We start from the raw sequence: 57,671 nt of genomic DNA, 5'->3' as shown, positions 1-57,671 counted from the left end.
CGCGACCAATCAGTCCGTCTGCTGTTACAACGGCCATGTTCGCCTTGACACCCTTTTGTTCGCCAATGTTGATCGTCACGAACCGCTGCCATTCAGATGCCGTCCGACCAATCATCTCTGCCGGTAACAATTTATAGTCGCGAATCGATCCGTTCAGGTCGAGCATATCTTTCAATTCTTTATTCTCACGCTCGAGATCACGGACCTTAACCGCATTACCAGCATAGTCATTCAATCGTGATTTCAAGTGTTCATTCTCTTTGTACACGTCACGCACTTCTTTAATCGAAGTGACCGTATCATCAATCCAGCCAATCGGTGTCGCGAAAAGGCGTTGACCGACGCCCGCAGTATCACGCACGAAGCTTTGATACCAGTGGGATTGGTTACGCCCTTGCAGCGAAATGCCGATCAAAATCACCAAAAGGAGAAAACTAAGGAGTGTGATGAGCAGTTTTCGATTGTTTAAAAATCGCTTCATCGCTCATCCCATCCTTATCTTTTTTGCGAGATGCCTGATTTCGAACGAAGAACATTCATCATCTCGAGTGATTTTCCTGTACCGATTGCGACACAATCCAGCGCGTTTTCCGCAACGAGTGTCAAAATGCGTGTTTCGTCTTCGATGACAGCGTCGAGGTTCTTCAATAGTGCTCCACCGCCAGTCAGAACGATACCGCGGTCCATGACGTCTGCTGATAATTCAGGAGGTGTCTGCTCAAGCGTATGCTTGACACCTGCAAGAATCGCGTCGACCGTATCTGAGAGTGCGTCACAAATTTCAGCACTCGTGACTTCGATCTGTTTTGGAAGACCTGTCACGAGATCGCGTCCACGGATTTCCATCGTTTCATTCTCTGATTCTTCATCGATCCGAGCGTAACCGATCGTCATTTTCAATGTCTCAGCTGTCCGCTCCCCGATCATCAGGTTGTATTTCGACTTGATGTAACGAATGATCGACTCATCCATCTCGTCTCCACCGACACGAATCGATTGACTTGTGACGATACCACCGAGTGAGATGACAGCAACTTCCGTCGTACCACCACCGATGTCAACGACCATCGATCCTGTTGGTTCTGAAACCGGAAGCCCTGCACCGATTGCTGCTGCGAATGGTTCTTCGATCGTGTACGCTTCACGCGCTCCCGCAAGTTTCGCTGCATCTTCAACCGCACGTTTTTCGACCGATGTGATGCCACTTGGCACACAGATCATAACGTTCGTCTTAGAAGAGAACAATCCTTTTTTCTTTGAAGCTTGATCCATGAAATATTTGATCATCGTAGCGGTTGTTTCATAATCCGCGATAACCCCGTCTTTCATCGGGCGTCGTGCTGTCACGTTACCCGGCGTACGACCAATCATGTTTTTCGCTGCGTTACCGACCGCTTCAATTTTTCCTGTATCCGTACGGAAAGCGACGACGGACGGTTCGCGAACGACGATTCCTTGCCCCTTTACATACACGAGCGTGTTAGCCGTACCTAAGTCAATGCCGATTTCACGGCTGAATGATCCAAACATTATTCAAAAAACCCCTCTCTGAGAATACACTTCACTAATTATAACGGAAAAGCCTTCATTGGAAAGCGTTAAAACGTTACAGCTTGTTTACAGTTCGCCTTAGAAAACACACAAAAAAACGTCTGATGGAAAGAAACGAAACTTTCCCTTCAGACGTTATTCTTACATAAATCCGCGCTGTTTCATACTAATAAATTGTCCGTGCCCGATGATGATGTGATCAAGACAACTGATTCCAATGAGTCGTCCTGCCTCAACAAGTCGTTCTGATACCTCGATATCCTCTCGACTCGGTGTCGGATCTCCGGATGGATGATTATGCACAGCGATGAAATTCGCAGCCGAGCAGCGGATCGCTTCCCGGAAGACATCACGAGGGTGGACGATCGACGTGTTCAATCCTCCAATAAATAACGTCTTTTTCGAAATAACCTCATTTTTCGTATTCAAATACAAGCAGATAAAGTGTTCCTGCTGATAGAGCCGCATCTCTTCGAGCAATAATTCTGCAGCATCTTCTGGCGACCGGATCGTTGGTCGAACCCACTTCGGTTCCGTAACGAGACGGCGACCGAGTTCTAGCCCCGCCATGATTTGTAATGCTTTTGCTTTCCCGACCCCTGGTGCTTTTTCGAGTCCTCCGACTCCAGCCGCCTCGAGTTCAATCAGTGAAGGATAGATATGCAGTAATTCTTCCGCGATTTCAAGCGGTGTCCGGTCCCGTGTCCCATTTCGGACGAGACACGCGAGCAGTTCGACTGTCGTCGCTTGCGCCAAGCCTTTCAACTGAACCATATCCTTCGGCCATTCAATCACAGCATCCGACCTCTCTGTTTCAGAATTACGCAAACATCGGCTTGATTTTAAACGACGCGAGACGTTTCGTAATCTCGTGGATTGGCAATCCGACGACATTATAATAATCGCCTTCGATTGTTTCGACGAATAGCCCTCCCATTGCTTGAATACCATAGCCACCCGCTTTATCGTAAGGCTCGTTCGTCGCGATATATCCTTCGATCCAATCGTTTGGCAATGCACCAAAACGAACGTGTGTCGTCACGTCGAACGTCTCCTCCTTTTCACCAAAGCGAATCGTCACGCCTGTCACAACCTCGTGAGCGCGTCCCGACAGACGTGTGAGCATCGTCCGTGCCTCAGAACTATCTGCTGGCTTCTCAAGAATCATGTCATCAATTGCGACGACCGTATCCGCAGCCAGAATGACGCCTTCTACCGTAATCGCTCGCGCTTTCTTTTGCGATAAATAACGGACGTACTCATGCGGTGACATTGGATATGGTGCCTCTTCGACGACGTTCGCAGGTACGACGTCATGAGGAATTCCGATTTGCTTTAGAAGTTCCGTCCGGCGTGGTGAAGCCGAGGCAAGGATCAAGGATGGTTGCGTTATCATCAGTATCACGTTCTTTCCCATTGATTTCGAATCGGATAATTCGAGTCATCGTTTAGTCTAACAAAAAATAAGCGGTCCCTAACAGAGTAGGAACCGCCAAAATCATCTTAATTTCCTGTCACATCAACAAAAGGATCTGACTTTGGTGTTTTTTCTTTAAGCGGCGTCTGTTTATCAGGCGTCAACTTCGTTAAATCCGGACGATAATAGGATTCGATTTCGACAGTGAAGGACAGCATTTCACCTTCCAGTTGAATGGCACTACTACCAGGTCCTTGTTCTTCAGGACCAGTCAATTGAATCTGACGTAGAACCGTAATCCGGTCCGTCCGCTCAATTTGTTTCAAGAAAGCCATCAGTTCAAGATAAGACGGCGCTTCAATTGTCAAGGAAGCTGGTAACGGTGTCGCATTCGACGATGAAGTCGTCGCATCAGGTGCAGGCGCTTGATCCGATTCAGTCGCCATCGCTCCGTCAACAGCTGGTGTGGATGTCACGGGAGATTGCGTCGTCGCTTCCGCTGCTGTTGCCTGACCGAAAGTGATCGACTGAACCTTGACTCCTGCAATCTGACTTGCTGCGTTGATCGCGTCGATAACATCATCATTCGATGCCGTCACCGGAACTTTTTGTTGTAGGAAGCTCGATTCTGCCACGTCCACTTTTTGTTCATTTGCCTTTGCTTGCTCTAACGCCATTTGCTCTCGTTTGAGTGTTGCCTCTTTTTGTTGCAAGGTTTGATGTGTCATATACGTCGTATATCCGAAATATCCGACACTCCCAAGCACGATCAGTACTGATAAAAAAAGAAGAAGGTAGCTACTATATCGCTTCAATTCTCAGGCACCTCCTCGACCTCTGTAGAGATGACTTCGCCTGAAGGATCATCTGGTGTTTGACCATCCCCTTCCACTTCTGGTTCAGATGGTTTATCTTCTTTCGGTACTGCCGGGTCTGCCTCATTGGTCTCACCCTTTACAACTTCCTCAATATTGACATTCATTGAAAATTGACCGATATATCGCGGTTCTTCGGTCTTCGTATCATCAGTCGGGGAGATCTCCGTCGTTGGAATCTCTTGTCCTGTTGTTGGATCGACTGTCGTCGTTGTCACGACATCCGTCTTCTCATTCATCGTTTTTGTCGTCACACTAGCGAGTGTCGTATCAGAAAACACTTTATCGGTCAGCAACTCTCGATAAAAATCATTCAGCTCATCGAGTGTCTCAAACTGAGCCGTCATAGCAACGGTATCGTCCGCTCCATATGCGTACTGAAGAATGTATCCGCGTTCTGGTAAGTAACGTGTGATTCGTTCAAGTGTTGGAACAGCTGGCTTAGGCGCTTCTTCTAGCGACTCGACCGTCTGTTTCAATTGAACGACTTCTTGTTTAGACGACTGATCGGATTCGGATTGTAATTGCCGGACGATTTGAATCTGATCGTCTACGGATTCCACTCGGTTAGCGAACTGATCCGTTTGCCAATATAAATAACCACCAATCAATCCACCAAATAATAATAAAATCAGCGAAGCAACGAGCGGATATTTTGGTGCCTCGTCACTTTCTGGTAAAAGATTGATACGATCCGGTCGTGCAGTGGCCAGACCAACGATCGGTAAGTAAATGCGTGGAACCGATTGACTATCGATCGTCATCACATCTGGTACTTCGTCCAACGGAAGATCAAAGTTCGTCCGGAAACGCGTCGCTAATTCATCTCGAAACGGGAAGTCTCCCGCAAGGACGACTGTCTTGATTTCGCGGCTTTCTCGAGCGAGCGAGAAGCGGTAAAAATCTAACACACGCGAAAATTCCAGCAGCATTTCATCCAAGACGAGTTCAACCGTCTGATCATCCGATCGATAGCGGTAATGTAATTGATCCTCGATCACGTCTACATCCCAAGCATCTGCCGAAAACGTATCCACTGAGCGAATCAGACGTGGTACACGGTCTTCAATGATGATCAGTTGATGATTCGTTGCGTTTGCATTCCAAATCAGTAGCGTATCGGTATCTGCTGCTGGATAATGTGCTTCAAGACCGAAGTAGGTAGAAAGTGGTTGTGGCTCCGCTGCCACTAATCGAAGATGCTTTTGTTTAAACAGTTGCGTATATTGTTTCAGTGCTTCATTCGGCGCCGCATACAGCATGATTTCACGTTTTTCACCATCTTCAAGGACAGTGTAGTCGAAGTACGGTTCTTCAAAAGGAAGGACAATGCTATGACCAATCTCCATGAATAAATAACCCCGAATCTGATTCGTCGCAATCGTCTCCGGAATATCGAGTTTCCGCGCAAGGACGAGTGAACCATCTAGCGCAAGAACGGCTTTGGATCCGCGAGGAACTTTCAACTTCGTCAATAGACTATCGAAAATCAGATCGAGCGACGCTTCCGGTTGAAGCCATCCGCCCTGTAACGTACCTGCTGGAAGAGATACGACAGCACGTCGTTTCAAGACCCCTTTTTTGACAACCGCACCAAAAATAGCGACGTCCGTAAAATTAAAATAAACATATGTACCTTTACGCCGTTGCGTCATATGTACGTTCTTCCTTTCCTAAAGCAGTAAATCGAGGTACCATGACACCCAATCATCCGCAAAATAATATGTAAGTAATGTCCCGATCGCAATGGAGGGAACGAATGGTATCGGTTGTTTTCGTTTGACGCGTCCCATTCCGAGTAGCGTCAGTCCGATCACTGAACCAACAAATGCTGAAACAAACAAAGCAATGACGACGTGAAGCGGTCCAAGGAAAATCCCCAGTAATCCGAAGAGCTTGACATCTCCAGCTCCCATACCGCGTCGTGAAGCAAGAAAAATGACGAATAATAGAACGAATCCGACGATTCCTCCAATAATTGGATTATACCAGTTTTCAAGTGGAGAAAGGTAGCGCACAATCAAGGCAATTGGTAAAAAGAACAGTAAAATTTTATTCGGTATGAGCATATACGCAAGATCTGACATCGTAAGAATGAACAATAGACTAGTTAGAACGAGCGTCAACGCAAGTTCCATCGACCAACCGAACTGCCAAAACCCATAGGCATAAAGCACACCACCGAGTAGTTCAAGCGCTGGATACTTGATTGAAATCGACTGTCCGCAAGAACGACATTTCCCACGGAGTACTACATATCCGAGTACTGGTGTCAGTTCGAGCGGTCCTAACACATGTCCACAGGTCGGACAATGGGAACGTGGATGAACGATCGACTCCCCGACCGGAACACGCAAACCAACGACATTTGTAAACGATGTGATCAACAAACCTAACAAGAAAAAATAGACCGTGAAGACGATCGTCATGACACGACCTCCCTTTCAAAAAAGTTCAGAAAAAAACCCCCGAGGTGGGGGTAATAATTGGTTAATTTGCTTTTTCTTTTACTCCAGAACGTTTGAGTGCATCAGGTGCTGCTCCAGAGAAGTATGTGTAATCAGTCGATTGACTAGTTAATGTTACCGCATACGTATAAGTTCCGTTCTTTTCAGTAACAACAACATATGAGTCTTTGTATGCTTTATCAGAATTCAAAGCATCTTTCATGGAATCGATGTATTTTCCGAGAGTATCTTGACGAGGAGCTGCCGTACCAGTAGTAACAGCATCTTTAGCAGTGATATCTACGTTATTATCTTTGATACCCAATTTAATCGTTTCACCTGGTTGAATCGGATTTGAAGAAGTGTACAGTTTCGCCGCAGCTACCAATTGCTTCGCATCCGAAACAACTGCATCTTTACGTGAGTTCTCAATCAATCCACCGATTGCGACGACAGCGATTGCTGCGATGATACCTAAGATAACGACGACGACAAGTAACTCGATCAATGTCAGTCCGCGCTCATCACGCATTTGTTTTGCATCTAACCAGATTTCTTTTAACCGTTCGATCATTTCATTATGCCTCCCTAGTGCTTTTTACTGTTCTTGGTTAGTAAGACTTACTATCCAAACGAATACTATTATAGTAGCACCACATTTTTTGTAGTTTATGTCTTTTTTTAACAACAGGTAAATGATTTTACAATTGTCAACTTGCCTGAATATCGGAGTAAATCTTAAACATCGGTACAACGACAGCGATGACGATAACACCAACGATTGCGGCTAAAACAACAATCAATAATGGTTCGATGATCGATTTCAAACGATCCGTCGTCGTTTCCACTTCGGTTTCGTAGAAGTTCGCGACTTCCGTCAACATCGAATCGAGCCGACCCGATTCTTCCCCGATCGCAATCATCTGCGTGACGAGCGGCGGGAAGTACTTGTTTCGCTCTAGTGGTTCGTGCATCGGAATACCGCGCGACATCGCTTCGTTCGCACCTGCGATCCCTTTACGGATGATCCGATTCGTAACGATTCGTTCAGTAATGTCGAGCGAAGCTAAAATCGGTACTGACGCATTCAGTAACACCGACAAGCCACGTGTCATCAGCGCGATTTGTGATTTTTGAATCAGCGGTCCGAAGACTGGAATCATTAACAAGAATTGGTCAAAGAAAAGACGCTGCCGCTCATTCTTGAGATTAAAATACAACAGTCCAATCAAGCCAAACGCAATCAATAGCAGCACCCACCAGTAAGCGACAAAAAAGTCGGAGACTGCGACGACGAGTTTCGTGATCAGCGGCAACTCACTGCCTAACTGATCAAAGATCGAAGCGAACGTCGGTACGACATTCATCATCAGAAAGACAACGACGCCAATCGCGACAAGCGAAACGACCGCCGGATAGATTAAGGCCGAAATGACTTTTCGTTTGATCTCATATTGTTTTTGCAGTTGCGTCACGATGTTATCTAACGCCTCTTCGAGATTCCCACTCGCTTCCCCCGCCATCGCCATACTGACGAAAAACGTATCGAATACACGGGGATGCTTTTCGATTGCCTGGGAAAACTGAATCCCGCTACGCAAGTCATCTTCTACTTCGACAAGTGCACGTTCGAGTGGTTTAGATTCCGTTTGTTTACGTAGAATTTCTGTTGCCCTCACAATCGAGACACCGGATCGAACGAGCGTCGCAAACTGACGCGCGTACATGACGAGGTGTTCAATCTTCGGTTTAGCACTTAAAAACGTAATCTCGGTATTTAACCCTTTTGATTCTTGTTTCTCAAGCAATGTTACGGCGATTTGATCCGTCCGAAGCCGTTCTGCTGCCTCGCGCTTCGTCAGCGCAGTAATCTTGCCCTTCTTTCGTTTTCCGGCCATCGTTCGACCTTCATAAATGAATACTGCCATCCCTTCACCCCGATATGTATGGTGTTGCAGCAGATGCCGGGATCAAACCGCGACTGACCAAATCCTGTAAGGCCATCTGCATCGTTTGCATGCCATATTGTTTACCCGTCTGTAAGACGGATTGAATCTGATATTCCTTACCTGTCCGAATCAAGTTGGAGACAGCTGGTGTATCAACCATGATTTCTAAGGCAGCGACACGTCCTGTTCCATCCGATCGTGGCATGAGTCGTTGTGAGATGACACCCGCTAGGACGTTCGCTAGCTGTGCCCGAATCTGATCTTGTTGCTCAGAAGGAAATACATCAATGATGCGACTGACCGTTGAAGCTGCTGTTGCCGTATGCACCGTCGCAAAGACAAGATGACCGGTTTCAGCAGCCGTTACCGCTGTAGCAATCGTTTCAAGGTCGCGCATTTCTCCCAGTAAAATAACATCTGGGTCTTGGCGAAGCGCTGAGCGCAATCCTGTCGAAAAACGTGGCGCATCAATTCCAATCTCCCGTTGATCAATTAAGCTTTTTCGATGACTGTGTAAGTATTCAATCGGGTCTTCCAGTGTGATGATTCGTTTATACATCGTCTGATTGATTTCGTTGATCATCGCAGCAAGCGTCGTCGACTTCCCGGAACCTGTTGGACCCGTGACAAGGATGAGACCATGTGGCTTCGTCAAAAAGCGTTTGATGACTGGAGGAAGTCCTAACTGTTCAAGCGAAGGCACTTCTGTCGGGATCGTTCGAAAGGCCATCGATAATGCACCTCGCTGGTAAAAACAATTGACCCGATATCGTGCTACACCTGTCACACCAAACGAAAAATCAATATCTCGATCCTGCTTCAGTTGCTGATACATGTCTTCCGTGATCAACGAACGAACGAACCCGTCAATAATCACCGGTTTCATCTTCTCGGATCCATATGGTGTCAGTGTTCCATTGATCCGAAACACAGGAGGGGATCCGGCAGTCAAATGAACATCGGATGCCCCTCGTTCCTTCGAGGAACGAAGAATATCTTCGATTTGGGCACGTTCCATCGTTTGATTCATTCTGAAATCACCGTCCGTAAAATTTCTTCTGTCGTCGTGATACCATCAGCTACTTTCGATAGACCATCAGCTAGAAGGAAACGTTGTCCTTGCGATTTAACGTACGCTGTGATGTCACTTTCCGTCGACTGGTTCATGATCATGCGCCGTAAGACTTCGTCAATCATGATGACTTCCTGAATCGCGACACGACCTCGATATCCGGTCATATTACAAGATGAGCAGCCACGCCCTCGCATGACAGTCGTCGCCTCGATTCCTTCTTGATCAAACAGCTCCTGTTCCCGCGTAGAGAGTGGATGGACTTCTCCGCAGTCCCGACAAACACGGCGGACGAGTCGTTGTGCGATCAACCCACTAAGCGAAGCTGCAACGAGAAACGATTCAACGCCCATATCGATTAATCGTGTAATTGAACTAACTGCTGAGTTCGTATGGAGCGTGGATAAAACTAAGTGTCCTGTCAAAGAAGCACGGATCGATATTTCTGCTGTTTCAATATCGCGAATCTCACCGACCATGACGACGTTCGGATCTTGACGAAGAATCGAACGAAGACCACTCGCAAATGTCAAGCCGATCTTCGCATTCACTTGGACCTGATTGATACCATCGACCTGGTACTCAACTGGATCTTCGACGGTGATGATATTGCGTGACTCGTCATTCAACTCATTTAAGGCTGCATACAATGTCGATGATTTCCCTGAACCGGTTGGCCCGGTAATCAAAATGATACCGTTCGGTCGTTTTAACATTTCTCGGAACTGTGTTTCATTCCGTGAGCTGAAACCAATTTTAGAGATAGAAATATTTGAGTTGGAACTATCCAAAATTCGAATAACGACTTTTTCCCCGTATACGGTAGGTAGTGTAGAAACACGGAAGTCGTAAGCTAGTCCATTAAAGACATATTTGATTCGTCCATCTTGCGGTAACCGAGATTCTGTAATATCAAGCTCACTCATGACCTTGATTCGTGTTGTTAAAATGCTTTGAATCTGCTTCGGATAATTATTTTCCGTTCGAAGTTCTCCATCGATTCGAATTCGAATCGTCATCGATGTTTCCTGTGGATCCATATGAATATCGGATGCCCGTTGCGCAATCGCATTTTCTAAGATTTGATTAACGAGACGAATGATTGGCGCATCTTCACGTGTCACCACGTCGCGCGACTGGTCCATCTCCGTCATATCATCTGACTCCAACAAATCGCGTAGCGATGAATCGATATCATAATACTTCAAGATCGTTCGTCTGATTTCGTCCCGTGTCGCAATACCTACGTCAATCACTAGACCCGTCTGCATCCGTAAGTCATCGATTGCAATCAGGTCCATCGGATCCGCCATGGCAATAAATAAACGATTCCCTTCACGGTAAACCGGAACGAGTGTATGCCGTTGCGCTAACTCTTTTGAAATCAATTTCGTTACCGCGACATCGACCGGATAATTATACAGTTGAATGATCGGGATCTTTAACTGATGATGGAGCGCTTCTAGTAACTGTTGTTCCGTTAAATGACCAAGGCGAAGTAACGCGTCACCCAATTTTTCAGTTGGTCGTTTTACAGAAAGTGCCTCATCGATTTGACTCTCTGTCACTAAACTTTCTTCGATTAACATTTCACCGAGTCGTTTTCGCTTCATCGCCATTTAGTCCGTCATCCTTCCGCGCGCCATGATTCATCTTCTACCACTACAGCTCGTTTTTGTTTCTTTTCGTCCAATACACTAGTGATAGCCCCAGTCACCACACACAACACGAACAGGCTGATGATGACTAGTGGATTGCTAATCCAATCTAGCTGAACACTGAAATAGATCAAAGTGACGATGATGATCGCCGCAATCGATAAGACTGACTTCGCTTGAATCGAGGTCACGAACGGAATCGTCACAGCAAACATCAATCCACAAATGATTGTCGCAAGTCCGATGATGATTCCCAGTTCAATCGCAATCGTCGTCCAATTCATATTTTTTCCTCCTCGTTTAACCGACCGCTTTCCCTGTCGATTCATCGTCTACTGGTGAAGCCGGATCCCCTTGATTTTCCTCGTCTGGTACCGTTGGTGATTCTGGACTATCTGGGGAAGTAGGAGTATCTGGCGTTTCGACCGTACCGTCCGTTTGCGAATCCTCAGGGTTCGATTCATCCGGCGTTTCAGAATCCGTTCCGTCCTCAGATGGTGTTTCCTCCGTTGGCGGAACTACGACAGGAGCCTGTTCTTCTTGACTGCTTTTCGTGATGACAGCTGGAATCGCTGCATAAAAATCCAAGGAAAGAAGTTTTTTCTGTTCTCCTTTAGTGGTTTTCGTCACACGATACACTTCAATCGATTTTCCTTCTTCGCCAGCTTGCGTATCATTCGTCGTACCGGCTGAAAGCGTAGCAGAGTAGCGTGTAATGGTTCTGAATGGAATCGTTTTTTCACCTTCCAACACGACAGTCACTGCCTCTTTTATCGGTGCTCCGCGTAGTTCAATCGTAACGTCGCTTCCCTCTTGTGTGGCGACGAGGCGATAGACCGATGCTTGCGTATTACGAACAGCAAAGTCTGTTTTTTCGTCGATTTTGACATCGTAACCGAGTGTAATATCATCGGGAAGTGTCGCATGTGGCATGCGTTCCACAATTTCAAATGGTGTTTTTGCGAACAATTCATATAATTTACTTCCAACGTAAGAAGCGGCAATCGGATCCATACCATACGTTTTCACATTCATTAATTGATCCGGCTTGATTTCGACATTAGCCATACCCGTAATCATCTGTTCTTCTGCTGCTGAACGTGTTGAGAACGTGATACTTGATACGACCTCACCTTCCGCAGACGATTCTGACGTTTGTGAAGGATCAAAATTCCCTTCGGTTAGTGTCTTGCTTGTATTCGTTAGCCATGTTTTAAACGCTTCCGTTTGTTCTTGCGAATAACTGACAGGTTGTGTAGAAAGGAAACTTTTTAGCATTTCCTCATCAATTGAGAGAATTAAGTCTCCTCCCGTTTTCAGAGACGCTTTTTTAACAGATTCCTCAGAATCAAATGTCACCAATTCAGTTGGTACCGGTAACGTTTCTTCTCCTGTACCCGTTGTTAACGGTGTTTTTTTGGACCATTCCGTAATCGCTTTTTGGACTGCGGATTCAGCTTCTTTACGACTCATGCCGCTTACGGGAACAGATCCAACTTTCGCCGTTTCAGAAAAAGTTGTTTGTTCCGTTGCTTTTCCTGTAAAGGAAATGAGTGCGAACGATGGCACATAAATCAACACCACGAGTACGACGAGTAACATTGTATGTATAGCAAAACGCTTTGTATTGAGCATCATCTGTTTCCTTTCTGTATGAATTAATCATTTCAGGTGCCTAGTATTTCCATTATAATGAATATCATGATGAAACATAAGTCTATCCTGACAATTCTTTTCTCTAAATGAGAATGTCTGTCGATTTTACTGTTCATCACATGAATGAAATTGTTACCGATTGAAATGAAGAGGTGAGCATATGCAACATAAACAAGACGGATTTTCATTGATTGAGGTACTTGTCAGTATTACGATCCTATCGATTATCTCGGTCTCATTAATTAGTATTTTTTCACAATCCCTCGCAGCTTCGCGAGATAGTACGGAGTTAACGTTTGCTAATTATTTAGCTAAAAATGCTACTTCCTACATAAAACGAGAAGCCATCGAAGCAACAGCGAATGAACCCTTTTCTTTTGTTTCATTATCTCAAGAAGCATTGAATGCCGTTTACTTAAATGGAAATTATGTGATTCCAGAACCCGCCACTCCTTCTTGTGGTGTATCGGCTATTTGTACGTCAATTTTTACTGATCCAGAAATCAACAATATTTCATTTGATGTGAAGTACAGTGTGACACCTCATAAAATGGAAGGTGAAGTGAATCCGAATCTACTCGATCTGTATGTGTATGTGTATGTAGAAGGAACGACTGAACCGATTACGACTTTGAAAGGATCGATTACGAATGCGACGCTCAACCAAAGCTTTCCAACGACAAAGTGAAGGATTCACACTCGTCGAACTACTTGTCTCGATCGTCGTTGCTTCTATTTTCAGTGCTGTCATCTTGACGGTATTCATTTCCGGAACGAAAAGTTTTCGGGCGACTGGTATCATTAGTGAATTACGTAGTGAAGCGGATAGTCGGATCGGTATCATTTTAAATGAGGTTAGTGGCTTTGATGCGATTCGCATCGATGAATCCAAAACGCTCTCTTTTTATAAAAGAACATTGCCTACGTTGAACAATGAGACCGGATTACTCGAACGAGCTAGCGGATTTCAGCCATTCAATGCAACAGAAGAGGCTTCAGCATCCGCATCTACCGTGAAGCCTGTTACATATACGTTCCTGACCGAGCAGCAACAAGGCGATAAACTCGTCTATACGTCAGAGCCACAATCGATCGATGAGCAATCCGAACTCTTTCAAACCTTCACATTATCTAGTCCTGAATATCAAACGATCACCGGAAGTACGTATCCTGGTCGTTATGTCATCCATGGCATTTTGACCATTACGACTAGAATCCAGTCAACTGATCAAGAAGAAGTACAAACCTTCACGAGTACGATTGGATTTTAATTCAGAAAGGAACTAATCATGCGTAAATCTGAACAAGGCTACACTTTATTATTCGTACTCGTCACGCTAACGGTACTTTCCGTTCTTGCCGTAGCCACGATTGGTATCAGTCTACAGTCCACACGATTAACTGAGATTCGTGAAACGGATATCGATGTCGAGACATCCACTCAAAATGACTTAGATAAAGCCGTTGCTGCATTACAACAAATCGTTGTCAAGACGACTGGGACTTCACCTACGACATCTTCACAAGCACTATTCAGTAATTTAAATAGCGCAATCGTCTTACCTTTAAAATCCATCGTTCCGAGTGTCACGGTCGAAGTAAACGAGACTGCCTCGAACATCCGTGTCAAAGCATTAGATTTAACCGCAACAGTTGAGAAACAAAAGGGTGATCAGCCTGTGATTCGAAAGACATACCGCCAACGCGTGTATCTGTCCGCTATTCCAAGCTTTTTGTACTATACGCTTGGTTCGGATAACCAAGTCATTATCAAAGGTGCTCCTTTCATCGAAGGTAATATTTTCTCGCGAAACCCTTTGAAAGCAACCGCTACTCCTTATTTTAAATACAATAATGAAAATGGGACGTTCACGAATACACAAGCACTCCCATATGTCGCTGGTCAAATTCGGGTGTTCCAAGAAAAAAATCTACCATTATTGCAATGTGAAGATTATTTATCTTGTGACCGTAGCATCTTTGATCCAAAAGGAGCAACAGACCTCGTCTCAACGAAAGAGGCGCTTGTTCCATTCGACTTTAACTATGCTTTGAATGACTTTTTGAAGCTGCCGGTGAATACACCGATTGCACAAATTACTACCTCCTTAAAGGACTCGGCTATTCCACAATCAATCTTAACAGGTCCTTTTTTGACGGCACTTGATACGAAACGACAGATGATTAGCCCAGCACCGAACACAAACAATACGATCACATTGACGGATGATCTAGTACAAGAAACGCTCGAGCCCTTGATCATCAATGGGAATCTGACGATTTCTTCTTTGAATTCCGTTGATCAGCCGTTAGAAATCAAACGCCCGCTTGTCGTATTAGGAAATCTTCTCGTTCGAGGGAATGTGGGTTTTGCGACAACGATTTATACGACAGGTACAAGTCGTCTCGATGATGCGAATATTCAAGGTCTCGCTTCCTCAACGAAACAAAACACGTTAATTCTACTGAGTAAAGGAACACTCGTCATTAACCGAGTGAATAAATTTTCAACACCCCGAACGACTACGCCCGACTTAAATGCTTTCCTTTACAGCGATGACGATCAAATCAATACGATCTACTCTGTTGGGTCGACGATGAACGTACGTGGTGGAATCTTTACGAAAGGGAAACTAGAAGTAAACGCCTATCGTGGAAAACTCGATTTAGCAGAGAATCAGTTCCCTGCCAATGTGAGGGATTTAGAGCGACTCATGATCGCCAATAAATCTTCGGATATTGAAGCTTCTCGATTACGCATGGCCTATGATGCAACCGTTTTGAAAAATCCAACTTCTTTATTACCTTTAAATCGCTCCGTCCAAATGTATGTCGAAACACCAAAACGTATTCAACAGTAATCATAAGAGCCCCTCATCGAGTTGATGAGGGGCTCTTTGTTATTGCTTAAAATGTCGTAGCGCGATACATTTTTGCAATCTTCTTTACTTGTTTCGTTTCTACCTTTGCCTCATGCTGTTTCAACAATTCAAATAAATCTTTTCGATTTTGTTTGACTGTCTCATAGATCGGACGTTCTTTTCCTAAGTTCGGATTGGCACCAGCCCCTAAAAGTAACTCGATGACTGTCTCATTTTGATCAAGTGTGGCATAAAACAAAGGTGTATGACCGTAAGCATCGATTCGATTTAAATCTTTAGACGTTGCGCGCTTGACGAGTAAAGCATACGCATCACTGGAACGATTCACACTCGTTGCCACATGAAGCACAGATTGTTTCTTCTGATTTAATTGATTTACCTTTGCTCCTTTTTGAAGCCAAGTAGCCACTGTATCCCGAGGAGCAAATCGCGCTGCATAAAACCAATTCATTTGATTTTGAGATGTCTTAGAATCTAATAGCAATTCAGCCTTTTCAAATGCAAGCGTCTCTTGAAAACGACCAATATAACGATTTTTTTCCGATGTAGACATGTCTGAACTCTTTAACGCGGATGCTAATTCCGTAGGCTTTTCTGAACGCAACGCCTGTTCTAGTTCAGTTTTTCGATTCGATTGGATGACGTAACTTGTAACTCCGACTCCAGTCAAAATCACGATCAACAGGATGATAACGATGCGTTTTCGTTTCATATCCAACTTCCCCACTTTTTAATATACATCTCCATCCAAGTCGGTTGATCCTGAATCTGAACCAATTGTCACCTTAAATGTTGTACTCAAAGGTGTTTTCTGATCATTTTTCAAGACTTCCAACACATCTTTATTTTCTTTTAGCACAGTTACTTTAATGCGAGCCACCCCAGGGCGTAACGGTTGTAAAGCTTGACCCGTCGGATCGATTTTGACGTACTCTTTCCCTTGCGTCACTTCCATCCGGTAAAATCGTTCAGTCGTCGTTTCCGGGAACCATCCTAAAAGTGGTCGTTTATTTTCATCCTTCATCGTCATGGTTAAATCATCAGCGGTTATATTGATCGGGTTCTCACGGACTCGAACGAGTGTCTTCGCTACCGTATCTGGGAAATCCGTCAACGTGAGTAACGCTTCGACAGCACCATTTGGAGTACCTGTCTTACCTGTAATCGTATAACCGTTCGCTGTCGGTGTCAGTTCAATCGCATTACTCAGCGTAGATGTCGTAAATGGTAACGGGTAATTCGGCTTGAATGTTGCCGTCACATCTTGTTTTGATCCGACCCAAAGTTCGAGATTGCTTGGAGCAACCGATAATTCCGGTAGCTTCACTTGAATCGTATACGTCGTAGATTGCGCAAGATATGTTGAACTTCCGACTTCTGCTGGAACGACAGCTTTAACTGTGATCGTTCCCGGTGTTTTTCCGGTCAAATCTAATGTGTTTTTCGATAAACCGGTCGTTTTGACGTGTGAATCATTCGTGATGATCCACTGAATAGGTGTCTCGTTTCCTGAAATCATCGAGGCGATGCCTGTCATGGATTTGGTTTCACCGACATACAGTGTATCCGGTACGTTTCTTACGATCAGTCCACCAAATACATCATTGATGACAAGATTAGATGTCGCCGTCAGTTCTTTTCCGTTACCTACAGGAACGACTAGTTTGATTTGTGTCGTCCCGACTTTTTTCGGTTTAATGACCCCTGCTTCATCGATTGAAGCGATCGTCGGATCAACAATCGACCATTTTAATGTTCCATACTGACTACCTGTTGGATTGATTTCTGGCAAGACCTTATACGACGGTGTCGTGATATCCATCTTGACGGATGGAATCTTCGCACTTGTCGCAAATGCCGGTGTCAATGCGTAGCCCAGTGTCGGAAATGCTTGTGGATCATTATTTACTGTCGTTAGTTTATCTGAACGATTTGTTTCATTTTTATAGACATTTTTAGTTGATGTTAGCACATTATCTTTTTTATCGAGCGTGTAAATTCCCGCAGATTCTTTAGCTTTTACTTTTACTTTAAATGTTATTTCTGATTGTTTAGCTACCCACTGCCCTTGGTAAATGCCTTCAAGTGCTTCCTCGTATTCAATGTTTGGTGCGTAGCCTTTTATAGACTGTCCAGAAATAATAGCATCCTTTAACCCACTAGTTGAAACCACTTCTAAATTACTCGGTAATTTTTCATTGAACAGTATATTTTCCATCGTCACAGAAAATTTCCCTTTGATATAGCCATTCTCCCCAATAGCTTCTTGTTGCTTCATAGGTGTTGTTTTAATGGTATATGAAATTTCAGCCGTCTCACCATTAGGAATAGTAGCCGGATCAATAGAACGAGATAATACGAAAGGAGCAGAAACAGCAGGTCGAACAACTTGAACGGTCCGTGTCTCGATTGCCTTAGCTCCCCGCTGATCCTCTGCTTCGATTCGAATCGTAACACTTGTTTTACCTTTTAATTTTGATTCGAAGGATTGACTGACGAACGAGTTATTCTTCAACTTATTGTTTTCAAAGACTTTCTCATTATCAAGATAGATCCGTGTCTTTAGCTCACGATCTTGCAGATCGTAATCATTGACTTGATACGAGATCGTCAACGGTTCATTCTCGAGGTAACTTGATTTATCCGTTGGTAAGATGTTCTTGATGAGCGGCTTATGGTTTGCACCAATGAATGCGCGATACATCGTGTTCGAGAACAATTCTTTTTCTTGTTGTTGATTAAAGCTCGAAGTATGTCCTGCTCCGGAATACGTAACATTTCCTTTGGTATACATATAATAGTGGTTGCGCGCATCACCAATTGTTCTTCCGGCAGCCTGATTCGAACTACTGAGGTTGTTTTCACGGATGTTATACCATGGAATCAAGTCCGGTTGTTCAAGATCTAGACCAAAGTATTGATTGTGTGTCGTTGCGATAGCAACCGTATCAGCTAAGGCAAATGGATAGGAAGTCATGACCCCGGCATTTTGTTTGACTGCTTGACCAGATGTGCGAGGTGCTGAATATCCCATATTCGTAAAGTTCTTTTGACCAGCGAGATCGGCAAATTTCGTTTCCCAGAACAGCTCTGGTTTACTAGATTGAGCTGGTCTGAAGATCGTGTCGTGCGTCAACATCAATCCTTGACCCGTATTCGTAAAGTCAAGGATGGCATTCGATGCAGGATCACTGAGTGCAGCAGCACCATAAGAATCTTGAAAACCAAAAATCAGCATGTCGTATGCTGTATTGAGATTTTTCGTCGTGTATGTTTTGTTAAACGTGTCCGCAGAAATGACTTCTACATTGAAATCATATAACCCATCTTGTTTTAGTAAAGTTCCTGAGTTCATAAAACCGTTGATTGAACCGTTCGTTCCGGAACGCGTGACTTGTAGAATCTTCGCTTCTGCCACTTGGTCTTTCATCAAGAAGCTTCCTGTCTTATAATCTGTGAGTCCGTCTTCACTTACGATTTTAATCATCCAGTTCCGTGGTCCTGTATAACTCGGTGCATCAAATTGATAGGACAAGGAGCCAGAAACCGTCGCTGGTTTTTCATCGACCTTTTCAGATTCCTCAAACTGGTCATTACTATTGAAATCAATATACAACTGGACATGTGTATTAGCCGTAGTTTGATCAAGCGTAAAATTAAAATCAATTGGTTTATCTGGTGAAGCCGGTGCTGCTTTATCCACCGATGTTAACGATTGACCAGCCTGCGAAACCGCTACTTTGCTTAAACGAGGTCGTTCAATTTTTTCGGATTGTAATCGGGAGACGACCTGTTTTGAATCCGTATAGGCAATCGCAGCACCAGACGTCATGCTTGGCTTAAAAATCGAAGTGAAATTACTCGTTGCATGTGTTAACACATCAGAGTGTAAAAATACTGGTAAACCTTTTTGAATATAGTTCTTCAGAATCTCATTTGCTTTTAATTTCGTAATATCGTTTTCAATTCTACTCGTATTATGTTGTTTAGAAGTATCAGACACTTTTACAGAATAACGATCTGCTTCCGTAAAAACAGACGGATCAAAAACGATCGCATCAAATGCGCCATCAAGTGGGAAGCGAGACGCATTTAGTTCTTTGACCGTCATCATCTTGATTTCGTATTGACTGGTATTCAGCTCTTTTAACAATGACAACGACGTGATTGTCGTTCCCGGATCTATCCGGTTCGTCGTCGACCAATCATCGCGAATCTCCAAAATTTTAAATTTTTCACCTGTCGCCGCTTTGGAATGCGGTTCATGTATATACGTAAAGCTTGAAAAAATCAGTAAGCTTGCTACTAATAAACGGACCCACTGTCTCATCGCTCATCGTCTCCTCATTATGTCTTTGAAATCCGGGACTATACTTCCCCAATTTCATTATAACGAGCGAAATCGCATTTTCCCTATTTTGTAAAAGAGTTTGTATACATTTGCCGCACTTCACTGATGAAATAGAGTGATCCTGTCACAACATATGTTCGATCTGCGCTTAAGTGACCAAAGAATGCTTCGACCGTCGTCACGTTCGCACCCTCTTGCTGCAACTCATCGAGTGTCCGTGCTCGTGGGAAATCAAATGTCGTCTCGTAAATATCTGGCGTAATGCTACGTAACTGCGTTAGCATCGCCGTCCGGTCTTTGTCACGTAAAATCGAACAGAGCAGTGTCACGGGCTTCGATTCCTCTTTTAAGCGTTCAACAAGTGCCGTGATGCCTTCCGGGTTATGGGCACCATCGAGAATGATCCGTGGTTTGCGTGAGATGATCTCAAACCGTCCCGGATGTTTTGCTTCCCGGAGCCCTTTTCGGATCGCCGCTTTCGACCACCCGAGTCGCCGCGCACAGATAACAGCATTCGCCGCATTATGGACTTGATGGTGACCTTCTAGACCAAGACGTGTCTCCGGAATCCCATCATATGTCGCCCAGGTACCTGTCTCTTTCAGACGGTAACGGATGATCGCTTCCTGACTCCATTTCAACGTCGCATTTCGATCACCGCAATACGCCATTAATGGTACCGTCAGCTCTTCCTGCAGTTTTCCGGCGATGACCGGTGTCCCTTGTTTAATGATGCCGAACTTCTGTAAGGCGATCTCTTGGAGCGTATCTCCGAGAATCGCTTGATGATCGTGTCCGATCGACGTGATGATCGCTGCGACCGGCTTCTTGAAGACATTCGTCGAATCATACAATCCACCGAGTCCGACTTCATAAATGACGAAATCGGGACGAATCTGATTAAAATAATAGAAAGCAAGTCCCGTCAATGCCTCGAACTCAGTGACCGTACCGAGTGCCGGATCGATATGCTGGATGGCAGCTTGAACAGCGATCGCAGAAGCGACGAGATCATCTTCTGCGATTGGTACCCCGTTCAACATGATCCGTTCCTCGAACTGAATGATATACGGCGATGTGAACGTCCCGATGCGTAATCCTTCCGCAATTCCCATCTCACGTAAGAACGCAACCGTCGATCCTTTCCCGTTCGTGCCAGCGACATGAATCGTCGGAATCGCGTCCGGGTCAATCTGTAATTCCAGTAACATCGCCTGCATCCGTTCAAGACCTGGTTTGACGCCAAATGCTAGTAAGCTCGATAACCAATCCAATACATCTTCTCGCGTCCTCATGTTGTTCGCTCCTTTAAAAAAAGTGGCTCAAGGAAACTTGAGCCACTGCTGTAATTAGTGTGAGAGTTCGTTGATGCGTGCTTCGACAGCTTGACGTTTTTCCGTATAATCAAGTGCCTTCGCTTTTTCTTCATCAATGACGTGTGCCGGTGCTTTGCCGACGAAGCCAGGGTTGTTTAGTTTTTTCTCGACCCGTTCGACTTCTTTCGTATACTTGACGAGTTCTTTATTCAAGCGCGCGATTTCTTCCTCGATGTTGATCAAGTCAGCGAGTGGGATGAATAATTCTGCTCCCGTCACAATCGCACTCATTGCTTTTTCTGGCGCTGGCATCTGCTCTTCAATCCGGAGTTCAGACGCGTTCGTGAACTTCTGCAAGTACGAGCTGTTTGACGACAAGTCGTCTTGAACACGTGCGTCATTCGTCGAGATGAACAGTTGGATCTGTTTCGACATCGGTGCGTTGACTTCCGCACGGATGTTACGAACCGAACGGATGACGTTCTGAACCGCTTCGAATGCTGGAACAGCTTCCGGGAAGTCGAGTGACGCTTCGCGTGTTGGCCATGCAGCACGTGTGATCGTCTCGCCTTCATGCGGTAAGTGTTGCCAGATCTCTTCCGTGATGAACGGCATGAACGGGTGCATCAGACGCATGATTCGGTCGAGCGTGTACGCAAGAACTGAACGCGTCGTCTGTTTCGCTGCTTCATCTTCCCCGTTGAGCGGTAACTTCGCCATCTCGATGTACCAGTTACAGAAGTCTTCCCAGATGAAGTGATAGAGAATACGTCCCGCTTCACCAAACTCGTATTTATCCGATAGACGTGTTACGTCGTCAATTGTCGTCTGTAAGCGTGTCAGGATCCACTTATCTGCGAGTGATTTCTCGCCTGTCAAATCGATCTGATCAAACGTTAGACCATCCATGTTCATCAAGGCAAAACGGCTTGCGTTCCACAGTTTGTTCGAGAAGTTCCATGTTGCTTCGATTTTTTCCCAGTAGAAGCGGAGGTCGTTCCCTGGCGTTGAACCTGTCGTTAAGAACCAACGGAGCGAGTCAGCACCATACTTCTCGATGACATCCATCGGGTCAATTCCGTTCCCGAGAGATTTCGACATCTTGCGTCCTTCCGAATCACGAATCAATCCGTGGATCAAGACGTCTTGGAATGGACGTTGTCCTGTGAATTCGTACGATTGGAAGATCATCCGTGATACCCAGAAAGCGATGATGTCATAACCCGTAACGAGTGTCGATGTCGGGAAGTATTTTTGATAATCAGCAGCGTCCGTGTTCGGCCATCCCATCGTCGAGAACGGCCAGAGCGCTGAAGAGAACCACGTATCAAGGACATCGTTGTCTTGCTCCCAGTTCTCGATATCGGCTGGTGCTTCCTTGCCAACGTAGACTTCACCTGTTTCTTTATGGTACCAAGCCGGAATCCGATGTCCCCACCAGAGTTGACGGCTGACACACCAGTCACGGATGTTTTCCATCCAGCGTACGTACGTGTTTTCAAAGCGTTGTGGAACAAAGTTAACCTTGTCTGGTCCTTGTTGCTCCTCGAGTGCTTTTTGCGCGAGTGGCTCCATTTTGACGAACCATTGGAGTGAGAGATAAGGCTCGACAATCGCGTCTGAACGTTCTGAGTGACCGACAGAGTGCAAGTGTGGTTCGATTTTGATTAAAACACCTTCAGCTTTTAAATCTTCAACGATTTGTTTACGGCATTCGAAACGATCCATGCCTTCATATTTCCCTGCGTTCTCGTTCATCGTTCCATCTTCATTCATGACGAGGACACGTGGTAGCTCGTGACGGTTACCGACTTCAAAGTCGTTCGGGTCGTGGGCTGGTGTGATCTTAACGACACCTGTACCGAACTCCATGTCGACGTAGTCATCAGCAACGATCGGAATCTCGCGACCAACGATTGGTAACGTGATCGTTTTTCCGACAAGGTGAGCGTAACGCTCATCCTTCGGGTTCACGGCAATCGCTGTATCACCGAGCATCGTCTCAGGACGTGTCGTCGCGAGTTCCACGTGACCTGAACCGTCCGTCAGTGGGTAGCTGAAGTGATAGAACGCACCTTCGATATCCTTATAGATGACTTCGATATCTGAGATCGCTGTTTTTGTCGCTGGGTCCCAGTTAACGATATATTCGCCGCGATAGATCAAGCCTTTTTCGTAAAGTTTCACGAAGACTTCTTGAACCGCTTCTGATAATCCTTCGTCAAGTGTGAAACGCTCCCGTGAATAGTCGAGTCCGAGTCCGAGTTTTGCCCATTGTGCACGGATCGTTGACGCGTACTCTTCTTTCCATGCCCAAGATTGTTCAAGGAATTTCTCGCGACCCATTTCAAGACGTGATTGTCCTTCTGCCCGCAGTTTTTGTTCGACTTTTGCTTGCGTCGCGATACCGGCATGGTCCATTCCTGGTAGGTAAAGAACGTCAAACCCTTGCATCCGTTTCATCCGTGTCAGCATGTCTTGTAACGTCGTGTCCCACGCGTGACCAAGGTGCAATTTACCTGTGACGTTCGGTGGTGGAATGACGATCGTGTACGGCTCTTTCTCTGGATCCTGATCGGCTTTGAAATAGTCACCTTTCACCCAAAAGTCGTACCATTTTTCTTCTGTTGCCTGCGGATCATACTTCGTTGGCATTGATAATTCCTGCATCTTGATCGCTCCCTTTTTGTCCATAATAAAAAACGGCTTCTCTCGTCCTATGCTAAGGACGAAAGAAAGCCGTTGCTTTTTTCCGCGGTACCACCTTAGTTCATCCACAATCGGATGCCCTCGAGCCACGTAACGTGTGGAGGACGGATATCGCTCGTAAGACTCACGATACCAGCTCGTGGGGTGACCTTCCTCCTGTTCGCCCGTCACATCTTTCAGCCAAGGATGTGTTCTCTACACCGGTACGAATACAGGACTACTCTTCCCGTCATCGCTGTTGCCATTTTCTTCTTTATTCATTTTAGCCGAGAGTTCAAGTAATCGTCAAGAACTGCTTAACGACCAAATTCAACTTGGAGTTCCTTGAATGTCAATTCAACGGCTTCGATCGTCCGCTCGATGTCTTCGTCCGTATGGGCAATCGACAAGAAGAGACCTTCGAATTGTGACGGTGGTAAGAAGACACCACGCGCCGCCATCTTTTGATAATACGAACGGAACATCTCAAGGTTCGATGTTTTCGCTTTTTCGAAGTTCGTGACACGTTCATCCGTGAAGAAGACACCGAACATCGCGCCTGCACGGTTCGTCGTCAACGGAATGTTGTACTTCGCCGCAGCGTTCAGGTAGCCTTCCGACAGACAGCTCGCTTTCCGGTCGAACTCTTCATAGTGTTCCGGTTTCAATTGTGTCAATGTCGCTAAACCCGCTGCCATCGCGAGTGGGTTCCCGGATAACGTACCTGCTTGATAGATTGGACCTTGTGGTGCGATCTGTTCCATGATGTCACGACGTCCACCGTAAGCACCGACTGGCATTCCGCCGCCGATGACTTTACCGAGACACGTGATATCCGGTGTGACACCGAAATGTCCTTGGGCACAGTGGAATCCGACACGGAAACCGGTCATAACTTCGTCAAAGATCAGTAAAGCGCCGTTTTCTGACGTGATGTCCCGTAAGCCTTCGAGGAATCCCGGTTCTGGTGGCACGAAGCCCATGTTCCCAGCAGCCGGTTCGACGATGACACCGGCGATATCGTCGCCGTGTTTTTCGAACGCGATTCGAACAGCGTCCAAATCATTGTACGGAACTGTCAGTGTCATGCTTGCGATTTGCGCTGGAACGCCTGGTGAATCTGGTAGTCCGAGTGTCGCGACACCTGAACCTGCTTTGATCAAGAGCGAGTCGCCATGACCGTGGTAACAGCCTTCGAACTTGAGAATTTTTGTCCGACCTGTATAGCCACGTGCGAGACGAAGCGCTGCCATCGTTGCTTCTGTTCCTGAGTTGACCATCCGGACGACTTCGACCGACGGCACCCGACTGATGACGACTTCCGCCATCGCTGATTCGATTTCCGTTGGTGTTCCGTAGCTCCAGCCACGTGTCGCTTGTTCTTGGATCGCTGACGTGACGATTGGATCAGCATGTCCGAGAATCATTGGTCCCCATGACAAGACGTAATCGATATACTCTTTGCCATCGATATCATAGAGCTTTGAACCTTTTGCGTGATCTGCGAAAATCGGTGTCATCCCGACCGATTTATAGGCACGGACCGGGCTGTTGACACCACCCGGCATGAGCGGGAGTGCCCGCTCGAATGCTTCTTTTGATTTTGAGTTTTGGTTAATTAAGCTCATTTCGACCCCTCCAGGTAACGACAAATGTCTTTTGCGAAATAGGTGATGATTAAATCAGCGCCTGCTCGTTTAAAGCCAAGCATCGTCTCAAGGACGATTCGTTCTTCGTCGATCCAGCCGTTCAAGGCAGCGGCTTTGACCATCGCATACTCACCCGATACGTTATAGGCGACGATCGGCAGGTCAATTCGTTCGCGCACATCACGAATGATATCCATGAAAGCGAGAGCTGGTTTAACGATCATGAAGTCAGCTCCTTGATCGACGTCCGCTGTTGCTTCGCGGAACGCTTCGCGACGGTTTGCTGGATCCATTTGATAACCTTTTCGGTCGCCTTCTCCCGGTGCCGAGTTCGCTGCATCACGGAATGGACCGTAATAAGCAGACGCATATTTAACACCATAGCTCATGATCGGAATATGACTGAAGCCGTTCTCGTCTAATCCTTGACGAATCGCTGCAACGAATCCGTCCATCATCGATGATGGAGCGATGACGTCGGCACCCGCCCGGGCTTGTGATATCGCTGTTTTGACGTGAAGCGGTAATGACGCATCATTATCGACCGTACCATCGGCGACAATCCCACAGTGACCTGTCGATGTATATTCACATAAGCATGTGTCGGCGATGACCGTTAGCTGCGGGGCAACCTTCTTGACGAGACGTGTCGCTTCTTGAACGATCCCGTGATCGTGAAACGCACCTGATCCTTGCTCGTCTTTCAAGTGGTCGTGTGGAACACCGAATAAGATGACAGATTCGATTCCGAGTGCGACGACTTCTTCAATCTCAGCCGTCAGATGATCAAGTGATAAGTTGAAGACGCCAGGCATCGAACTGACTTCGCGTTTAATGTCTTCACCTTCAGCGACGAAGATTGGATAGATCAAATCTGATTTATGCAACTGGTTCTCGCGAACGAGTGACCGGAGTGATGCGGTATGGCGTAAACGACGGTGACGTGCGTATTCTAATGTGTTCATGCTGATTCCTCCTCAATGATACGATCAATCATGCCGTCTACCGTGAATTCACGGGCGACATGGATCGGTTGAAGTCCGGCTGCTTTTGCTGCTTGCTCCGTAATCGTCCCAATGACGATGAACGTCGCCTGCGGAGATAGAGGAGCAATCGCTTCGACAGCGGAAGGACTCTGCAGTCCAATATAGGCGGCAGTTCTGACAAGTGCTTCAGGTAGCCGACGGGTGACGGTTTCATACGTGATGATATCTTCGATCGTATATCGTTTCAGGTTTCGTAACTGATCGACCGGCGCTTGCCGCGATCGGTTCCCTCGCGCAAAGACGATATGATCGCCATCAGACAAGTATGGTCCGAGTTCCTCAACGAGTGCGTCTCCTGTAAAGGTCGACGGACAGAAGTCGGCTCTTCGACCGTACTTCGCAAGTGCGTCTGCCGTCTTTCGTCCGACGACCGCGATTCGCGTTTCTACTAATTCAGGCAACACATCAGCAATCCGGTGGACACCATTCGGACTCGTCACGATGAGCCAATCTATTCCCCTTGGCAATGTAAACGAAACGGGTCGCGTTTCAATGACTGGATAGTGCACTGACTCGATCGCGACGGCGTGCAGTCGCGCGATCTGCTCGTTCGTCGGTGGTCGGCTGCCCGTGAAAAGTACCTGCTTACAAATCATCCGGAAGTGTCGCGAGAATCTCGCGACCGCCCGAAGCAAGTAGACGTTCGGCAACATCTTGACCGAGTTGCATCGGATCAAGACCTGATTCGCGCTCGAGTAGAATTTGCTCTCCATCGACGGATCCAATGAATCCGACGAGTGTCGTTGACAGATCTTCGTTGATCGTTGCGAATCCACCGACCGGAACGTGACAGCTACCTTCAATCGCAGCTAAGAAAGCGCGCTCGGCGTAAGCTACTTTTTCCGTCATCTGATCATGGATCAGGTGTAGAAGGTCACGTACTTCTTGGTCATGTTCGCGACATTCGATACCGAGGATTCCTTGACCGACGGCTGGAATCATGTCTTCTGTCGAGAGATATTCCGAGACGACGTCTTCAGACCACCCCATCCGTTGTAGACCAGCTGCTGCGAGCAAAATTCCGTCAAACGGACCATTCTTTAATTTATCGAGTCGTGTGTCGATATTTCCACGAATCGATTCAATCTTTAAATCAGGACGGAGTTTTAGCAATTGCGAGCCACGACGTAAGCTGCTCGTGCCGACAACCGCACCTTCTGGCAAGGAAGCGAGACCTTCGCCTGTTTTCGTGATCAAGGCATCACGCGCATCAACACGCGCCGGCGTTGCACCGATTATGAGACCGTCCGGTAATTCAGAAGGTAGATCCTTCATGCTGTGAACGGCAAAATCGATTTCTTCGTCAATCATCTGTTGCTCGATCTCTTTTACGAATAATCCTTTACCGCCGACTTTCGAGAGCGTCACATCCAAAATGCGGTCCCCTTTTGTGATGATGTTCTTGATTTCGAACTCATACGGCGCGCCGGCTTGTTTCAACTGGTCAATGACCCATTTCGTCTGTGTCATCGCTAGCTTCGAGCTTCGCGATCCAACAATGATTTTTCGCATGCTAAAATCCCCCTGTACAATGATAAAGGGGCGGCACAAGTCCGCCCCATGCATTTTCTATTGTAACACAAATCGTGCTTTGTTCACCGGTTCACAGCTTTTGCTGAAGGTGTCGTCTCTTCTGACGTCACGACTTCCTCTTCGAGCCCTTCGAACAAGTCTTCGTTTAATGCAAACGTATCCATAAACTGCGCAATCCGCTCATCGGCATCTGGTTTTGCTGCCGCATCTTTAATATAAGACAACGGTTCACGCAACAACTGATTGATGATTGATTTCATGTGTTTACCAATGACGGTTTTTTCACGTTTCGACATCTCCGGTAATTTCCGTTCCAAGCTTTGCATCGTTTCTTGTTGAATCCGTAAGGCTTGGTCTCGTAATTCCGTGATGATCGGTACGACACCAAGAGTCGTCATCCAACCCTCGAACTCAGCGATTGCCGCTTCGATTCGTTGTTCGATCTTCGCCGCTTCCTTCATCCGTTCCGCCATGTTTTGTTGGACGATCGATGTCAAATCATCGACATCGTACAAATGAACACCGGGCAAGTCACCAACGGTCGGTTCGATGTCGCGTGGCACAGCAATATCAATCAAGAGGAATGGACGATCGTGGCGGAACAACTGTGCTGCCGCGATGTCTTCCCGTTTGATGATGGCCCGTTTGGCGCCCGTTGAAGAGATGACGATGTCTGCCCGAAGCAAACCGCACTGCATCTCGTTGATGGAATGCGCTGATCCTTCGAACCGATTCGCGACCTCTTCCGCTTTAGCTAACGTCCGGTTAAAGACCGTGATGTCACGCGCTCCTGCTTCATACAAATTGAGCGTCGTCAATTCGCCAGTTTCTCCCGCACCGATGACGACGATTGATTTATCTTCAAGCGATCCGAGTAACTGTTCGGCAAGCGTGACGGCAGCAGCACTGACAGAAACGGCATTTTCACCGATTCCAGTTTCTGCGTGAGCCCGTTTGGCGAGCGTGACCGCTTCTTTGAAGAGTTTATTAAAGACCGTTCCTGTCGTTTCAAGCTTCTGCGCCATGAAGAAGCTCGTCTTCACTTGACCAAGGATCTGCGTTTCGCCGACGATCATAGAATCAAGTCCACTTGTCACGCGGAACAGATGTTTCATCGCATCAAATCCTTCATGGATGAAAAGATACGGCTCCAGTTCCTCCATCGTCAAACCGAACCAGTTTGCAAGGAAGCGTTTTGTATAATACCGTCCTGTATGTGGCTGATCCGTCACGACGTACAGTTCCGTCCGGTTACATGTCGAGACGATGACACTTTCAAAAATACTTTTTTCATCGCGCAATGCGACGACCGCTCCCTTCATCTCATGCTCCCCAAATGAGACTTGTTCGCGTATTGATACAGGCGCTGTTTTGTTATTCAAGCCGACCACTACGATATGCATGCGCTCTACCCCTTACGTCCAAAGATTTCGTTCCGATCTATCTTTTCGTTCTCTATCCTACATTATAACCATTATAAAAAAGATTCCAATCAATTTATAAACTAAAATGAGTCGAAGTTGTGAAATCTTCTTCATTTTTTCTCTTCTTCTACCTTATCCCTCTCTCATGAAAATCACAAACCCTCTGCTTCTAAAAAGAGCAGAGGGTTACACTTACTTCAAGGATTCAGGTGATACCGTCACGTCCGGTACGTCGAGGCGTTGCTGACGTAAACGATAGATCCGAGCGATGTTCTGAATGACGACCTTTGAGACCGCATAGGTCGGCACCGCTAAGATGACACCGATGATGCCACCGATTTTTCCAGCAACGAGCAAGACGATGATGATCGTCAGTGGATGAACCTTGAGTGTTTTCCCTTGGACGTAGGGAGAAATCAAGTTCGATTCGATTTGCTGCGCGACGACGATCGTAATGATCGCATAGACGGCTTTGATCGGATCATCGATGAATCCGACGATGACCGCCGGAACAGCACCGATGTATGGTCCAAGATACGGAATGATGTTCGTGACCGTACAGAATAAGGCAAGTAATAACGCATATTGAATGTCAGCGATGAAGAAACCGATCAACGACATCACACCGACGCAGATTGAGACGATGACCTGTCCGTTGACGTAATGCTTCACTGTCACATGCATATCGTGCAAAATTTTACGCGTTTCCGTTTCGTAGCTACGCGGTAATAATTTCACGACGGAATCAGGGAATTTATAGCCGTCAAGCAACATGTACACTAAGATGAACGGTACTAAGACGATGATTAAGACCGTCGAAGATATGACACCGAAAATCGTTCCAACGGACGTCGAGACGGACTTGAATACCGTACCCACATACGATGTCGCCTCATTCGTCCATTTATCAAATAAATCTGTATTCTCATGTACCCAAGTCGAGATGAAACGATTGTCCATCAATTGATCGCGTAAATTTAGTGTCTGATCACGTAATTCGATGACGAGCGTCGGAATGCTCGTCGCAAAATCCGTCACCTGTTCGACTAAGATCGGTCCGATTGAAGCGACGGCGATCGTCAGAATCGTGATGAAACCAAGCAAGACGATCAACACTGCAAGACCACGTTTCTTGACGCGTTTTTGCAATGCATCTACGATACCGAGCGTGAAATAATAGAAAATCCCCGCAATGATCAGCGGTGGGAAGATCAATGCCAGCATGACTTTAATCGGCTGGAATAAAAATGAGATCTTTGTACCGACCCAGATAACGAGAAAAATCACTAATACCCAGATTAATGCCTTAAACCATTTATTTCGAAGCAAATCCAAACCATTCACACTCCCATTTATTACATAGTCATTATAGCTATTCTTACACACTATATTACGAAATAATAGATTTTTCACAAAGCACTTTTTATGTATAGAAAGTAAAAAAGCCTACGAAATCCTGCAGATTTCGTAGGCTTTAATCTTTACAATAAGCGATAAATGGCTTCCCACGCTGCATCGACGCCCTCTCCAGTCTCGGACGAGAAAGGAATCAATGTATCTTGACCATCAAATTGCAATTTACGTTTAATTGCCGCGATATGTTTATCACGTTGACTCTTCTTGATTTTATCGAGTTTTGTCGCGACGACGATGACCGGTAGATCGTAATACTTCAAGAAATCGTACATCGTCACATCGTCCGCAGACGGGTCGTGTCGGATGTCGACGAGCTGTACGACACCTTTGAGAATTTCCCGTTGTGTAAAGTACTTCTCCATCATCTTGCCCCACGCTTCACGCTCCGTCTTCGAGACTTTCGCATATCCGTAACCCGGTACATCGACGAACATGACTTCATCATTGATGTTGAAGAAGTTCAAGGTTTGCGTTTTACCTGGTTTCGAAGATGTCCGCGCGAGTGCTTTTCGCTGGACCAGCTTATTGATGAAAGAGGACTTTCCGACGTTCGATCGTCCTGCGAGTGCCACTTCTGGCAACAATGGCTCCGGATAATGTTCCGGATTGACGCCACTCGTAATAAAATCAGCTTTATAAATTTTCATGTTACTCTCCTTTTAATGCATGTTCGAGCACTTGCTCCATCGTCGCGACCGGAATGAATTCCATTCCTGCGCGGACGCTTTCCGGAATATCATCGATATCCCGCGTATTGTCTTGCGGCAGCAGAACGGTCGTCAAGCCCGCACGGTGTGCTGCGAGTGACTTCTCCTTTAGTCCACCGATTGGTAAGACACGTCCACGCAACGTGATTTCTCCCGTCATTCCTACGTCTCGGCGAACCGGACGTTTTGTTAAAGCGGAAATCAATGCTGTCGCAAGTGTGATCCCAGCAGATGGTCCGTCTTTTGGTACGGCACCTTCAGGAACGTGGATGTGGATGTCTTGCGTTTCGTAGAAGTTCGGTTCGATGCCAAGGGACGTCGCATTCGCTCGGACGAAGCTATACGCGGTCTGAGCCGACTCTTGCATGACATCACCGAGTTTCCCGGTTAACTGCAATTTCCCTTTACCCGGAGCAAGGCTGACTTCGATCGTCAACGTATCGCCCCCAAAAGCAGTATACGCTAAACCAGTCACCGCGCCAATCATATCTTCGAGCTCGCCTTGACCATAGCGGTAAATCGGTTTGCCTAGGAAATCGTCCAGATTACGTTTCGTCACCGTCACCCGTTTCTTCTCACCCATCGCGATTTGTTTCGCTGCTTTCCGGCAAAGTGAACCGAGGACACGTTCAAGATTCCGGACACCGGCTTCTCGTGTATAACGACGGACGACTTCTTCTAGCGCGTCTGCTTTGACTGTCAATTGACTCTTTTTCAGACCATGTTCAGCTAGCTGCTTCGATAAGAGATGACGAACGGCAATTTCCGTCTTCTCTTGTTCCGTATAGCCACCGATTTGAATCAGTTCCATCCGGTCAAGCAACGGTCCGGGGATGTTTGAGACATCGTTCGCTGTTGCGATGAACAGAACATTCGATAAATCGAACGGCTCTTCGATATAGTGATCCGAGAAGCTATTATTTTGTTCTGGATCAAGAACTTCGAGCATCGCGGACGACGGGTCACCACGGAAGTCATTTGACATCTTATCGATCTCATCGAGCAGGAAGACTGGATTGTTCGTTCCTGCTTGTTTTAAACCGCGGATGATCCGTCCTGGCATCGCACCGATATATGTCCGGCGATGTCCACGAATCTCCGCTTCGTCGCGCACGCCACCAAGTGAGACACGGACGAACTTCCGCTCAAGTGCTGTGGCAATCGAACGGGCAAGCGACGTTTTCCCAACTCCTGGAGGACCAGAAAGACAGAGAATCGGTCCACGTAACGAGTCCGTCAATTGACGAACGGCAAGATACTCAAGGATCCGTTCTTTGACCTTCTCTAGACCGTAATGGTCCTTTTCAAGCTGTTCCGAAGCAGCTGAGACGTTCAAGAAATCATCGGTTGCTTCATTCCACGGCAATGAGAAGAACCATTCAAGATAGTTACGAATGACCCCATGTTCGGGACTCGTCGCCGGTACGACCGCTAAACGACTGATTTCCTTCTCGACGTTCGCAACCGTCGTTTCTGGTAAATCAAGCATCGCAAGCTGCTCCCGGTATTTCGTCGCATCGCTTTCAGCAGAAGCTGATTCGCCACCGAGTTCTTGTTGAATCGTCTTCAATTGTTCCCGCAAGTAATATTCGCGTTGCGATTGTTCAATCGTCTTCTTCGTCCGTTCACGCATCTCACGTTCGAGTTCGACGACTTCATATTCGTGTTTCATGACGTCAAGCAACATCAATCCTCGTTCGACCGGATCCTGTTGTTCGAGGAACTCTTGCTTCTTCGAGATATCGATTGGTAGCTTCGACGTGATATAGTCCGTCAAAGAATCGAGGCGTTCGTATGTCTCGAACCGGCGACGTTCATCCGTTCCGATTCCTTTGATCCGAGAGACGAGTTGCCCGAACTGTTCTTTGATGAGACGAACGAGCGCTTCTTGTTTCGCTCCTTTGATGTCCATCTTCTCGATTGGTTCAATGACGGCTTGATAACCCTCGTCCGTCTCCTCGACGTTTTCAATCCGGACGCGTTCCTTCCCGATGACGCGGACACGGACCGTATCATTCCCGAGCTCACTCATCTTCGCGATTTGAACGAGTGTCCCAACCTGATGCAGCCCGTCGACAGACGGCTCTGCTTCTGGATCACGTTGCGTGACGACGACGAGATCGATTTCGTGTTCCTTTGATGCAAGTAAGGCTTTCAAGGATACCGGACGCCCGACATCAATCGTCAATCCGATCAACGGATACGCGACGACACCGCGTAACGGTAAAAGTGGATATTGTTTTTTCTTCATTCGAATTCCTCCTAAACAAAAAGACTCGGAAAGGCGTACAAGTAGCCTCCGAGCCGATTTGTCACGGTGTTACGCCGTTTCTTTTTCTTTCCCATGTTCAATTGTACCATCTTTCAACTCAAGCGTTGGACCGCGTTTACCAGTCAACGTTTCTGCTGTAATGATGACTTTCGCGATGTCTTCACGCGATGGGATTTCGAACATGATATCAAGCATAGTTTCTTCGATGATTGAACGAAGACCACGCGCACCTGTTTTACGTTCGATTGCAAGTTTTGCAATCTCAAGAAGTGCATCTTCCGTGAAGTCGAGTTCGACATCATCAAGTTGAAGCATTTTCTTATATTGTTTCACGAGGGCGTTTTTCGGTTTCGTCAAGATTTGAACGAGTGCCTCTTCATCAAGTGGCTCGAGCGTCGCCATGACCGGCAAACGACCGATGAACTCTGGAATTAAACCGAACTTTTGAAGATCTTCTGGTAATGCAGCTGCTAGAATTTCTTTTTGTGTAAGGTTACGGTTCTCTGAATCGTTTCCGAATCCGATGACTTTTTTACCAAGACGACGTTTGATCGACTGATCGATACCATCGAATGCGCCACCAACGATGAACAAGATGTTCGTCGTATCGATTTGGATGAATTCTTGATGTGGGTGTTTCCGTCCACCTTGTGGCGGTACACTCGCAACTGTTCCTTCCAAAATCTTCAGCAAGGCTTGTTGGACACCCTCACCAGATACGTCACGTGTAATCGACGGGTTTTCTGATTTACGAGCGATCTTATCGATTTCATCAATGTAGATGATGCCTTTTTCAGCCTTCTCAACATCGTAATCCGCCGCTTGGATGAGTTTCAACAGGATGTTCTCGACGTCTTCACCGACATAACCGGCTTCCGTCAAACTTGTTGCATCTGCAATCGCAAACGGTACGTTCAAGATACGTGCCATCGTTTGGGCAAGAAGTGTCTTACCGCTACCTGTTGGTCCAATCATGACGATGTTCGATTTTGAGAGCTCGACATCATCTGCGCGACCACCAGCATTGATTCGTTTGTAGTGATTGTACATCGCTACAGACAGCGATTTCTTCGCTTTCTCTTGACCGATAACATAATCGTCAAGTGTCGTACGAATTTCATGCGGTTTCGGAACATTCTTCAGCTCGACTTCTTCTTCAGTACCGAGTTCTTCCTCTACGATTTCATTGCAGAGTTCGATACACTCGTCGCAAATGTAAACGCCAGGTCCAGCAACAAGTTTGCGTACTTGTTCTTGTGTCTTTCCACAGAAAGAACATTTTAGCTGACCTTTTTCTTCGTTAAATTTAAACATAAAGGTCCACCCCTTTAACGTGGAAATTGTATGGATGCCTGTAGCATCTCGTCTCACGTTTTACTATTTATGATTGTAGCATGAACAAGGAAAGTCTTTCAAATCCTGGACGAACGATTTACAGTTTGATGTTCTGAACCAAGGATCGTTTGTCCTTGTTTGACCTATCGTACAAAAAAATCGACTCCAAGACCAGAAATTGGGCTTGAAGTCGATCGAAAACCATGAAATGGCTTATTTTGCTTTTGCGTTGTCGACGAGAACATCGATAGCTTTACGGAATTGAAGATCGCCTTTAAGCGTTTCAAGACCACCTTGTGGTGCAAGCATCGTTTCAAGTTGATCTGCAGGGATGTTGTAGAGTTCTGACATTGATTGAAGTTCAGCTTGAGTTTCCTCATCTGTTACTTCGATTTTTTCGTCAGCAACGATTTGCTTGAGGACGAGACGTGCTTTAACGCGCTCTTCCGCTTGCTCTTTCATTTCAGAACGCATTGCCTCTTCTGTCGTTCCAGTCAACTGGAAGTACATGTTGAGGTCGATGCCTTGTGATTGAATACGTTGTGTGAACTCTTGAACCATACGCTCGACTTCGTTTTCGACCATGACTTCTGGAAGATCAACTGTCGCGTTTTTCGTAGCCGCTTCGACTAACTCATCGCGCATTGAAGCATCAGCTTCTTGTTTGCGTGTGTTTTCGAGACGCGTACGGATTTTTGTTTTCAACTCGTCGAGTGAAGAAACTTCTTCATCCATTTCTTTTGCGAACTCATCTGTCAATTCAGGGAGCTCTTGTGCTTTAACTTCATGGATCGTTACTTTGAATGTAACTGGTTTTCCAGCGAGTGATGCTTCGTGGTATTCCTCTGGGAATGTCACTTCAAGATCTTTTTGCTCGCCAGTTTTTAAACCGACCATTTGTTCTTCGAATCCAGGAATGAAGTTTCCAGAACCGATAACGAGTGAGTAGTTCTCAGCAGTTCCGCCGTCGAATTGGTTTTCCCCATCGAAACCTGCGAAGTCGAATACGACTGTATCGCCATTCTCGATGACACCATCTTCTTTAACGACGAGTTCTGCACCGCGTTCTTGTAATGTTTTGAGTTCAGCGTCGACGTCTTCGTCAGTAACGTTCGTTTCAACTGCTGTGTACTCAAGACCTTTGTACTCACCGAGTGTAGCTTCTGGCTCGATGACGAACGTGATTTTGAATTCGACTGGCTTGCCTTTTTCGAGTGTTTCAACGTCGATGTTCTCAAGCGCGATTGGCTCGATTCCTGATTCGACGACTGCACCTTCGATTGTGTCCTTATAAAGGATATCGAGTGCATCTTGGTACAGTGCTTCTTCACCGTACATTTTGTTGAACATTGCGCGTGGCATTTTTCCTTTACGGAAACCAGGCGTGTTCAAAGTCTTAACGACTTTCTTGAACGCTTGGTCTACCGCTTTATCAAATGCTTCAGCAGGCGCTTCATACGTGAGGACGCCGAGGCTACCTGATTGTTTTTCCCATTTTGCAGTCATGCTGAGTCCCTCCAAAATTGTCAATTAGCGTACATGTGTGTACAACAAGTCACATTATAGCACAATCGTTCTGACGATTACCACTGTTGAACGAATCGTTTCCTGATGCCTCAATCGAAGTAAATTTGCTCGAATGCGATGACTTCCGGATAGAGGATATGTACCCCTTGATATAATCGCTTCGCCAGCGGACTTAAGGCACGTTCCGGCTCTTCTTTTTCAAACGACAGCCCCGCTAGTTCGTCACATGCCAAAAGCCACTTTTCCATATCCGATCCGATCGCTTTACGTTCTTCAAGATGAATCAATTGATCCGAACGCAAGACGAGCAATGCTCGGAAAGGATCCATTCGCTCTAATGTATGCATCGATGCAAGTAACGCTTGTTGTTCCTGCTGATGCGTGAACCGCACTTCTTCTAAATCCTGACGTGACGAAATCATCCAGTGTATATCTAGATGTGGCACATGAATGTCCGTCGGATACGACAAATACTCAATCATGCTTCCTATTAACTGATCAATCACGAGTAGGCTTTGATGTTCTGTATCTTGCGCACGAAGATATTTGTGTGTGATGTATTCTGTGAGGGCAGGTGTCCGTTCAAATTCCATACCGGTCAAATGGCGCATTTGTTCGACCCAACTTCCATGTCGTAATACATGCATCAACTCCATTTCGGAAGTTACAGTACCATGAGCAGCATTTCTTTTTTGAACCGGTTTCGTCTTTTGTTCGCGCACCGTCATCCGCTGTTTAATCTCATCTAATCGAAGCGCAAGTCCATACGGCAAGTAAGGTGACGCCGAGCGCAAAGCGAGTTTCATCGGATACCGTTCTCCGAGTTCATAAAGAAAGAGTGCGAGCACTTGCTCCACACCCTCGACTTCAAGAAAACGCTCTGCTACGGTTTCGTATCGTTCACGGTCATGTACTAAAAACGGCTGGATGACATAGAGTCGGTATAACACATCTTCTCCTGTCAATTGGTCAGTCTCCAATTCCTTGACCAGCCGTTCTTGTTCAGCTTCCGGCAAACGGAGGACCCGCGCTCGTTCTGCTTCTAGTTCGTGTTCCATCCAGCGAGATGTCTCCATATTCCTGCACTCCTTCATTCAACTACTTATTTCGTAAACGGATCGAGCAAAGACGTCCAGTTTGTGATCGCATCTTGTAATTTCCCTGCCTGTTCGATGCCGAGACGATTTAATGTATCGAGAGAGACGTCTGTTTCAAGAAGTCGTGTAATATCTTCTGATTGATTCACGAACTGCTCAAGCTTTGCACTTAAATTTTGCAACTCTTGCGGTGGGTTTTCAAGACCCGCCAATCGTTGATCGATTTGATCCAGCTCTTGATTGAATTGATCAATCGTTCCGTTTTCCTTCAACTTTTCGATTTGTTGATCGAGTGCTTGCTCCGGATTCGCGGATTCGCGTGCTTTCGTAGCAGCCTCATTCAAAGAAGAAGACAGATCTGACGTGACTTGTGCTGTATCTTTCGCAATGCCTTGGAGTTCTCCCGCATAATCAACACTATTCTTCACATTGTTGACTTGTTGTTTTGCGTCATCGACTGTACTGGAGATCTCACTACATCCCGCAAGAAACGTACTGAGTAACAGGACTGCACCAATTTTCTTCCACATCGCATTCATCCCTTTCGAGTTCATGATACCTTAATTATAATCGAAAATCGGAATAAAAAAAAGAGACCGCCCTCGTAAGGGCAGTCTCTATTTTAATTATAGCGTCCCAAGAGGGATTCGAACCCCCGACCGACGGCTTAGAAGGCCGTTGCTCTATCCTGCTGAGCTATTGGGACGTGTCAACACGAATAAACTATACTAAAACAATTCTTTCGTGTCAATCACATTACAAAGATTGCATTTATTTTATTACAAAAATGTTCCGTCGAGGTGAAGCGCATTGACTCGGTCACCATTCACATCAAGAAAATCGACAGAATAACGGTTTTGATCCACTTCAAGAATCGCATATGTCTTATCTGGGCGATGACGTGGCATCCGAATCGATCCTGGATTGATGAATAAGACGCCATCCCGGTATTCCGCCTTCGCGACATGAGAATGACCATACAAGACGATGTCCGCTTGCTTTTCGTTCGCATGATGTTGTAAGACATCTAAACTGTATTTAACGTCCTGACGATGTCCGTGGACACAGAGGACGGTATGCCCGTTCATCTCGGACGTGACTTCTTCCGGAAAATCGTGTCCGTAATCACAGTTCCCCCGTACAACACGATATGGATATAATGATTCGATGTCGCGCGTCAATTGGGAGTCCCCACAATGAAATGCCACATCTACGTCTTGATGACGTTCGAATATTGTAAGCAGTTCTTGTTCTAGTCCATGACTATCACTAACGATCAACGCTCTCATCTTCATCACACTCCTAAGAAAGTAGTTAAGTCCTGTTCGAGCTTGCGCAATGCATTGCCACGATGACTAATCATCGCTTTTTCTTCTTTCGTCAACTCAGCAGCCGTCTGTCCGCTCGCCGTGACGAACAGTGGATCGTAACCGAATCCATTCGAACCCGTCGCTTCAAAACCGATTCGCCCTTCCATCGTTCCACGAACCGTCAATGTTTCACCAGTTGGTTTCGCTAGCGCGAGTACACAAACGAATCGTGCCGTTCGCTCTTCCTCCGGAACACCTTCTAACTTTTCAAGTAGTAAAGCATTGTTCGCCACATCCGACTTTTCAAGACCCGCGAATCGTGCTGAGTAGACGCCTGGAGCGCCATCTAAAGCATCGACTTCAAGACCTGAATCATCAGCAAGTACCGCGTGACCAAAGTAGGCTGCTGCCTCTGTTGCTTTTAAAAGTGCATTTTCCTCGAATGTCTCACCTGTTTCGTCTGTTTCCGGAGCATCAGCGTGATCGAGTAACGACTCGACCGTATAACCGAGACGACCCAGCATGCTTTCAAGTTCCTTCACTTTACCTGCATTGTGTGTTGCGACGATGACCTTCATCTATGTTCCCCCACTTCTTCTCCTACATACCACCAAGAGACACCGAGTGCATCTCGACCAGCATTAATTAGTTCCTTAATTCCTTTTTCCCCAAGTTCGAGCATATCGAGCATCTCTTGACGGGAAAATGTCGACTCTTCTCCTGTTGCTTGCATCTCGACGATTTTACCCGATGAGGTCATGACGAGATTGAAGTCGACTTCCGCCGCAGCGTCCTCTTCGTAGCATAAATCGAGCAAGACATTCGACTCAACAATTCCAACTGAGATAGCTGCGATGCCTTCCTTGATTGGCGTATCCGTCAGTTTTCCCGCTTGAATCAATTGATCGACCGCCCGGACGAGCGCCAAGAAACCACCAGTGATCGATGCCGTTCGTGTGCCACCATCTGCTTGAATAACATCACAATCGATCCAGATTGTTCGTTCCCCAAGCTTCTCTAAATCGACGATGGCCCGAAGCGAACGGCTGATGAGACGTTGGATTTCCATCGTCCGTCCCGTCTGTTTGCCGCGGACGGCTTCTCGTGCGGTCCGCTGAGCCGTCGCACGTGGTAACATCGAATATTCCGCATTGATCCAGCCTTGGCGTTTACCGCGAAGAAACGGTGGCACCTTCTCCTCGACGGTCGCCGTACAGAGGACTTTCGTATCGCCAAGTTCAATCAAGACAGAACCTTCTGCGTGTTTATTGATATCAATCGATAATTGAATAGGACGGAGATGATCCGCCGTTCGTTGGTCTATCCGCATTTAATCTTCCTCCGTTCCAAGCACGATGCGCTCCGCATGGATGGTCTGATCGAGCCAATCCGTCGCAATCTGATCAAATGAGCGGATATCGCCTGTCGCGTAATAACGATGTTCCGGAATTTGTGTCACATCTGCTGAAATCGTATTGTAATCAAGTAGTGCTGCTACCTCGAGCGCTGTCTCGTCTCCTGAAGAGATTAGCTGGACGCCTGGTCCGATGACCCGTCCAATCACATCTGCTAGGAGTGGGTAATGGGTGCACCCGAGGATCAATGTATCCATATCGTAGTTCATCAATGGTCGTAATGTATTGGCAACGACACGTTCGACGTACGCACCATCTGTCTGCATCGACTCGACGAGCGGAACGAATGGCGGGCACGCTAACGATTCGACGACGACTTGCCCTTCGACGTGGCGTAACGCCTTTTCATAGGAATTACTTGTAATCGTCATCTTCGTTCCAATGACACCGATTCGTTTCGTACGCGTCACTTTGACTGCCGCACGGGCTCCAGGATCAATGACACCGATGACAGGTATATTTAAACGTTCTCGCGCTTCTTTTAAAACGACAGCCGTGGCTGTGTTACAGGCGATCACGATCAACTTCACATCTTGTTGCACGAGATAATCAATCATCTCCCACGTAAACTCACGAATCTCCTCTTCTGGACGAGGACCATACGGACACCGCAATGTATCCCCGACATAGATGATTCGCTCATGGGGCAACTGTCGCATCAATTCACGTGCGACCGTCAACCCACCGACTCCAGAATCCAGTACTCCAATCGCTCGATTCACTCTTCTCCACCTCTTTCTCTCTACCTTATGGTAACAAAAAAGGACGACGGTGCAAGACCGGCGTCCGAGAATGTACGATTACAGGATTACTGAGCAAGACCTTCGCTAGTCAGCATATCTGAAAGAGTCGTGATTGCTTCAGAAGCATCGTCACCGTTTGCAACGATTTTGATATCTGAATCTTTCGCGATTCCGAGTGAAAGAACACCCATGATTGACTTCAAGTTGACAGTCTTCCCGTTGTATTCCAAGTTGATGTCTGATTGGAATTTAGAAGCTGTGTTGACGAGCTGAGTAGCCGGACGAGCGTGAATGCCTGAATCCGCGATGACTTTGAATGTTTTTTCCATGATTAAGAAATCTCCCTTCACTAATAACGTACTAGTGAGTCGTTTTCGAATATGTGAACTCATTATCAAATGATAACGGATTCGAAGCGATTCTGCAAGGAATTTTTATATGTCTCACTCCATGGGAATGCTTTGCCGGCACGGTCGATTTGTACCATCGATGTCCGTCCTGTGAACATCAGTTCACCCTGCTCATCAAACGCCGCGTAATGGACGTCACACGACGCACTACCTACATGTACTGGATAGGCATAGACAGCGAGACGAGCCCGTGGATAGACTTGGCGAATGTAATTACACTGGGCATCCGCAACGACGATGATGCCGTCTTCTGCAAGTGAGTATCCTGTTTCCTCTAACATCAATGTCCGAACGTCCTCAAAATAGATGAACGGTACCCGGTTATTCATATGACCATAGGCATCCGTCTCCGCGAAACGAACGGCGACGTCGAGTCGTGTGCCATGTTTCATCTGTTCAAGCCATGATTCGAGTTCTGGAATGTAAGCTGGTACGCGCACAATGAGTTCCTCCTGTCTGAATGAAAAAAGAAGGAGCAAGCTCCTTCTTTAATAATTTATGAACTAACCGCTTCACCTGTTCGTCCTTCGTCACTGCCGAAGAACTTCTTGAATGAATGAAGTGTCGTCTGACGGTTCATCGCTGCGATCGAAGTCGTCAGCGGAATCCCTTTCGGACAAACCTCAACACAGTTTTGAGCGTTACCACACTGCATGATTCCGCCGTCTTCCATCAACGCTTCAAGGCGTTCTTCCTTATGGAAGGCACCTGTTGGATGCGAGTTGAATAGACGAACTTGTGAGATCGGTGCCGGCCCGATGAATGTCGAACGATCGTTGACGTTCGGACATGCCTCAAGACACACACCACAAGTCATACATTTCGATAACTCATATGCCCATTGGCGTTTGTTCTCTGGCATACGCGGTCCTGGTCCTAAATCGTACGTTCCATCGATTGGGACCCATGCTTTAACCTTTTTCAACGCATCGAACATACGCTGACGGTCGACTTGAAGGTCACGAACGATCGGGAACGTCTGCATCGGCTGAAGACGGATCGGTTGTTCGAGTTTATCAACGAGTGCCGTACATGACTGACGTGGTGTACCGTTGATGACCATCGAACAAGCGCCACATACTTCTTCTAGACAGCCCATGTCCCAGTTGATCGGTGTCGTTTTTTCACCGGCTGCATTCACAGGATTCCGGCGAATCTCCATTAGAGCAGAGATGACGTTCATGTTCGGACGGTACGGAATTTCAAACGCTTCATCATACGGTTTACCATCAGGTCCATCTTGACGTTGAACGATGAATTGAACCGATTTTTGCGTAGTAGATGATTCGAGTGGTGTCGCCATTATGCTTTCACCTCTTTCTTCGACTTCTTGCTGTAGTCGCGTTTCCGTGGCGGAATCAACGACGTGTCGACGTCTTCATAGAAGATTTCTGGATGACCATTCGTATAGCGTGCCATCGTCGTTTTCAAGAACTGTTCATCATTACGTTCCGGGAATTCCGGCTTGTAGTGCGCCCCGCGACTCTCGTCACGTTTTAACGCACCAAGTGTAATCGCTTCGGCTAAATCAAGCATGTGATCAAGCTGACGGATGAATGATGCTCCTTGGTTACTCCAGCGTGCTGTATCCGTTGCCGAGATGCGCGTGAACCGATCGCGGAGTTCCTTGATTTTTGTCAGTGTCTCTTCGAGCTTATCGTTATAACGTACGACCGTAACGTTGTCTGTCATGATTTCTCCGAGCTCACGGTGGATTTGATACGCGTTTTCCGTACCTTCCATCGATAAGATATCATTGAAACGATTGATTTCTTCGATTTTATGCGCTTCGACGACGTCTTCACTCATCTCATGAACCGATGTCTCGAGTTCATTCATATAGGCGATCGCTGACGGTCCAGCAACCATTCCACCGTATACCGCAGAAAGAAGCGAGTTCGCTCCGAGACGGTTTCCACCGTGCATCGAGTAATCACATTCACCAGCTGCGAACAATCCAGGGATATTCGTCATCTGATCGTAGTCGACCCATAGTCCACCCATTGAATAGTGAACGGCCGGGAAGATTTTCATCGGTACTTTTCGTGGATCATCACCGACGAACTTCTCGTAGATTTCAAGAATCCCACCGAGCTTGACGTCGAGTTCTTTTGCGTCTTTATGCGATAAATCCAGATACACCATGTTTTCTCCGTTGACGCCGAGTTTTTGATTGACACAGACGTCGAAGATCTCGCGTGTCGCGATATCTCGTGGAACAAGGTTTCCGTATGCCGGATATTTTTCTTCGAGGAAGTACCAAGGCTTACCGTCTTTATACGTCCAGACGCGACCACCTTCCCCACGTGCTGATTCACTCATGAGACGTAATTTATCGTCTCCAGGAATCGCAGTCGGGTGAATCTGGATGAATTCACCGTTCGCATAGATCGCACCTTGACGATAGACAGCAGCTGCCGCTTGTCCTGTGTTGATGACCGAGTTCGTCGATTTTCCGAAGATGACCCCAGGACCACCTGTCGCGAGGATGACAGAATCCGCGGCAAAAGCCTCGATTTCCATCGTCCGGAGGTTTTGACAAACCGCTCCACGACAGATGCCATTGTCATCGATGATGGCACGAAGGAATTCCCATCCTTCATATTTTTCTACCAAACCTTGCGCTTCGAACTTACGAACCTGTTCATCTAATGCGTACAACAGTTGTTGTCCTGTCGTCGCTCCAGCGTATGCCGTCCGGTGATGCAACGTCCCTCCGAAACGACGGAAGTCGAGTAAGCCTTCCGGTGTCCGGTTGAACATGACACCCATTCGGTCGAACATATGGATGATTTTCGGCGCTGCTTCCGCCATTTTTTGAACAGGTGGTTGATTTGCGAGGAAGTCTCCACCGTATACCGTGTCATCGAAATGCTGGTATGGTGAATCCCCTTCCCCTTTCGTATTGACCGCTCCGTTGATGCCGCCTTGTGCACAAACAGAGTGTGAGCGTTTGACGGGTACGAGTGAGAATAATTTAACTGGTACGCCTTGCTCTGCTGCTTTTATCGTAGCCATCAGACCGGCAAGCCCTCCGCCGATGATGACAAGATTCTTGTTCGCCATGTTGTCAGTTCCCCTTTCCTTACAACACGCCTGCAAACGTTAAGATCGAGCGTACGCCTACAAACGATAAACCGATGAATACGAGTGCTGCCACGTAAGACATCGCTCGTTGAGATGCTGGTGACTGTGTGATTCCCCATGTGATGCAGAACGTCCAAAGTCCGTTCGCAAGGTGGAATGTCGTCGCCAAGATCCCGACGATATAGAACGCTAACATGAATCCGTTATCGACGATGTTCTGCATCATGCTCGCATCAACTTCTGTTCCCATCGCAGCGGCAATCCGCGTCTCCCAAACGTGCCATGTGATGAACACGACAAGGAATACACCACTGAACCGTTGCAAGACATACATCCAGTTCCGGAAGTATGTATATCGTCCCGTGTTCGCAGAACCCGTGAATGCGATGTACACACCGTAGACACCGTGCAAGATGATTGGAATGAAGATGACAAAAATCTCTAAGAACAGTCGATACGGAACGCTCCCCACGAATTCCGCGGCCTTATTGAAGTCTTCCTCACCACGTACGATGAAGTAGTTCGTCGTTAAGTGCGAAAGTAAAAATAACCCGATTGGAATGACGCCGAGCAGTGAGTGTATTTTACGACTCACGAAATCACGATGATTCGCCATCCAAATCCCCCCTTTTGTTTGCCAATCAACCGTTGGCGCATTTTGGTAGAAAAGCGCTTTCATAAGGAAATTCGTCTTTTCATCACTTATTCTACTCCTGTCCTTTTTAGAAGACAACCCGAGCCGTTGCATTTAACTGCAAATTTTTTCAGGAAAACAATGACCTGCTAGAATCATCTCGGTATAATGGTTCACAGATAGGAGTGAATCATGATGGATGTTACACCAAATCAAACACCACTTTTCGGAATCGAATTGATCCGGGATTATGTGCTGACCGATCTTCTTGGATCGGATTATCGGCAAGTCATCTACTGGGCAGGTAAACGTCTAGCGCGTCAATTCCCTGTCGTGGATGAATCTGAATTGACCTCATTCTTTGAACAAGCTGGTTGGGGTATGCTCGAACTCAAGAAACGTAAAGGAACGGTCATCTCGTTCGTGCTGTCTCCTCCTGATACGACGAGAGATGAACGACCGCAAGGCTACTTTCAACTCGAAGCTGGTTTCCTCGCTGAACAGTTCTCCCGTTTTAACGGATGTGTCGCGGAAGGATATGCTGAGACGAATAAAGAGCTTGTTCAAATCACGGTCCAAATCGATCCTAAAGATCCACTTGAACCAATCGGTTGAACTTTACATAGAACGTGACAGGAATCTTAATTTTCAACATCGAAATAGATTCATGAAACCTTTTGCAGTAAGTGCTCGTAAAATCATTCGTACACAAATCGCGAGGAGGAACTTCACATGTTCAAAAAACTAGCAGCAGATTTAACGGGATTCAGTGATATCGGACAAGTCATTCATCCTGATGATTTCGACAAGGCAGCCGCTGACGATTATGTCTTGCATGAAGACGGCGAGAAAATCTACTTCTTGATCAAATCCAAATCTGACGAGTATTGCTTCACGAATCTGGCTTTGATTCACCTTGATGGTGAAAGTGCCGTCAGTTCAAAACGTGTACTCTACCGCTATCCGTATGCACATTATCCAATTCGCCATGTCATGTTCGAAACAGCCGGAACAGTCGATCTCGATGTAGAGATCAAGTTCGAGATTGGCGGCAAACACTATTCGATTGACGTAGATAAAAAACAGCTAGAGCATGTAAAGGATCTGTATAAGACATTGCTTGCCATCGCTGAAAAACAATATGAAGGACAAAAAATGCTCGAGTTCGCGAACAACTCATTGAATCATTCGGTCACGATTCTCGGTGGTCTTCGCCAAGGCGATATGAACGTCCCGCAAACATTCAAGGAGTTGTCTGAACAATCCTTCGAGTGGCTACAAGGTCACTATCATCAGTGGAACCAGCGCGACTTCGGTTCATACTACGAGAAGTACATCAACAACTAATTATTTTAAAATGCCGCCCTCTTCAAGAGGACGGCATTTTTTCATTCTTCATTCGCTTGACTTAAATATTCAGCGACGGTTTCCGCTAACTTGACAGGTAATCCTGCTTCCGCCAACTGTTCGATCGTCGCACGTCGCAGGCTACGCATCGATCCGAAATGACGAATCAACTGCTGGCGTCGTTTCGGTCCGACTCCTGGAATCTCGTCGAGTAATGAACGTGTCATCCCTTTTGAACGAAGCGAGCGGTGGAAGGTGATCGCGAATCGGTGGACCTCATCTTGCATACGCTGAAGTAGATAAAACGCGCTCGAACGTGGGCTGAGTTCGATCAATCGAGCATCTTCTCCAAACAACAACTGACTCGTCCGGTGTTTGTCATCTTTTTTTAATGATCCGACCGGCAGGGATAAGCCGAGTTCATCTTGAATGACTTCTAAAGCAGCATTCAACTGTCCGACTCCTCCGTCAATCAAAACGAGGTCCGGAAGGCGCGCTCCTTCAAGTAACAACCGTCGATAACGCCGACGAACGATTTCCCGCATCGATTCATAGTCATCCGGTCCTTGAACCGTCCGGATCTTGAACTTCCGGTATTCTTTTTTCAGTGGTTTACCGTCTTCAAAGACGACAAGCGCCGATACGGCATCCGCTCCTTGGATGTTCGCATTATCGATGATCTCAATCCGGGACAATGGATGAACGTCGATCGCGTCAGCGAGTTCTTCGACTGCCTGAACGGTCCGTTTCTCATCTTTAGCTAACAACTCGAAGCGTTCCGAGATCGCGTTTTCAGCATTCTTCGTTGCTAGATCAAGTAATTTCCTTTTTGATCCTCGGACCGGAACGTGAATTTTAATCGAGAGCGCCTCTTTGAGCAGTAGCTGATTAACGAGTGGCGGTACATAGACTTCACTTGGCTTGATGTTCTTTTCGTAGAACTGGACGATGAAACTCTCGAGTTCTTCTGCCGGTGTACCATAGATCGGGAAAAGCGAGACATCCCGTTCAATCATCTTTCCGCCGCGAAGGAAGAAGACTTGGACACACATCCAACCTTTATCGACATGAATTCCGAATACGTCGCGTGACGTCAGATCCGCTGTAATCATGTTTTGTTTGTTCATGATCGACTCGATCGCTCGGACTTGATCCCGTAATTCTCCGGCACGTTCGAATTCCATCGTTTCGGCCGCGTCCGCCATCTTCTGTTTCAAGCTTTCGACGAGTTCCTTCGTGTCCCCGGACAAGAACCTGCGGATTTCCGACACGAGCGTCTTTTGTTCCGACTCGAGATTCGGAATTTCACATGGACCGAGACACTGACCGATGTGGTAGTACAGGCAAAGTTTTTTCGGCATCGGCTGGCATTTACGCAGCGGATATAAACGATCTAACAGACGTTTCGTCTCGTTCGCCGCATAGGCATTCGGATAAGGACCAAAATAATGACCGCCATCCTTTTTCAACTTACGCGTCGTGATCAGGCGGGGATAGGTCTCATTCGTAATTTTCAAGTACGGATACGACTTATCATCCTTCAACATGATATTGTACTTCGGATCATGTTTCTTAATAAGCGTCATCTCAAGCAACAACGCTTCGAGTTCACTGGCTGTGATGATGTATTCGAAGTCACGGACTTCCGCGACGAGACGTTCCGTCTTAATATCATGTGCTCCCGTGAAATAGGAGCGGACTCGATTCTTAAGATTTTTTGCTTTTCCGACATAGATGATTTCGCCGAATTCATTTTTGTGCAGATAACATCCTGGCTCATCCGGCAAAAGGGATAGTTTCGCTTTGATATGTTCTTGATGTCCCAAATAAATGTCTCCTTTCACCGTTTTTAGTTTTATTCGTTCGGGTAAATACCATACATTGATTATGACATACGGAGGATGAAAAATGCGTACATATGATTGCATTGTGATCGGAACAGGTTCAGCTGGAAATCAAGCGGCGTATAAATTCGCTGAAAAAGGGCTACGTGTTGCCATCGTGGAGAACTTCACTCCCGGTGGCACATGTGCACAACGTGGGTGTGACGCAAAAAAAATCATGCTGACGGGTAGTGAGACGAAGGATGCAGTCGAGCGCTTACTCGGATATGGCGTAAAGGGTCTGGTTTCGATTGATTGGCGCCAGTTGATGGAACGCAAGAATGAATACACACGCGCCATTCCGGAGCAAACACGAAAGCGGTACGCGGAAACGGACATTGACTATTTCCACGGTGAACCGCAATTCGTATCTTCACATCGTCTTCGAATTGGTGAAGAAGAAATCGAAGGGAAACAGTTTTTAATCGCAACTGGTCTACGACCTCGCGAATTAACTGTACCCGGTAGTGAACGTTTTATAACGAGTAATGAATTTTTAGAACTAAAGGATCTCCCCCGTCGACTCGTTTGTATCGGTGGCGGGTATATCTCGTTTGAGTTCGCGCATCTCGCTCGTATTGCTGGCGCAGACGTCACGATCGTCTTACGATCTGATCCTTTAAAACAATTCGAAAGTGAACTCGTCGATGTCTTACTCGACGCCACACGAGCACTTGGCATCTCGATCATCAAAGAGGCAGAAGTCGTCGCTTACGAAGAGGATTCCCTTCGTTTATCGAACGGTGATGTGTTGAAGACGGATGTCGTCTTGAATGCGACTGGACGTGTCGCAAGTATCGATCAACTTGGTCTCGAAGCCATCGGTGTTTCGCATAACGAAAAAGGAATTCATGTCAATGCGTATCTCCAGTCTTCCGTCGAACATATCTATGCCGCAGGAGATGTTGCCGTCAGCGGGAATCCGGCGTTGACACCGTTTGCCGGAACAGAAGGACGACTCGCTGCTGATAACATGCTCGAAGGGAACAATCGGAAACTAGAGCTACTCCCTGTACCTAGCGTCGTATTCACCGCGCCGAATCTCGCCCTCGTCGGTGAGACGGAAACTGCTTTGAAAAAAGCAGGTATCTCGTACCGTGGTCGATTGATTGATACGTCTTCCTGGCAAACGAACGCACGGATCAAAGACAGTTTTGCTCGAGCGAAAGTTCTTGTTGGTGAAGATGACCAAGTGCTCGGCGCACATTTCATCGGCGTCAATGCAGCGGAACTTGCGAATTACTTCTCGTTTGCGATGCAACACCGGATTCCAAGTACTTCGATGCAACAGACTGGATTCGCTTACCCGACACCGGCTTCAGACATCGCTTCGTTATTAGAGGATTGACAGGAGGCTTTTTGATGATTCAATACGGCTATACGATTTTATACGTTGAAGACACTGCACGGACGCTGACATTCTATCGAGACGTTCTTGGCTTATCCGTCAAAGCGGAGCACGGGAGTTACATCGAGTTCGAAACCGGTCAGACGACACTCGCCTTCAATACGCGTGAAGACGTGCAACAGTTGATTCCGGAATACAGGATACCAAGCGGAAAAACACAACAGACGTTAGAGATTGGTTTCATCACGGATGACGTTCTGGCACTTTTTCAAAAAGTGGAAGCCGCAGGATACGAAACCGTGCTCGCTCCCGTTGAAAAACCATGGGGACAAGTCGTCGCCTATGTCCTCGACCCCGATGGACACCTGATCGAACTTTGTACGCCAATGTAATCTAAAAAAACAGACCGTTCTGCCTGTGCAGAACGGTCTGTTTTGATATGCAGGAAAGAATTAGTTAGATGTTTCAACGAATTCTTTAAGTGCGTCTTTTGGCATGAAGCCCATTGTTTTGTTAACAGGTTGTCCATCTTTGAAGAGAACAAGTGTCGGGATACTTTGAACTTGGAATGCTCCAGCTACTTCTGGGTTTGCATCCACGTCAACTTTGACGATTTTTACATCTTGCATGTCAGCATCGAGTTCTTCAAGGACAGGTGCGAGCATGCGACATGGTCCACACCATGTTGCCCAAAAATCAACAAGGACGAGTCCTTCTTGTGTTTCTTCTTTAAATGATTGGCTAGTTGCGTGTACGATTGCCATTGATCATAACCTCCTAATGAGTAGATCGACCCGGTAAAAAAATGGGTGATCTCTTTATTGATTCGAGTATATCATAGCAGTCTCTTCCAACAAACGAAACTGCTCACGTGCAGAATTCGTAAAAAATAACCGGTACCATCAGCATGGCACCGGTGTATCCACTCATCCGTGAACGAGCATTTTTTTTAATTCAGCTGTCAATAGTGGCACGACATCGAACAAATCTCCGACAATCCCGTAGTCCGCGACAGAGAAGATATTTGCTTCCGGGTCTTTATTGATCGCAACGATCACTTTTGCATTCGACATCCCTGCTAAGTGTTGAATCGCGCCTGAGATCCCGCATGCGATATAAAGGTCCGGTGTAACGACTTTACCTGTCTGACCGATTTGAAGCGCATAGTCGCAGTAATCCGCATCACAAGCACCACGCGAAGCACCAACTGCTCCTCCAAGGACGTCTGCTAGTTCTTGTAACGGTGCGAATCCGTCCGAACTCTTGACGCCTCGTCCACCTGCGACGATCACTTTTGCCTCTGATAAATCAACGCCGCCTGTTGCTTTACGTACGATGTCTGCGACGATCGTCCGTAAATCCTTCAGTTCAACTGTAACCGACTCAACCGTTCCTTGTGAACTACCTGCTTCGAGTGGATCGATGTTGTTAGGACGGACCGTAAAGAGAGTCTTGCCTTCTGAGACTTTGACTTTCTCAAATGCCTTCCCTGAGTAGATCGGACGGATGAACGTTGCTTCCGCGCCCTCCCCTTCAATCGCCGTCACGTCACTGATTAGACCCGCTTGCAGTTTTGCCGCGATTTTCGGTGATAGATCCTTGCCGAGCGACGTATGCCCGAAGACGAGCACATCAGGTGATGTTCGGTTCATCAACTCGAGGAAAACTTGTCCGTATCCGTCTGGTGTGTAGTGCAATAACCGTTCATCCTCGACGACAAGTACCTGATCTGCCCCGCGTGACGCCAGTGCTTCCGCATCTTTTGCGACATTGTGTCCAATCAGGACTGCGATGACTTCGTCAGCGACACGTCGCGCTGCTGCGATTGCCTCAAACGACACATTCCGTAAACTGCCATCCCGTGATTCTGCGAGTACTAATGCTTTTGTCATTCGTTTCTCCCCCTTAGACCACTTTTGCTTCGTTGCGTAATAATGATGCGAGCTGTGCGACTTGCTCGTTCAGTTCACCTTCAAGGATCTTACCGGCTGCTTTGTTCGGTGGTAAGAAACGTTCGATTGTTTCTAGACGTGGTGCGAGTTCATCTTCATCAAGTTCTAAATCATCAAGTTCCAGTTCTTCTAGCGGCTTTTTCTTCGCTTTCATGATCCCTGGAAGACTTGGATAACGTGGTTCATTCAACCCCTGCTGCGCAGTGACGAGTAACGGAAGTGTTGTTTCAATCGTTTCCGTGTCCCCTTCAGCATCGCGTGTGACGACAGCCTTTGTACCGTCGAGCTCCAGTTTCGTGATCGTCGTCACGTAAGGAATATCAAGCAGTTCTGCGACGCGTGGTGCCACTTGACCACTTCCGCCGTCAACTGCGACGTTTCCAGCGATGATGAGATCGACTGTCTGTTCCTTCAAATAACCAGCAAGCACTTCAGAAATCGTGAAATGATCTGCCTCTTCGATATCGTCCTCGATTGAGATGCGTACTGCTTGATCCGCTCCCATCGCGAGTGCTGTTCGTAACTCCTTATCCGCATCTTCCGGACCGACCGTCACGACCGTCACCGTTCCCCCTTGTGCATCACGGACACGAATCGCTTCTTCTACCGCATATTCATCGTATGGGTTAATGATGAACTCAGCGCCATCCTCATCGATTTGACCATTCTCGAGTTGGATAGCTTCTTCCGTATCGAATGTGCGTTTCAACAGTACATAGATTTCCATCTCATGCTCCCCCTTATCGTCTATTCACCATCATTCTTTGTATCCGCTTACATGATTGTTTTCATGAAAAGGGCTTAACTCAGCCCTTTGATCAACATCCGATGAATCCCGTCGCGTGTCTCAAGCAACTCATATTTGAATCCACTTGCCATCCAGCTCGTCACGACCTCATCGATTGTTCCGAAAATCATCTGACGTGCTAAACGATAATCGAGTTCGTTTGAAAACTCACCTGTCGTCATCCCGTGCTTGACGACACGGTCAATCAGATGCAGGTAGGGTTTCAAGACGGCGGCGATATTTTGACGCATGTCTTGATTGGATTGACGTAACTCGATTTGCGTGACGACAGCCAAATCATAATCGACGGATAATTGCTCAAGATGTGCCTCGATCAATGCTGCCAATTGTTCCGTTGCTGTCGTACGGCTCGCGATTTGTCCTTCGGAATATTCGATGAAGCTTCCCATTTTCGCTTGGAATAGCGAAATCAAGAGATGTTCTTTATTCTTGAAGTACAGATAAATCGTCCCATCCGCAACCCCGGCTTCCTTTGCGATGGCAGTCACCTTCGCCCCGTGGTAGCCGTTTTTAGCGATGACTTTTACGGCGGCATCAATGATGCGGTCACTCTTTGACATTGTTCGTTTCATTCCACTATCTCCTAACGCATAAAATGAATGATGGTTCATTCATATTTATTCTATCATGCCATTTCATCCTGTCAACTGCTTTCTTCGAGTTGTTTGGCACGTTCTTCTTCAACGAGAACACGGCGGAGAATCTTCCCAACGAACGTCTTCGGTAACTCTTGCCGGAATTCATACTGCTTCGGCACTTTGAACGATGCTAATTGCTTGCGACAGAATTGATCGAGCTCTTCTTCCGTGACCGTCATCTCATCCTTGACGACGATGAACGCTTTGACGGTCTCTCCGCGGTAGACATCTGGAACACCGATGACGACCGCTTCTTTGACGGCTGGGTGTTCATATAGGATTTCTTCGACTTCACGTGGATAAATGTTGAATCCAGAAGCAATGATTAAATCTTTTTTACGATCGACGATTCGGAAGTAATGATCCTCACCGATATATCCAAGGTCTCCCGTATGCAACCAACCGTTTCGAAGTACCGCTTGCGTATCTTCTGGACGTTTCCAGTATCCTTTCATGACTTGTGGGCCTGTGACGATGATCTCACCAATCTTTCCAGGAGCAGCTGGTGTCTCTCCGTCTGCTTGGACGATTTTCGCTTGCGTATCGGGTACCGGAATACCGACCGTTCCAGGAATCCGACGATCCCAGATACAGTTCGTATGCGTCACCGGACTCGTTTCAGACAGACCGTATCCTTCAACGATCCGCCCACCCGTTAAAGCTTCGAATTTTTCCTGTACTTCAACAGGTAGTGGGGCTGAACCAGAAATACAGGCTTCAATCGAAGAGAGATCGTACTTTTTCAGCTTCGGATGATTCAACAGACCAACATACATCGTCGGTGCACCAGGAAATAAATTTGGTTTCTCCTTATGAATCGTTTTCAATACTTGTTCAATGTCGAATTTCGGAACGATGATTTGTTCATAGGCATTAAATATGCCGAAATTGAGATTACACGTCATTCCATAGACATGGAAATAAGGAACGACTGCTAACAGCTTCCGTCCATCTCCTCGATTATATTTATAGAACCAGTTGTCAATCTGTTCGACGTTTGCACTCAAATTGAAGTGTGTCAACATGACACCTTTGGGTGCGCCTGTCGTTCCACCCGTATATTGGAGAACCGCGACGTCCTCCTTCGGTTGAATCGCGACTGGTGTAATCGGCTCATAACCCCGCAAAGATAAAAACGGAATCGAACCTGTCGTATCGATGATGATGTTGTTATCTTTCCGTGCTTTAATCGGATACAGTTTATTTTTAGGGAAGGGAAGGTAATCCGCGATACTTGTCGTCACGACCGTCTTGAGCGTCGTCGCCGCCTTGACGCGTGACGCTTTCGGATAAAGTAGATCGAGCGTCACGAGTAGATGCGCTCCTGAATCAACGAGAATCTGCTCCAGTTCACGATCCGTATAGAGTGGGTTCACCTGCACGACGATACCACCTGCATAGAGAACCGCATAATAACTGATCATATATTGCGGGCAGTTCGGTAGCATCAGTCCGACGCGATCCCCTTTTTTTAGTCCGTGCTCTTGTAATAGACTCCCAAGGGCGCGGGCCTCATCACGTACTTCACGAAACGTCATACGTTTTCCTAAGAAACTTAAGGCACGTTGTTCTGGAAAATCGGTCGCCGCCTCATCGAGTGCCTGATAAAGAGGTAATTCTCGATAATCAATCGATGCGGGCACTTGCTCGGGATAATCAGATAACCAAACGGATTCCATACGTTTCCCTCCCAGATAATGAATTACTATTCATTTTTATTATACGTTGAATCGAATTCGACATGCCAGTAAAATCCAAAAAAAGAAATCAAATCTGCTTGTTTTTTTTCGATTCTTTCAATCAGGAATCATGATACTAAAAAAGCAGCACCTCCCTTTATCGTTTCCGAAAAAGAAGAAGCACTGCTTGTTAATAGGCATCACCGGGATGGATACGTAAATCCTTCTCCAATGACTTCGCGTACTTTATGAATAACGACGAAGGCGCGGGGATCCGCTGCTTCGACGATTTGTTTCAATGGTGCCAGTTGTCGCTTATCGACGATCATATACAACATATCATTCTTTTGTTTCGTGAAATGACCGTGGCTATGAATGACGGTTGCGCTACGTCCGAGCGTCTCCGTCAAGATCGTCGCAATCTCCTCTTGGCGATGACTGATGATCGTGACCGCTTCGCGGACATTCAATCCTTCGCTGACGAGATCAATCAAGTATGAGCCGATGATGATCGCAATCAACGTGTATAGCATCGTCTCTTCTCCGAAAAGGAACCCTGATGCACCGACGACCGCGACGTCGATGATGAACATTGAGACCGCGATACTGAGATTAAGATACTTATTCATCAATCGAGCGATGATGACTCCGCCACCTGTCGTTCCTCCCGCTCGAATGACGAGTCCGATTCCGACACCAATCAGAATGCCCGCATAGACCGTACCAATTAAACGGCTATCCGATGATGTCGCAAGATTTGCTGTCGAAGAGAGAACAAACGATGTGACGGCGACTGAAATGACGGAGTAGAGCATCGTCTTCCGGCTAAGGAATCGATATCCGACGATGAACAGTAACGCGTTCGCAAGCAGGGAGACAAGTCCTGTATCCCAGCCATAGAGATAGTAGAAAATAACCGTGATCCCGATTAATCCGCCTTCTGAAAGATCGTTCGGAATCGTAAAGTAGTTGATTCCAAAGGCGAGAATCGCCGATCCGATAATGACCCAGAAGATGTCCTTCCAAGAAATCAATTGCATCGCCTCAAAAGCACGGCGTCTCGTTTCTGTCGTTGTTGATGTTTTTCGTACGTTCATATGCGTTCCTCCTTTTTTGATTAGGCGTGGCTCAATAAAAATTCCGTACTGAAACGATGTCAGTACGGAATGATCACACGGTAAGACCGGTTCTTTTAATTAAATACAATCCAAAGGATACCGACGATCAAAAAGGCGATCGAAACCCCAAACATGATTTTCGCTAAACGTTCTAACACGAATTCACCCCACTAACGCTGATCCGATGACGTAGGACATGCCGATTGATAAAGCGCATGAAATGATACCGACAGCAATGTTGCCGTTCTCGATTTCACGGTCTACCGGCAAATTCGGTGTCAGGAATTCAAAGATCCAGTATGTCGATATCAACAGTAAGAAGCCAAAAGCACTTTCAAGAAATATCGACCCGACCCGTTCTTCTCCTTGCACAGCGAAATGAACGATATTGGCGAGTCCGATGATTTTTCCACCTGTTGCTAACGCAACGGCGATGTTGCCACTCTTGATATGTTCCCAGTTTTTATACCGGGTTGTCAACTCAAAAAGTGCAAGTCCTAAAATGATCAGTAATCCCGCGACCGAATAGAGCGCTGTCGTATAGACATAGACGTTCTCAAAAATGTTCATCTTGCTTTCCTCATTTCAGTTCAATGATCGTCACACCGTGTCCGCCTTCACCTTGACCACCTAAGCGGTGACCTTTGACGTGACGATGACCTTTCAAGAATTCTTGGACACCTTGACGCATCGCTCCCGTACCCAGACCATGGATGACACGAATATGGTCGTAGTTCGATAACAAAGCTTGGTCCATAAAGCGTTCGAGCTTCGATAATCCTTCTTCAACACGGACGCCACGTAAATCCAGTTCAGCTGAAGGCGCCGATTGTTTCGTCACGCTTGTACCACCAGAACGCCCTTTTGTTTGAGGACGTTTTGGAGTACTGCCGATTTTCGCAAGATCTTCCGGTTTGACGTTCACCTTCATGATGCCGACTTGAACGGTGTACTCGCCGTTCGCCTGTTGGTTGATGATGTAGCCTTTTTGATTAAAGGTCGTGACTTTGACTTCTTCTCCTTTATCAAAACGTGGCGTTTGATCGTATTTCGCTTTTACTTTAGCAATCCGTTTCTCTTGCAGACTCGGCTTCGCATCTTCCAGTTTTTTACGTGCCTCGATCAATTCATGCTCTTTGACGGCACCAGCATCACGCAATTCTTTCAAACGTTTAATGACGCCTTCCGCTTCTTTTTGGGCACGTTCGACTGCACGTGTTGCTTTTTCTTCCGCTTTTGCTAGAATCTCATTCTTCTCTTCTTGAATCTCTGCTTGTTCTTGCTCGAATTGCTCACGCTCTGCAACGAGTCGCTTCTTCTCTTCTAGCAACTGAGCCTCTAACGTTTCAGCACGCTGTTTCGCCTCTTCCAGTCGTTCGATCATCGTCTCGACAGACTGTGCGTCACTACCAATTTGACCACGTGCCGCGT

Annotated in this window: 54 protein-coding genes, 1 tRNA gene and 1 other annotated feature (2 of these 56 only partly in view); of the genes, 7 read left to right on the top strand and 48 right to left on the bottom strand. The window is 46.6% G+C overall.

Annotated features, from left to right (window positions below):
* From mreC to ACHWTJ_RS05060, 13 genes are all read right to left on the bottom strand, one after another.
* On the bottom strand, nt 1–481 hold the 5' portion of the coding sequence (gene mreC, locus ACHWTJ_RS05120; protein WP_294740529.1) for a rod shape-determining protein MreC. It extends 404 nt beyond the left edge of the window; the window shows 481 of its 885 coding nt (coding positions 1–481); the start codon lies at nt 479–481; its stop codon lies beyond the left edge, outside the window.
* A 14-nt stretch (nt 482–495) separates the two neighbouring features.
* On the bottom strand, nt 496–1,530 hold the full coding sequence (locus tag ACHWTJ_RS05115; protein ID WP_023468951.1) for a rod shape-determining protein: 1,035 nt from the start codon (nt 1,528–1,530) through the stop codon (nt 496–498).
* 162 nt (nt 1,531–1,692) lie between these two features.
* Nucleotides 1,693–2,325, bottom strand: a complete 633-nt coding sequence (gene radC, locus ACHWTJ_RS05110) for a DNA repair protein RadC (RefSeq protein WP_294743317.1) — start codon at nt 2,323–2,325, stop codon at nt 1,693–1,695.
* Nucleotides 2,326–2,371: 46 nt separating this feature from the next.
* On the bottom strand, nt 2,372–2,947 hold the full coding sequence (locus ACHWTJ_RS05105; protein ID WP_394679224.1) for a Maf family protein: 576 nt from the start codon (nt 2,945–2,947) through the stop codon (nt 2,372–2,374).
* 107 nt (nt 2,948–3,054) lie between these two features.
* Complete coding sequence (locus tag ACHWTJ_RS05100) at nt 3,055–3,783, bottom strand: hypothetical protein (protein ID WP_294740523.1); 729 nt, start codon at nt 3,781–3,783, stop codon at nt 3,055–3,057.
* Nucleotides 3,780–5,498, bottom strand: a complete 1,719-nt coding sequence (locus ACHWTJ_RS05095; protein ID WP_294740522.1) for a fimbrial assembly protein — start codon at nt 5,496–5,498, stop codon at nt 3,780–3,782. The genes ACHWTJ_RS05100 and ACHWTJ_RS05095 overlap by 4 nt, the downstream gene beginning before the upstream one ends.
* A gap of 18 nt (nt 5,499–5,516) precedes the next feature.
* A complete protein-coding gene (locus ACHWTJ_RS05090) occupies nt 5,517–6,272 on the bottom strand; it encodes a prepilin peptidase (RefSeq protein ID WP_394679223.1) in 756 nt (251 codons plus the stop codon).
* 61 nt (nt 6,273–6,333) lie between these two features.
* Nucleotides 6,334–6,864: a type II secretion system protein gene (locus ACHWTJ_RS05085; protein WP_394679222.1), complete on the bottom strand. Its 531-nt coding sequence runs from the start codon at nt 6,862–6,864 to the stop codon at nt 6,334–6,336.
* Nucleotides 6,865–7,000: 136 nt separating this feature from the next.
* Nucleotides 7,001–8,218, bottom strand: coding sequence for a type II secretion system F family protein (locus tag ACHWTJ_RS05080; RefSeq protein ID WP_394679221.1), 1,218 nt, complete (start codon nt 8,216–8,218; stop codon nt 7,001–7,003).
* A 4-nt stretch (nt 8,219–8,222) separates the two neighbouring features.
* Entirely contained in the window at nt 8,223–9,257 is a 1,035-nt protein-coding gene (locus ACHWTJ_RS05075) for a type IV pilus twitching motility protein PilT (protein ID WP_200864060.1), read from the bottom strand.
* Between the two features lie 8 nt (nt 9,258–9,265).
* A complete protein-coding gene (locus ACHWTJ_RS05070) occupies nt 9,266–10,930 on the bottom strand; it encodes a GspE/PulE family protein (protein ID WP_058264750.1) in 1,665 nt (554 codons plus the stop codon).
* A gap of 8 nt (nt 10,931–10,938) precedes the next feature.
* The gene (locus tag ACHWTJ_RS05065) at nt 10,939–11,253 is read right to left on the bottom strand and encodes a hypothetical protein (RefSeq protein WP_394679220.1); all 315 of its coding nucleotides are present in this window, start codon (nt 11,251–11,253) and stop codon (nt 10,939–10,941) included.
* 16 nt (nt 11,254–11,269) lie between these two features.
* Nucleotides 11,270–12,607 (bottom strand): G5 domain-containing protein, encoded by a 1,338-nt coding sequence (locus ACHWTJ_RS05060; protein WP_394679219.1) that lies wholly within the window; start codon nt 12,605–12,607, stop codon nt 11,270–11,272.
* Nucleotides 12,608–12,785: 178 nt separating this feature from the next.
* Between ACHWTJ_RS05060 and ACHWTJ_RS05055 the strand changes: the two genes are divergently transcribed.
* From ACHWTJ_RS05055 to ACHWTJ_RS05045, 3 genes are read left to right on the top strand one after another with little or no spacing between them, the layout of a single operon-like run.
* Nucleotides 12,786–13,313: a prepilin-type N-terminal cleavage/methylation domain-containing protein gene (locus ACHWTJ_RS05055; protein WP_294740507.1), complete on the top strand. Its 528-nt coding sequence runs from the start codon at nt 12,786–12,788 to the stop codon at nt 13,311–13,313.
* On the top strand, nt 13,276–13,896 hold the full coding sequence (locus ACHWTJ_RS05050; protein WP_294740505.1) for a PilW family protein: 621 nt from the start codon (nt 13,276–13,278) through the stop codon (nt 13,894–13,896). Before ACHWTJ_RS05055 ends, ACHWTJ_RS05050 begins: the two co-directional genes overlap by 38 nt.
* Nucleotides 13,897–13,914: 18 nt before the next feature.
* Complete coding sequence (locus ACHWTJ_RS05045) at nt 13,915–15,486, top strand: type II secretion system protein (protein ID WP_394679218.1); 1,572 nt, start codon at nt 13,915–13,917, stop codon at nt 15,484–15,486.
* A gap of 46 nt (nt 15,487–15,532) precedes the next feature.
* Here the strand turns inward: ACHWTJ_RS05045 and ACHWTJ_RS05040 are convergent, their stop codons facing one another.
* From ACHWTJ_RS05040 to ACHWTJ_RS04915, 26 genes are all read right to left on the bottom strand, one after another.
* On the bottom strand, nt 15,533–16,219 hold the full coding sequence (locus ACHWTJ_RS05040; protein ID WP_394679217.1) for an ankyrin repeat domain-containing protein: 687 nt from the start codon (nt 16,217–16,219) through the stop codon (nt 15,533–15,535).
* Nucleotides 16,220–16,237: 18 nt separating this feature from the next.
* Nucleotides 16,238–19,837, bottom strand: a complete 3,600-nt coding sequence (locus ACHWTJ_RS05035; RefSeq protein WP_294745382.1) for a DUF5057 domain-containing protein — start codon at nt 19,835–19,837, stop codon at nt 16,238–16,240.
* Nucleotides 19,838–19,920: 83 nt separating this feature from the next.
* Complete coding sequence (locus ACHWTJ_RS05030) at nt 19,921–21,153, bottom strand: folylpolyglutamate synthase/dihydrofolate synthase family protein (protein WP_294750884.1); 1,233 nt, start codon at nt 21,151–21,153, stop codon at nt 19,921–19,923.
* 54 nt (nt 21,154–21,207) lie between these two features.
* Nucleotides 21,208–23,844, bottom strand: coding sequence for a valine--tRNA ligase (locus tag ACHWTJ_RS05025; protein ID WP_035396608.1), 2,637 nt, complete (start codon nt 23,842–23,844; stop codon nt 21,208–21,210).
* Between the two features lie 51 nt (nt 23,845–23,895).
* Nucleotides 23,896–24,125 (bottom strand) — a binding site (T-box leader).
* A gap of 54 nt (nt 24,126–24,179) precedes the next feature.
* Complete coding sequence (hemL, locus tag ACHWTJ_RS05020) at nt 24,180–25,490, bottom strand: glutamate-1-semialdehyde 2,1-aminomutase (protein ID WP_394679216.1); 1,311 nt, start codon at nt 25,488–25,490, stop codon at nt 24,180–24,182.
* Nucleotides 25,487–26,476, bottom strand: a complete 990-nt coding sequence (gene hemB / locus ACHWTJ_RS05015; protein ID WP_294740493.1) for a porphobilinogen synthase — start codon at nt 26,474–26,476, stop codon at nt 25,487–25,489. Before hemB ends, hemL begins: the two co-directional genes overlap by 4 nt.
* Nucleotides 26,473–27,153: a uroporphyrinogen-III synthase gene (locus ACHWTJ_RS05010; protein ID WP_294740491.1), complete on the bottom strand. Its 681-nt coding sequence runs from the start codon at nt 27,151–27,153 to the stop codon at nt 26,473–26,475. The genes hemB and ACHWTJ_RS05010 overlap by 4 nt, the downstream gene beginning before the upstream one ends.
* Nucleotides 27,143–28,069 carry a hydroxymethylbilane synthase gene (gene hemC / locus ACHWTJ_RS05005; RefSeq protein WP_050677616.1) on the bottom strand — a complete coding sequence of 309 codons (927 nt, stop codon included), beginning with the start codon at nt 28,067–28,069 and terminating at the stop codon, nt 27,143–27,145. The genes ACHWTJ_RS05010 and hemC overlap by 11 nt, the downstream gene beginning before the upstream one ends.
* An 83-nt stretch (nt 28,070–28,152) precedes the next feature.
* Nucleotides 28,153–29,493, bottom strand: coding sequence for a glutamyl-tRNA reductase (gene hemA / locus ACHWTJ_RS05000; protein WP_394679215.1), 1,341 nt, complete (start codon nt 29,491–29,493; stop codon nt 28,153–28,155).
* A gap of 213 nt (nt 29,494–29,706) precedes the next feature.
* Complete coding sequence (locus ACHWTJ_RS04995) at nt 29,707–30,849, bottom strand: AI-2E family transporter (RefSeq protein WP_052018986.1); 1,143 nt, start codon at nt 30,847–30,849, stop codon at nt 29,707–29,709.
* A gap of 146 nt (nt 30,850–30,995) precedes the next feature.
* Entirely contained in the window at nt 30,996–31,577 is a 582-nt protein-coding gene (gene yihA / locus ACHWTJ_RS04990) for a ribosome biogenesis GTP-binding protein YihA/YsxC (protein WP_023468975.1), read from the bottom strand.
* A gap of 1 nt (nt 31,578) precedes the next feature.
* Nucleotides 31,579–33,888, bottom strand: a complete 2,310-nt coding sequence (lon, locus tag ACHWTJ_RS04985) for an endopeptidase La (protein WP_294740483.1) — start codon at nt 33,886–33,888, stop codon at nt 31,579–31,581.
* A gap of 69 nt (nt 33,889–33,957) precedes the next feature.
* Nucleotides 33,958–35,223, bottom strand: coding sequence for an ATP-dependent protease ATP-binding subunit ClpX (gene clpX / locus ACHWTJ_RS04980; protein WP_023468977.1), 1,266 nt, complete (start codon nt 35,221–35,223; stop codon nt 33,958–33,960).
* A gap of 234 nt (nt 35,224–35,457) precedes the next feature.
* Nucleotides 35,458–36,750 (bottom strand): trigger factor, encoded by a 1,293-nt coding sequence (gene tig / locus ACHWTJ_RS04975; protein WP_029342286.1) that lies wholly within the window; start codon nt 36,748–36,750, stop codon nt 35,458–35,460.
* A 110-nt stretch (nt 36,751–36,860) separates the two neighbouring features.
* Entirely contained in the window at nt 36,861–37,847 is a 987-nt protein-coding gene (locus tag ACHWTJ_RS04970) for a hypothetical protein (RefSeq protein ID WP_394679214.1), read from the bottom strand.
* A gap of 26 nt (nt 37,848–37,873) precedes the next feature.
* Complete coding sequence (locus tag ACHWTJ_RS04965; RefSeq protein ID WP_294740477.1) at nt 37,874–38,398, bottom strand: hypothetical protein; 525 nt, start codon at nt 38,396–38,398, stop codon at nt 37,874–37,876.
* A 102-nt stretch (nt 38,399–38,500) separates the two neighbouring features.
* Nucleotides 38,501–38,574: transfer RNA gene (locus ACHWTJ_RS04960), tRNA-Arg, on the bottom strand.
* A 73-nt stretch (nt 38,575–38,647) separates the two neighbouring features.
* Nucleotides 38,648–39,157, bottom strand: a complete 510-nt coding sequence (locus ACHWTJ_RS04955) for a metallophosphoesterase family protein (protein ID WP_294751013.1) — start codon at nt 39,155–39,157, stop codon at nt 38,648–38,650.
* Between the two features lie 5 nt (nt 39,158–39,162).
* Nucleotides 39,163–39,756 carry an XTP/dITP diphosphatase gene (locus ACHWTJ_RS04950; RefSeq protein WP_294751010.1) on the bottom strand — a complete coding sequence of 198 codons (594 nt, stop codon included), beginning with the start codon at nt 39,754–39,756 and terminating at the stop codon, nt 39,163–39,165.
* The gene (gene rph / locus ACHWTJ_RS04945; protein WP_294751007.1) at nt 39,753–40,508 is read right to left on the bottom strand and encodes a ribonuclease PH; all 756 of its coding nucleotides are present in this window, start codon (nt 40,506–40,508) and stop codon (nt 39,753–39,755) included. Before rph ends, ACHWTJ_RS04950 begins: the two co-directional genes overlap by 4 nt.
* Nucleotides 40,509–41,315 carry a glutamate racemase gene (gene racE, locus ACHWTJ_RS04940; protein ID WP_023468984.1) on the bottom strand — a complete coding sequence of 269 codons (807 nt, stop codon included), beginning with the start codon at nt 41,313–41,315 and terminating at the stop codon, nt 40,509–40,511.
* Between the two features lie 86 nt (nt 41,316–41,401).
* Complete coding sequence (locus ACHWTJ_RS04935) at nt 41,402–41,665, bottom strand: phosphocarrier protein HPr (RefSeq protein ID WP_012371023.1); 264 nt, start codon at nt 41,663–41,665, stop codon at nt 41,402–41,404.
* Nucleotides 41,666–41,730: 65 nt separating this feature from the next.
* The gene (locus tag ACHWTJ_RS04930; RefSeq protein ID WP_394679213.1) at nt 41,731–42,186 is read right to left on the bottom strand and encodes an acyl-CoA thioesterase; all 456 of its coding nucleotides are present in this window, start codon (nt 42,184–42,186) and stop codon (nt 41,731–41,733) included.
* Between the two features lie 56 nt (nt 42,187–42,242).
* Entirely contained in the window at nt 42,243–43,049 is an 807-nt protein-coding gene (gene sdhB / locus ACHWTJ_RS04925; RefSeq protein ID WP_087681205.1) for a succinate dehydrogenase iron-sulfur subunit, read from the bottom strand.
* Complete coding sequence (gene sdhA / locus ACHWTJ_RS04920; protein ID WP_195864639.1) at nt 43,049–44,812, bottom strand: succinate dehydrogenase flavoprotein subunit; 1,764 nt, start codon at nt 44,810–44,812, stop codon at nt 43,049–43,051. Before sdhA ends, sdhB begins: the two co-directional genes overlap by 1 nt.
* A 19-nt stretch (nt 44,813–44,831) precedes the next feature.
* Nucleotides 44,832–45,449, bottom strand: coding sequence for a succinate dehydrogenase cytochrome b558 subunit (locus ACHWTJ_RS04915; protein ID WP_035406385.1), 618 nt, complete (start codon nt 45,447–45,449; stop codon nt 44,832–44,834).
* A gap of 213 nt (nt 45,450–45,662) precedes the next feature.
* Here ACHWTJ_RS04915 and ACHWTJ_RS04910 point away from each other — a divergent pair, with 213 nt between their 5' ends.
* Both ACHWTJ_RS04910 and ACHWTJ_RS04905 read left to right on the top strand, forming a co-directional pair.
* The gene (locus ACHWTJ_RS04910) at nt 45,663–46,082 is read left to right on the top strand and encodes a YslB family protein (protein ID WP_294751005.1); all 420 of its coding nucleotides are present in this window, start codon (nt 45,663–45,665) and stop codon (nt 46,080–46,082) included.
* Between the two features lie 117 nt (nt 46,083–46,199).
* Entirely contained in the window at nt 46,200–46,814 is a 615-nt protein-coding gene (locus tag ACHWTJ_RS04905; RefSeq protein ID WP_294740461.1) for a PH domain-containing protein, read from the top strand.
* 41 nt (nt 46,815–46,855) lie between these two features.
* Here ACHWTJ_RS04905 and uvrC read toward each other — a convergent pair whose 3' ends face one another.
* Nucleotides 46,856–48,640, bottom strand: a complete 1,785-nt coding sequence (gene uvrC / locus ACHWTJ_RS04900; protein ID WP_394679212.1) for an excinuclease ABC subunit UvrC — start codon at nt 48,638–48,640, stop codon at nt 46,856–46,858.
* 82 nt (nt 48,641–48,722) lie between these two features.
* On the opposite strand from uvrC, the gene ACHWTJ_RS04895 reads away from it, so the two are divergent.
* On the top strand, nt 48,723–50,045 hold the full coding sequence (locus ACHWTJ_RS04895; protein ID WP_394679211.1) for a dihydrolipoyl dehydrogenase family protein: 1,323 nt from the start codon (nt 48,723–48,725) through the stop codon (nt 50,043–50,045).
* Nucleotides 50,046–50,056: 11 nt separating this feature from the next.
* Nucleotides 50,057–50,437 carry a VOC family protein gene (locus tag ACHWTJ_RS04890; protein WP_394679210.1) on the top strand — a complete coding sequence of 127 codons (381 nt, stop codon included), beginning with the start codon at nt 50,057–50,059 and terminating at the stop codon, nt 50,435–50,437.
* A gap of 60 nt (nt 50,438–50,497) precedes the next feature.
* Here the strand turns inward: ACHWTJ_RS04890 and trxA are convergent, their stop codons facing one another.
* The 8 genes from trxA to ACHWTJ_RS04850 all read right to left on the bottom strand — a co-directional run.
* Entirely contained in the window at nt 50,498–50,809 is a 312-nt protein-coding gene (gene trxA, locus ACHWTJ_RS04885; protein WP_023468994.1) for a thioredoxin, read from the bottom strand.
* A gap of 162 nt (nt 50,810–50,971) precedes the next feature.
* The gene (locus tag ACHWTJ_RS04880) at nt 50,972–51,937 is read right to left on the bottom strand and encodes an electron transfer flavoprotein subunit alpha/FixB family protein (protein ID WP_394679209.1); all 966 of its coding nucleotides are present in this window, start codon (nt 51,935–51,937) and stop codon (nt 50,972–50,974) included.
* 13 nt (nt 51,938–51,950) lie between these two features.
* On the bottom strand, nt 51,951–52,724 hold the full coding sequence (locus ACHWTJ_RS04875; RefSeq protein ID WP_294750990.1) for an electron transfer flavoprotein subunit beta/FixA family protein: 774 nt from the start codon (nt 52,722–52,724) through the stop codon (nt 51,951–51,953).
* Nucleotides 52,725–52,798: 74 nt separating this feature from the next.
* On the bottom strand, nt 52,799–53,377 hold the full coding sequence (locus tag ACHWTJ_RS04870; RefSeq protein WP_294750987.1) for a TetR/AcrR family transcriptional regulator: 579 nt from the start codon (nt 53,375–53,377) through the stop codon (nt 52,799–52,801).
* Nucleotides 53,378–53,448: 71 nt separating this feature from the next.
* Nucleotides 53,449–55,122 (bottom strand): AMP-binding protein, encoded by a 1,674-nt coding sequence (locus ACHWTJ_RS04865; RefSeq protein ID WP_394679208.1) that lies wholly within the window; start codon nt 55,120–55,122, stop codon nt 53,449–53,451.
* A gap of 200 nt (nt 55,123–55,322) precedes the next feature.
* The gene (locus tag ACHWTJ_RS04860) at nt 55,323–56,219 is read right to left on the bottom strand and encodes a YitT family protein (RefSeq protein WP_294740446.1); all 897 of its coding nucleotides are present in this window, start codon (nt 56,217–56,219) and stop codon (nt 55,323–55,325) included.
* 183 nt (nt 56,220–56,402) lie between these two features.
* Nucleotides 56,403–56,810, bottom strand: a complete 408-nt coding sequence (locus ACHWTJ_RS04855; protein WP_023469001.1) for a DUF350 domain-containing protein — start codon at nt 56,808–56,810, stop codon at nt 56,403–56,405.
* 10 nt (nt 56,811–56,820) lie between these two features.
* On the bottom strand, nt 56,821–57,671 hold the end of the coding sequence (locus ACHWTJ_RS04850) for an endonuclease MutS2 (protein ID WP_394679207.1). 1,516 nt of this gene lie beyond the right edge of the window; the window shows 851 of its 2,367 coding nt (coding positions 1,517–2,367); its start codon lies off the right edge, out of view; its stop codon occupies nt 56,821–56,823.

It is taken from the genome of uncultured Exiguobacterium sp. (genome assembly GCF_964277885.1).
GTDB lineage: Bacteria > Bacillota > Bacilli > Exiguobacteriales > Exiguobacteriaceae > Exiguobacterium_A.
Note: the sequence above shows the minus strand (reverse complement) of the source record. Positions and strands in the feature narration are given on the sequence as shown.

Coding starts and splice junctions, on each gene's coding strand:
- ACHWTJ_RS05115 (WP_023468951.1), bottom strand. CDS start 1,530: ATGTTTGGATCATTCAGCCGTGAAATCGGCATTGACTTAGGTACGGCT.
- radC (WP_294743317.1), bottom strand. CDS start 2,325: ATGGTTCAGTTGAAAGGCTTGGCGCAAGCGACGACAGTCGAACTGCTC.
- ACHWTJ_RS05105 (WP_394679224.1), bottom strand. CDS start 2,947: ATGATAACGCAACCATCCTTGATCCTTGCCTCGGCTTCACCACGCCGG.
- ACHWTJ_RS05095 (WP_294740522.1), bottom strand. CDS start 5,498: ATGACGCAACGGCGTAAAGGTACATATGTTTATTTTAATTTTACGGAC.
- ACHWTJ_RS05090 (WP_394679223.1), bottom strand. CDS start 6,272: ATGACGATCGTCTTCACGGTCTATTTTTTCTTGTTAGGTTTGTTGATC.
- ACHWTJ_RS05085 (WP_394679222.1), bottom strand. CDS start 6,864: ATGATCGAACGGTTAAAAGAAATCTGGTTAGATGCAAAACAAATGCGT.
- ACHWTJ_RS05080 (WP_394679221.1), bottom strand. CDS start 8,218: ATGGCAGTATTCATTTATGAAGGTCGAACGATGGCCGGAAAACGAAAG.
- ACHWTJ_RS05075 (WP_200864060.1), bottom strand. CDS start 9,257: ATGGAACGTGCCCAAATCGAAGATATTCTTCGTTCCTCGAAGGAACGA.
- ACHWTJ_RS05070 (WP_058264750.1), bottom strand. CDS start 10,930: ATGGCGATGAAGCGAAAACGACTCGGTGAAATGTTAATCGAAGAAAGT.
- ACHWTJ_RS05065 (WP_394679220.1), bottom strand. CDS start 11,253: ATGAATTGGACGACGATTGCGATTGAACTGGGAATCATCATCGGACTT.
- ACHWTJ_RS05060 (WP_394679219.1), bottom strand. CDS start 12,607: ATGATGCTCAATACAAAGCGTTTTGCTATACATACAATGTTACTCGTC.
- ACHWTJ_RS05055 (WP_294740507.1), top strand. CDS start 12,786: ATGCAACATAAACAAGACGGATTTTCATTGATTGAGGTACTTGTCAGT.
- ACHWTJ_RS05050 (WP_294740505.1), top strand. CDS start 13,276: ATGCGACGCTCAACCAAAGCTTTCCAACGACAAAGTGAAGGATTCACA.
- ACHWTJ_RS05045 (WP_394679218.1), top strand. CDS start 13,915: ATGCGTAAATCTGAACAAGGCTACACTTTATTATTCGTACTCGTCACG.
- ACHWTJ_RS05040 (WP_394679217.1), bottom strand. CDS start 16,219: ATGAAACGAAAACGCATCGTTATCATCCTGTTGATCGTGATTTTGACT.
- ACHWTJ_RS05035 (WP_294745382.1), bottom strand. CDS start 19,837: ATGAGACAGTGGGTCCGTTTATTAGTAGCAAGCTTACTGATTTTTTCA.
- ACHWTJ_RS05030 (WP_294750884.1), bottom strand. CDS start 21,153: ATGAGGACGCGAGAAGATGTATTGGATTGGTTATCGAGCTTACTAGCA.
- ACHWTJ_RS05025 (WP_035396608.1), bottom strand. CDS start 23,844: ATGCAGGAATTATCAATGCCAACGAAGTATGATCCGCAGGCAACAGAA.
- hemL (WP_394679216.1), bottom strand. CDS start 25,490: ATGAGCTTAATTAACCAAAACTCAAAATCAAAAGAAGCATTCGAGCGG.
- hemB (WP_294740493.1), bottom strand. CDS start 26,476: ATGAACACATTAGAATACGCACGTCACCGTCGTTTACGCCATACCGCA.
- ACHWTJ_RS05010 (WP_294740491.1), bottom strand. CDS start 27,153: ATGATTTGTAAGCAGGTACTTTTCACGGGCAGCCGACCACCGACGAAC.
- hemC (WP_050677616.1), bottom strand. CDS start 28,069: ATGCGAAAAATCATTGTTGGATCGCGAAGCTCGAAGCTAGCGATGACA.
- hemA (WP_394679215.1), bottom strand. CDS start 29,493: ATGCATATCGTAGTGGTCGGCTTGAATAACAAAACAGCGCCTGTATCA.
- yihA (WP_023468975.1), bottom strand. CDS start 31,577: ATGAAAATTTATAAAGCTGATTTTATTACGAGTGGCGTCAATCCGGAA.
- lon (WP_294740483.1), bottom strand. CDS start 33,888: ATGAAGAAAAAACAATATCCACTTTTACCGTTACGCGGTGTCGTCGCG.
- clpX (WP_023468977.1), bottom strand. CDS start 35,223: ATGTTTAAATTTAACGAAGAAAAAGGTCAGCTAAAATGTTCTTTCTGT.
- tig (WP_029342286.1), bottom strand. CDS start 36,750: ATGACTGCAAAATGGGAAAAACAATCAGGTAGCCTCGGCGTCCTCACG.
- ACHWTJ_RS04970 (WP_394679214.1), bottom strand. CDS start 37,847: ATGGAGACATCTCGCTGGATGGAACACGAACTAGAAGCAGAACGAGCG.
- ACHWTJ_RS04965 (WP_294740477.1), bottom strand. CDS start 38,398: ATGTGGAAGAAAATTGGTGCAGTCCTGTTACTCAGTACGTTTCTTGCG.
- ACHWTJ_RS04955 (WP_294751013.1), bottom strand. CDS start 39,157: ATGAGAGCGTTGATCGTTAGTGATAGTCATGGACTAGAACAAGAACTG.
- ACHWTJ_RS04950 (WP_294751010.1), bottom strand. CDS start 39,756: ATGAAGGTCATCGTCGCAACACACAATGCAGGTAAAGTGAAGGAACTT.
- rph (WP_294751007.1), bottom strand. CDS start 40,508: ATGCGGATAGACCAACGAACGGCGGATCATCTCCGTCCTATTCAATTA.
- ACHWTJ_RS04935 (WP_012371023.1), bottom strand. CDS start 41,665: ATGGAAAAAACATTCAAAGTCATCGCGGATTCAGGCATTCACGCTCGT.
- sdhB (WP_087681205.1), bottom strand. CDS start 43,049: ATGGCGACACCACTCGAATCATCTACTACGCAAAAATCGGTTCAATTC.
- sdhA (WP_195864639.1), bottom strand. CDS start 44,812: ATGGCGAACAAGAATCTTGTCATCATCGGCGGAGGGCTTGCCGGTCTG.
- ACHWTJ_RS04915 (WP_035406385.1), bottom strand. CDS start 45,449: ATGGCGAATCATCGTGATTTCGTGAGTCGTAAAATACACTCACTGCTC.
- ACHWTJ_RS04910 (WP_294751005.1), top strand. CDS start 45,663: ATGGATGTTACACCAAATCAAACACCACTTTTCGGAATCGAATTGATC.
- ACHWTJ_RS04905 (WP_294740461.1), top strand. CDS start 46,200: ATGTTCAAAAAACTAGCAGCAGATTTAACGGGATTCAGTGATATCGGA.
- ACHWTJ_RS04895 (WP_394679211.1), top strand. CDS start 48,723: ATGCGTACATATGATTGCATTGTGATCGGAACAGGTTCAGCTGGAAAT.
- trxA (WP_023468994.1), bottom strand. CDS start 50,809: ATGGCAATCGTACACGCAACTAGCCAATCATTTAAAGAAGAAACACAA.
- ACHWTJ_RS04880 (WP_394679209.1), bottom strand. CDS start 51,937: ATGACAAAAGCATTAGTACTCGCAGAATCACGGGATGGCAGTTTACGG.
- ACHWTJ_RS04875 (WP_294750990.1), bottom strand. CDS start 52,724: ATGGAAATCTATGTACTGTTGAAACGCACATTCGATACGGAAGAAGCT.
- ACHWTJ_RS04870 (WP_294750987.1), bottom strand. CDS start 53,377: ATGAAACGAACAATGTCAAAGAGTGACCGCATCATTGATGCCGCCGTA.
- ACHWTJ_RS04865 (WP_394679208.1), bottom strand. CDS start 55,122: ATGGAATCCGTTTGGTTATCTGATTATCCCGAGCAAGTGCCCGCATCG.
- ACHWTJ_RS04860 (WP_294740446.1), bottom strand. CDS start 56,219: ATGAACGTACGAAAAACATCAACAACGACAGAAACGAGACGCCGTGCT.
- ACHWTJ_RS04855 (WP_023469001.1), bottom strand. CDS start 56,810: ATGAACATTTTTGAGAACGTCTATGTCTATACGACAGCGCTCTATTCG.